Raw genomic sequence first — 57,671 nt, 5'->3', positions numbered from 1 at the left:
ACGGTGAGCGGATCGACCTTCCACTTCCACCAGTCGCCCCGCCGCCGCCCGGTGCGATACGGCGACTCCAGCCGCTTGAGCATCAGCCCTTCCACGCCGCGTTCGCGCGCGCCTTCGCGAAGGGCCGCCGCTTCGTTCCAGTCGCGTGCGATCACGCGCGGCGACACGACGATCACGCGGCTTTCGAAACCCGCAAGCAGTTGCTCCAGCAACGCGCGACGCTCGTGCAGCGGACGTTCGCGCAGGTCCTCGCCGCGCAGTTCGAGCAGGTCGTAGGCGAGCACGCGCGCGGGCGTGTCGCCCAGCGTTTTCGCGCCGGGCTTGCGGCGCTGGATGCGCGTCTGCAACGCGGTGAACGGCAGCGGCCGGTCGCCTTCGCGCCAGCCGAGCAGTTCGCCGTCGATCACTGCGTCCTCCGCCAGTCGCGTCGCGGCGGCTTCGACTTCGGGAAAGCGACCATCCAGCCGCTCCTCGCCGCGCGACCACAAGGCGATCTCGCCGGAACGGCGGATCAGCTGAAGGCGGATGCCGTCCCACTTCCATTCCAGCAGCCAGTCGTCGATGGGCCCGAGCGCGTCCGGCGCGCTTTCCAGCGGCGAGGCGAGGAAGAACGGATACGGCTGGCGGCGATCGGTTTCGAGCACGCCGGGCGAGAGCAGGTCGCCGAGGAACCGCGGCGTCGGCGTCCATGCGCCGAGCATGCGTTGCGCGATCAGCGCGATGTCGAGCCCCGACAGTTCCGCCAGCGCCTGCTGCACGAGGCGCTGCGAGACGCCCACGCGCAGCGCGCCGGTGAGCAGCTTGTTGAACAGCAGGCGCTGGTCGGTCGGCAGCGTGCGCCAGCCTTCGACGACGGCGCCGCGGCGCAGCTCCGGCGCCTGGTTCGCGACGGGAAGCAGATGTCCTTCGATCCACTGCGCGAGCGAACGCTCCGGCGGCGGCGCGACCGGGTCGTCGAGCAGCAGCGCCAATGTCTCGGCGAGATCGCCGACGTGGCCGTGGCTTTCCTCCACCAGCCAGGCGGGCAGACCGCTTTCCTCGACGATCCACTCGTGCAACTCGCGCGTGTTGGCGATGCGCGAGAGCTTGCCGCCCGCGAGCAGCCACAACGCCCACGCCGCGTCGAGCGGCGGCGCGTCGCGGAAGTACGCGATCAGCGCCGCGCGCTTGTCGCCGGTCGCGGTGCTCTGGTCCAGCTCGCGATACAGGGCGGCGAAGCGCTTCATGCATCCTCGCCGAATCCGGTGCGCAGCGCGTGCGCGTCGACGCCGCGTTCGCGCAGCGTGCGCACCAGCGCGTCGGTGCTGCCGTGGGTGGCGAGCACGCGCCGCGCGCCGGTCTGTTCGATGGTGCGCAGCAGGTCGGGCCAGTCGGCGTGATCGGACATCACGAAACCGCGATCGAAATTGTGCCGCCGGCGATTGCCGCGAATGCGCATCCAGCCCGACGCGAACCCCTGCTGCGCGCGACGGAACCGCCGCAGCCACGGACTGCCCGCGGCCGACGGCGGCGCGAGCACGAGACGCCCCGCGTGATCGCCGCGGGCGGGCTGATCGGACACCAGTTCCGTCGCCGCCATCGCCACGCCCGCCGCGCGATATACCTCCACGCCCGCGGCGATCGCGCCGTGCAACAGCGGCGGCGGCTCGTCGAACGCGGCCAGTTCCGCGAGGATGCGCTGCGCCTTGCCGAGCGCGTAGCAGAACAGGATCGCCGCCTCGCCGCGCGCCTGGCACGTGCGACGCCATTGGGCGATTTCGGCCACGACCTCGCGCGTGCCGGGCCAGCGATACACCGGCAGCGCGAACGTGGCCTCGGTGATGAACACGTCGCAGAACACGACCTCGAACGGCGCGCAGGTCGGATCCGGCTGGCGCGTGTAATCGCCCGACGCCACCCAGACCTCGCCGCCGGCTTCGATGCGCACCTGTGCCGAGCCCAGCACGTGTCCGGCCGGATGCAGCGACACGCGCGCATCGCCCATGTCGAACGTCTCGCCGTGCGCGTGCCCGACGATGCGCGGCTCGCCCAGGCGCCAGCGCAGGATCGGCACCGTGCCCGGCGTGCAGTGGTATTCGCCCATGCCTTCGCGCGCGTGGTCGCCGTGGCCGTGGGTGATCACCGCGCGCGGTACCGGCAGCCACGGATCGATGTGGAAATCGCCGGCCGCGCAATACAGCCCTTCGAGGCGTGGTTCGACCAGCTCGCGCGCTGCGCCCATCGACGCGCTCAATCGCCCCACGCGTGGCCGTGTTCGGCGAGGCCCGGGCGTTGTGGGCGCAGCACGCAGAAGCGGTGGCCGGTCGGCGCCTCCATCACCCACCACGTGCGCACCTGCGCGACGCGCCGCGCGCCGAGCGCCTCCAGCCGCCGCACTTCGGCTTCCACGTCGGTGGTCTCGACGTCCAGATGAACGCGGCTGGCATGATCCACGCGTTGCAGCAGGATGTTCGGCTGTTCCGGCGCCGTATCGAGCTGGCGGTAATGCGCGTCCTGCGGATCGGGAAGCGGCGTGGCGCGATGGCCGAGCGCCGCCGACCAGAACGCCGCGGCGCGCTCCAGGTCGCCGTTGCAGTCGATGACGATCTGCCCGAGCCGGCTCCGATGCATGAACGCCACTGTATCGGCGCGTCGATCAGCACGCGGTGAACCGTGCGTCGCGTCGCGGTTGCGTGTACGCGGGGGTTTGCGCTCACGTTGCTTTCACGACGGGATTCGCAGCCTTCACTGATCGAATTCCCACGTTAGTGAAGGAGACACCATGAAAGCGGCCGGCGGACTGATCCTCATCGTCGAGGACCACATGGCGATCGCGGAGATGGTCGGCGAGTTCCTCGAAGCGCGCGGCTACGAGGTCGACTTCGCCCGCGACGGCGCCGACGCGCTGCGACTCACCGCGGAGAACACCTACGACGCGATCATCCTGGACCGCTCGCTGCCGCGCCTGGATGGGCTGGACGTGTGCCGGCGCATCCGCGCCGAGCAGCGCCGCTCCACGCCGATCCTGATGCTCACCGCGCGCGACACGCTCGACGACAAGGTCACGGGCCTTGAAGCCGGTGCGGACGATTACCTGACCAAGCCATTCGCGATCCAGGAGCTGGAAGCGCGCGTCGCCGTGCTGATTCGCCGCGGGCGCAAGGCGATGGGCGGCGGCGTGCTGCGCGTGGCCGACCTGGTGCTCGATCCGGAAGCGATGACGGTGCACCGCGCCGGCCTGGAACTGCATCTGTCGCCGACGGGTTTCCAGCTGCTGAGCATCCTGATGCGCGAATCGCCGCGCGTGGTGTCGCGGCAGGAGATCGAGCGCGAGATCTGGAAGGGCGAATCGCCCGACTCGGACACGCTGCGCAGCCACCTGTACAACCTGCGCAAGACCATCGACCGGCCGTTCGACAATCCGCTGCTGCATACGATGCAGACGGCGGGATACAAGGTCGCGGATTTGTCCGATTCGCAGGCGCCGCGCGAAAGCGTGCCGGCGGTTTCGCAGAATCGCTATGCGGCGCAGCAGCCGGCGGTGGCCGGCGCGCATTGAGTTGTTTGAGCCCCTCTCCCTCCGGGAGAGGGGTTGGGGTAAGGGGCAACGAAGTAGGCACGTCGAACCGCCGGCGCATCACAGCGCCGCGCGTTTGCTCTTTCCGATCCCGCGAAAACCAGGATGCATTCCAGCTTTCGCTGGATGACATTGCCGATGACGGAAAGGCCATCCGCCCGGATCCCGGCCTTCGCCGGGACGAGAAGTTGAAGGTGGAAGACGACAGCCCCTCAACCACCACTCCCTCACTCCTCCAACGTAAACCCCACCTTGATCGTCACCTGCCAGTGCGCCACCTGGCCGTCCTCGACGTGCCCGCGCACGTCCTGCACGCAGAACCACTTGATGTTGCGCACCGTCTGCGAAGCGCGTTCGATCGCGCGGCGGATGGCGTCGTCGGTGCTGGTCTTCGACGAGCCGGTCAGCTCGAGGTGCTTGTAGACATGCTCGCTCATGGGAGTTCTCCGTGGAGGAAGTCGGACGTCCGCGCGGCGCGCGCCGGCCGATCATAGTCCCCGGCCGTCACGTGCCCGTGAGCCGGCCTCGACGCCGCGGTTCCGCCCGCGACGTCCGCGCTAGCCGTTCCCGCGTTCCGCTTCGCCGGCCGTCTTCGCGACGCGCGTCGGCCCGACCTCCGGCATCGCACCCGGCGCCGGCGCGCCATGGCCCGGCGCGGTGCCCGGCAGGCTGTCCGCGGGCGGCACGTTGCCCGCTTCCGGGTTCAGCACCACGATGCTGATGCGGCGGTTCACCGGCGCGAACGGATCGTTGCGATCGAACGGCACCGACGCCGCCAGGCCGACCACGCGCGAGATGCGGCCCTCGTCCAGCCCGCCCTGCACCAGCGCGCGACGCGCGGCGTTCGCGCGCTCGGCCGACAGTTCCCAGTTTCCGTAGGCGCCGCCCGAGTGGTACGGCACCTCGTCGGTGTGGCCGCCGAGCGCGATGCGATGGTGGCCGTCGTTGAGCAGCCCGCCCATCTCGCCCAGGAGGGTGTGCGCGTAGTGCTTCAGCCGCGCGCTCGCGGTGTCGAACATCGGGCGGTTGAGGCGATCGACGATCTGGATGCGCAGGCCTTCCGGCGTGAGGTCGATCAGCAGCTGGTCCTTGAACGGCGCCAGCGCCTGGCTGCGTTCGACCGCCGCTTCCAGCGTGCGCTTCAGTTCTTCCAGGCGCCGGCGTTCTTCCTCGCGCGCGAGGTCCTTCGCCTGTTTCGGCGAGATCTTCATCGGCTCGCGCGCACCGAATTCCGCCCCGTGGCCGCCGGCGACGGCGACCGCGCTGGTGGTCGGAATCAGCCGGTCGGCCGCGCCGCCCGGACCGTTCGCGCCGGGCGCGGGCTTGAGCGACTGGCCGACGACGGCGCTGGGATTCTTGAAGTATTCCGAAATCGCGGCGCGCTGCTGCTTGTCGGTGATGCCGACGATCCACATCACCAGGAAGAACGCCATCATCGCGGTCACGAAGTCCGCGTACGCGACCTTCCACGCGCCGCCGTGGTGCCCCGCGGCCACGCGCTTGACCGGCCGCAGGATGATCACCGGCCGTTCGCGATTGGCGGCCATGTCAGCGCTTTCCGCGCAGGTGCGCGTCGAGGTCGGCGAACGCCGGCCGCATGTCGGAGAACAGCAGCTTGCGCGCGAACTCCACCGCCACACTCGGCGCGTAGCCGCGCAGGCTCGACACCAGCGCCATCTTGATGATCTCGAACGCCTTGGCTTCTTCCTGCGCGTGGTGGTGCATCGCCGCCGCGAGCGGGCCGACGAAGCCGTAGCCCAGCAGGATGCCGAGGAAGGTGCCGACCAGCGCGGCGGCCACGTGATGGCCGATTTCCGCGGCTTCGCCGCCGATGGACGCCATCGTGATCACGATGCCCAGCACCGCCGCGACGATGCCGAAGCCCGGCAGCGAGTCGGCCAGCACCTGCAGCGCGTGCGCGGGCTCGGCGGCCTCCTTGCTGTGGGTTTCGAGTTCGATGTCGAGCACCTGCTCGAGTTCGTGCGCCTCGAAATTGCCGCTGACCATCAGGCGCAGGCAGTCGGTGGTGAATTCCATCAGGCGCGTGTCGGCGAGCAGCTTCGGGTATTTCTGGAACAGCTCGCTGGACGCCGGTTCGTCCACGTCGCGCTCGATCGCCATCATGCCCTCGCGGCGCGCCTTCATGAGCACGTCGTAGAGCATGGCGAGGATGTCGACGTAGTCGGCCTTCTTGTAGTGCGAGCCCTTGAGCAGGCGCGGAATGCCGCCCACGCAGGCCTTCACGACCTTCAGCGGATTGGCCACGAGGAACGCGCCCACGGCCGCGCCGCCGATGATCAGCAGCTCGTAGGGTTGCCACAGGGCGCCCAGCTTGCCGTGCGACAGAACGAAACCACCCAGAACGCTGCCGATTACGACGATGAAACCGATGATGATGAACATGAGCCGCCCCAAACTTCGAAGGGGATAACGGCGCTGCGTCGGGAAGGTTGAGGCGCGGAATGCCGACAGGTTGAGGCGCGCAATGCCGACAGGTTGATGGGTGTCGCATTCCTGTTCTCGAGCCGCTCTCCCTCCGGGAGAAGGAGTTGGGGTGAGGGGCGGGACGTGCGATGCGATGATGCGGCTGGTGCCCTTGCTTCGCTTTCAATCGCCTTCGTTCAGGCTGCGGCGCTGTGCACGTCTTCCCTCCCCTGCACGCAGGGGAGGGAGTCGGGTGGGCCTGACGGAAGCACTCACCAGACCAGGCGAAACCACCGCTCCAGCGTCTCGCCCGGGGCCAGCCTGCGCGGCTCCAGATTGAACGCGTCCGGCGGCCCGCTCTGCGGTTCGACGCAGGTCGTGCGCTCGGGCATGTCGTAGACGACCCAGTGCGCGCAGTCCGACGTCAGCGTGACGCGCTGGCCGCCTCGATGCAGGACGACCGGCGCATCGTTCAGGAAACAATCGTCCCAGGGCCCCGGAGGCGGCGGCGCGAGCGGGCGCGTCGCCATGCCGGCCCCGTCGCGCGGATACCAGGCGCTGGGCGCGAACTCGACGCGTTCAGGTTTGAGGAACCACGGATGCCAGCCCAGTTCCGCCGGCATCGCGCGCGCGCCCGCGGTCGCAGACAGCGTCATGCGCATGCCGCGCTCTTCGACCTCGATGCGTTGCCGTGCGATCCCGCCGAACGGCCAACGCTCGTCCGTCGGCATCGCGAGCGAGAGTTCGACGCGGTGCGCCGACTGCGAATCCACGCGCCACGGCAGGGCGAAACCGACGCCGTGGATCGCGTGCGCGCCCAGGTTGACCGGAAGCCGGAACGACGCGCCTTCGAAATCGAACGCGCCGCGCCGCACGCGTCCAGCCCACGGCACCATCGGGTACGAACCCCACGCCAGCATCGACGCGTTGTCGTCGCTGAAACCGGCCAGCTGTTCGATACCCTCCACGCGGACCTGCGCGATGCGTCCGCCCGCCTGCGGCGCGACCTCGACCGACATCGCGCCGTTCGTCAGCGTCAGCAGCGGGCCCGGTTCGAGCCGCGCGGTCGCGGCGTCACGCGCCATAGGGATCGATGGTGCGGATGCGGCCGTCGGCGTCGTGATGCAGCGGCGCGACCTTGATCGAACGCAGGTGCGTGACGCCGCCCGACAGGATCGAGTCGTGATAGAAGAGGAACCACTGCCCATCGAACTCGACGATGGAATGGTGCGTGGTCCAGCCCACCACCGGCGTGAGGATGCGGCCCTGGTACGTGAACGGCCCGTACGGGCTGTCACCGGTCGCGTAGCACAGGTAATGCGTGTTGCCGGTGGAATACGAGAAGTAATACTTCCCGCCGAACCTGTGCACCCACGACGCCTCGAAGAAACGGCGGTCGTGATCGCCGGCCTTCAGCGGCTGGCCGTTCCCGTCGAGGATCACCACCTCGCGCGGCGCCTCGGCGAACTCCAGCATGTCGCCGCGCAGGCGCGCGACCTTCGGGCCGAGCGCGGGCTCGTCGTCGGCGGGTTCGGCGTGCGCGTCACTGCGCACGTTGTCGCGGTACTTCTGCAGCTGCCCGCCCCACAGGCCGCCGAAGTACATGTAACTCTCGCCGTCCTCGTCGGTGAACACCGCCGGATCGATCGAGTAACTGCCCTGGATGGCTTCGGGCTGCGGCACGAACGGGCCTTCGGGACGATCGCCGACCGCCACGCCGATCTGGAACACGCCGTCGCTGCGCTTGGCCGGGAAGTACAGGTAGTACTTGCCGTCCTTCGTCGCCGCATCCGGCGCCCACATCTGCCGCTGCGCCCACTTCACGTCGCGCACGTGCAGCGCGACGCCGCAGTCGATGGCTTCGCCGTCGGGCGAATCCATGCGCAGGACGTGGTAGTCCTCCATGCCGAAGTGCGAGCCCTCGTCGTCGAACGGAATGCCCGCGTCGATGTCGTGCGAGGGATAGATGTACAGCTTGCCCTCGAACACGTGCGCCGACGGATCGGCGGTGTAGATGTGCGTGACCAGCGGCTGCGAGATCGCCCTGGCGGCGATGGCGCCCAGGTCCTGGTTCTGCGAAAGGTCGGTCATGGGGGAATCTCCGGTGTCGATCAGGCCGAGGCGGCGTTCAGTCGTCGCGCGTTGAGCTCCTGCTCGATGCGCGATTCCATCGGCTTGTTGATCTCGTACAGGAACAGCAGCACCACGCACACCAGGAACGGCAGCGACGCGTACAGGCTCACCGCCAGGCGGATGCCGTCGACGGTCTGCGCCGACTGCGCCGCCGCATCGGCGTCGTAGCCGTAGAACGCGAGGATGCCGGCGACCAGCGCGCCGCCGAAGCTCAGGCCGATCTTCAGTCCGCACAGCATCGCCGAGAAGATGATCGCGGTGGCGCGGCGATGGTTCTTCCATTCGGAGTAGTCCGCGACGTCGGCGATCATCGCCCACAGCAGCGGGATGGTGATGCCGTAGAAGAAGCCGTGCAGGATCTGCGAGACGAACACGATCCACGTCGCCTGCGGCGGGAACAGCAGGAACGCCAGCATGAACAGCGTCGACACCAATAGCGCGCCGCCGAACACGTCGCGCTTGCCGAAGCGGTCGGCGAGCTTCTTCGAGAAGCCGATGCCGCAGATCATGAAGATGATGCCGCCGGCGTTGAACAGGCTCAGCGCGGACGTCGGCGCGTCCTTCGGCCACTGGAACTCGGTCAGGCCCATGCCGGTGAGCACCGAGTTGAGTCCCGCGATGAAGCCGTTGAAGCCGACCTCGTCGAGGAAGCCGGCCAGGTGCGGCTCGCTCAGGTAGTACTTGAAGTAGTACACGTACATGCCGCCCTTCAGCGCGAGCGTCATGAACACCAGGATGGTGAGCATCAGCATCACCACCCATGGGCGGTTGCGCGCGAGGTCGGACAGGTCCTGCTTCACGCTGGATTTCTGCTCCGGCGCGGGGACGATGCGCTCGGTCGTCGTGAAGAAGGTGACCAGGAAGAACACCGTGCCGACGATCGCGAACAGCATCATCGTGTTGTGGAAGCCGCGCACCTTGTCGCCGTCGCCGAGGATCAGCACCAGCGGCAGCAGCAACGCCTGGATGATGAACTGCGCGACCATCACCGCGACGAAGCGGTACGCCGACAGGCTGTTGCGCTGCGCCATGTTGCCGGTGAGCACGCCGCTGAGCGCCGAGTACGGCAGGTTGTTGGCCGCGTAGATCATCACCAGCAGCGCGTAGGTGCCCATCGCGTAGGCGACCTTCGCGCCGGGCGCGAGGTCGGGCGTGCTGAAGGCCAGCAGCGAGAACACGCCGAACGGAATCGCCGTCCACAGGATCCACGGACGGAACTTGCCCCAGCGCGTATTGGTGCGGTCGGCGGCGATGCCCACGACCGGCGTGAACACGAACGCGCCGAGGATGCCGCCGATGAAGATGATGGTGGCCGCCGTGGCCGCGGGGATGCGGTACACGTCGGTGTAGAAGAACGCCAGGAACGTCACCAGCGTCTGGAAGATCAGGTTCGCGGCGAGGTCGCCGAGGCTGTAGCCGATCTTCTCGGTGACCGACAACGTTTCGGAAGTGCTGTTCATGATCACCTTTGGTGGGCGCCGTACCGCTGCGCTTCATATACACCACGGCCCGCCCGGTGCGCTGCACTGGACGGGCCGGGTTGGTTCCACCCTCCCCCGCTCGCGCGGGGGAGGGATTACCGCGTCAGAACGTGCCGCGAACGCCGATCGTGTACGTGGTGCCGAAATCGTACATGTCGTTGACCGCGTTCTCGAAGGCGAAGTAGGAACGGCGCTCCTCGTCCAGGATGTTGGTCACGTTGAAGAAGATCTGCGGCTTGGACTTCACGTTGACCAGCGTGTAGCTGCTGGACAGGTCGAGCTGGCCGCGGTCCTCGCCGAACAGCTGCGCGAACGGGATGCCCTGCTGGTTCGCACCGCTGGCCGCGGAACCTTCCTGCCAGTTGTACGACAGGCGCGCCTGGGCGACGTCGTTCTCCCAGTAGATGGTCGCGTTCCACATCGTCGGCGACAGGCCGTAGACGTTGCTCGACAGCGCCGCCGCGTCCTTGCCGATGGTCGACAGGTCGATCTTCGAGAAGTTGCCCATGAAGCCCAGGCCGTCGAGCACGAAGCTCAGCGGCTGCACCCAGATCGCTTCCCAGCCATTGATCTCGAGTTCCGCGTCGGCGTTGACCTGCTGCTGCACGTTCACCGTCGCGACGTCCGGGCCGCCGCGCGAGTTGATCGCCTGCTGCTGCGCGTCGACCAGGTCTTCGAACGGAATGCCCAGGTCGGTGAACGGACGGGTGACCACGCCCTGGTAGGTGTAGCCCTTGATGCGCTTGTTGAACAGCGTCAGGCCGACGAAGCCCTCACCGCCGGTATACCACTCGCCGCCGATGTCGAAGTTGGTCGAGGTGTACGGGGTCAGGTCCGGGTTGCCCTGCGTCGCCACCTGCGCCGAGATGTCGCTGAAGGTCGTCGCCGGCAGCATCGAGCTCGGGTTCGGACGCGTCATCGTGCGCGAGGCCGAGGTGCGCAGCACCACGTCTTCGGCGACGTCCCACGCCGCGCTGAACGACGGCAGCCATTCGTTGTAGTCGCTGGTCAGCGTCTGCCACTCGCGCACGCCGCCGATGGTGACCGGGCCGCTGATGTCCTGGTCGGTCTTCGCGTAACGCACGCCCATGTTGAAGCGCAGGTTTCGATGCCAGACCTCGGACTCGCCGTTGATCATGATGAAGGCCGCGGTGTTGGCCTCATCGAAACCGCCGGTCGGCGCGCTGGTGTTGGCGTTGTTCGCCTCGGCCGCCGAGTCGCGGTAGAAGGCGTAGTTCGTGTCGGCCATGAAGCGGTCGAAATCGACGGTCACGAAGCCGGCGGGACCCGGCCTGAGGTAGTTCGGCAGCGCCGCGTCGGGCACCTGCGAGAACGCGTACGGCTGCCAGTTCGTGCCGGTGTCGCCGAAGCCGACGATCGAGCGGGAGTTCTCGTCGTAGGCGATGCCGAAGGTGACGTTGTTGCGGTCGTCGCCCAGCTGGAGGCTCGTGTTCAGGCCGCCGGTGGTGGTCACGCGCTTCTCGTTCTGCGCCCACACGCGACCGCCGGTCCAGGTCCAGCCGATGTTCGGATCGTTGAGGTCCAGGCCGCTCTGCGTGGTCGGGAGGTCGCCGTTGTTCTGGTACTGCACGGTGGTGACCGGCGAGTTGAACAGGATCGTCGGCGAGTCGCGGAACATCCAGCTGCGGCTCACGCTGGCCTGCACGTCGAGCTTGACGTCCTCATCGAAGTAGAACGTGAACCCCGGCGTGAACTGCCAGTACTTCACGTCCTCGGTGTACGGGCGGGCTTCGAGGAAGTACTGCGCGTTCTCGAACGTGGCGCTGGTGACGACGTTGTTCGCGTCCAGCTGCATGTTCGTGGGAACCATCGCGCCGTTGCGGCCGATCAGGTTGATGTCGATGCGGTCGTTGGTGCGGTGCGCGTCGGTGTACAGGACGTCGGCGTACACCTCGAGGTTCTCGTTCGGACGCCACTGCACCGAAGCCAGGAACGCATCGCGGTCGCGATCGCCGGACATGTGCACCGGGCGGCCGAGGCGCGGGATCAGCGCTTCGCCGATCTGCGCGTTGGTCAGGCCCGGGTTGTGGTCGCGCAGCCATTGCGCGTCGATCGTCTCGCCCGGGCGGGACGGGATGGAATCGGGAATGCGCCAGCCATTGCCGCCGGTGGTGTTGCAGGGCGCGCCCATCTCGGGGAACGTGTCGCCCGCACCGCCGTCGAAGCACTGCGCGTTGGTCAGGTTCGGATTCGTCCAGCCGATCGTCTCGTAGCCTTCCACGCCGATGTGGCCGCGCTGCGAGGTCAGGCCCACCAGCACGCCGAAGGTCTTGTCCTCGTTCAACCAGCTGCCGATCACGGTGCCGCGCGGGCTGGTCTTCTCGCTGAGGTCGTTGTAGTCGCCCTGCAGCGAGTAGGTGACCTGCGATTCGGGGTTGTCGAACGGCCGCACGTTGCGCATGTCGACCACGCCCGACGCGCCGCCCTCGGGCTGCGCCGCCGTCGGCGACTTGTACACCTTCAGCTGCGTGAAGAATTCGGTCGGGAACAGGTTCAGGTCGACTTCGCGATTCGCGTTCTGCGCGTCCAGGCCGATGGAGGCCGTCGCGACCGACTGACCGTTGATGGTCGTCTTGGTGAAGCTGCTGGGCAGGCCGCGGATGGCGATGTTGAGGCCTTCGCCGTTGACGTCGCGGTTCAGCTGGATGCCCGGGATGCGGGCCAGCGACTCGGCGATGTTCACGTCGGGGAACTTGCCGATGTCCTCGGCGTAGATGGCATCGACGAAGCCGGTCGATTCGCGCTTGGCGAGCGTGGAGTACTCAAGGCTCTGGCGGAAGCCGGTCGCGACGACGCGATCGAGTTCGGTCACCTGCTCCTGCGTGGACTGCGGCTGCGCCTGCGCCTCGTCGGCGGCGGGCGTGGCCGTCTGCGCCTGCGCGAATGCCGTCGAGCTGGCCAAACCGAACAGCGCCAGGCCCAACGCGCGCGACAGCGCGTTTCTTGCGATCTGCTTCTGCACCGTACTCCCCTCCCGTTTCTGGTACGCGGCCATCCCTTCGGGTTCGCCGCACTCGTTTTTGTGTTTGGAACCCTTGTGACCCGGTGATCCCCGCCACGAAGGCAGGCCGCACAAGTGCGCCGGATGGTAGCGCTACCATTTTTTCCCCGCACGCTGCGGTGCGACATGAAATTCCGCAGGCCTGCAAGGCGAGTTTGTCGCAGCGCAGCATGACGTTACGCCCGGAAAGAAGGTTGGATATGGGGTGTCGACCCCGGCCGGTTGCCCGCGCGGTACGCTCGCCGTGATAGCGCTACCACTTTTCACCTTCCACACACACCTGCGCAGCGTGCAGGAGGACCCCGCGCCCATGCCCCACGTCCCCGCCCCACACGTCCCCGCCGCGAGCGATCGCGCACGGATTCCTGCCGCATGAACGACACGGCCACGCCGCAGGCACCCGCGACCACCCGGGTCGGAAACTACCGCTGGCGCGTCTGCGCGATGCTGCTGGCGGCGACCACCATCAACTACGTCGACCGCCAGGTGCTCGGCGTGCTCGCGCCGTTCCTGCAGACCGAAATCGGCTGGAACGAAATCGAGTACGGCTACATCGTCACCTCGTTCCAGGCGGCATACGCGATCGGCCTGCTGTGCACCGGCGCGATCATCGACCGCTTCGGCACGCGCATCGGCTACGCCATCGCGATCAGCGTGTGGAGCGTGGCGGCGATGGCGCACGCACTCGCCGGCAGCGTCGTCGGATTCGCCGCCGCGCGTTTCGCGCTCGGCCTGGGCGAAGCCGGCAACTTTCCCGCGGCGATCAAGACCGTCGCCGAATGGTTCCCGCGCCGCGAGCGCGCGCTCGCCGTGGGCGTGTTCAACGCGGGCTCCAACGTCGGCGCGGTGCTCGCGCCGCTGCTGGTGCCGGTCATCGCCGCGACGTGGGGCTGGCAGGCGGCGTTCCTGTTCACCGGCGTGCTCAGCGCGACCTGGCTCGCCGGCTGGCTGCTCACCTATCGCACGCCGGAGAACCAGCCCAAGCTCGGCGCGGCGGAGCTGCAGCACATCCGCAGCGATCCGCCCGAACCCATGGTGAAAGTGCCGTGGCTGCAGTTGCTGCGCCATCGCCAGGCGTGGGCGTTCGTCGCGGCGAAGTTCATCACCGATCCGGTGTGGTGGCTGTTCCTGTTCTGGCTCGGCAAGTTCCTCGCCTCGGAATACAAGCTGTCGCTGAGCACGATTGGCTTGCCGATGATCGTCGTGTACCTGATGGCCGACGTCGGCAGCATCGCCGGCGGGTGGCTCGCCGGACGTTTCATGCGACTGGGCTGGGACGTGAACCGCGCGCGCAAGGGCGCGATGCTCACCTGCGCGCTGTGCGTGGCGCCGATCGTGCTGGTCACGCAGGTCGACAACCTGTGGGTCGCCGTGGCACTGATCGGCCTGGCGATGGCCGGCCACCAGGGGTGGTCGGCGAACGTGTTCACGCTGCCGTCGGACATGTTCCCGCGCCACGCGGTGGCTTCCGTGGTCGGCATCGGCGGTTTCGCCGGCGCGGTCGGCGGCATGCTGATGTCGGTCTTCACCGGCGCGCAGCTGGAATCCACCGGCAGCTACGCGCGCATCTTCCTGATCGCCGGCTGCGCATACCTGCTCGCGCTCGCGGTCGTGCACCTGCTGGTGCCGAAACTGCAGCCCGCCGCGCTCGGGAAGGTGTCCGCCGGCTGACGTTCCGCATTCCACTTTCCGTAGGGGGAAACGCATGAAACACCGTCAAACCATGCTCTTCGCGCTGATCGGCGCCGCGCTCGCGCTGCCGGCCTTCGCGCAGCGGACCGACGCCACCGCGCTCGCCGCCGGCAACGCGAAGTTCCTCGGCAGCGCGTACAGCAAGCCGCAGGCGAAGGATTTCGCGATCTACTGGAACAAGGTCACGCCGGAAAACGCCGGCAAGTGGGGCGAAGTGGAAAAGCGCCGCGACCGCATGGACTGGCGCGGCCTCGACGAGGCGTACCGCATCGCGAAGGACCACCACCTGCCCTTCCAGATGCACGTGATGGTGTGGGGCAACCAGCAGCCGGAATGGATCGAGAAGCTCCCCGTCGCCGAGCAGCGCGAGGAGATCGAGGAATGGTTCGCGGCGGTGGCGCAGCGCTATCCGGACCTGGACTACGTCGAAGTCGTCAACGAGCCGCTCAACGATCCGCCGAACAAGGACGACAAGGGCGGCGGCAACTACATCGAAGCACTCGGCGGCAGCGGCGCGAGCGGCTGGGACTGGATCGTCGAATCCTATCGCCTCGCGCGCAGGCACTTCCCGAACGCGAAGCTGCTGATCAACGACTACAACATCACCAACAAGCCAGACGCGACGAAGCGCTATCGCGAGATCATCGACCTGCTGCGCCGCGACAACCTGGTCGACGGCATCGGCGTGCAGGGCCATGCATTCGCGACGACGCCGGACGTGCCGATGTCGGTGCACAAGGCGAACCTCGACCTGCTGGCGGAAAGCGGCCTGCCGATCTACGTCACCGAACTCGACATCGACGGTCCGACCGACGAGCAGCAGCTGGCCGATTACAAGCGGATTTTCCCGGTGTTCTGGGAACATCCGGCGGTGAAGGGCGTGACGCTGTGGGGCTTCCGCCCGGGCCTGTGGCGGCAGAAGGAGAAGGCGTACCTGGTGCGCAAGGACGGCAGCGAGCGTCCGGCGTTGCAGTGGCTGCGCGAATACGTGCGCGGGACGGCGGCGAAGCCGGCGCAATGAGGGTTCCTGCGCGAAAGGCACGCCGCGATCGGGCACGGCTGGTACGCGGCTGCGCTGCGGTCGTCCTGCTGCTGGGCATCGCAGCGCCGGCGATCGCATCGGAAGACTGCGCCCAACCCGCCGCCATCTGTGACAACGCGGTCACCGGCGCGCTCGCGCTCGTCGATCACGGGCGCGTCGCGCGCGTGATCGTCGACGAAGCGGATTTCGCGGGCGTGCTGCGCGCCGCGCGTGATCTCGAAGGGGATCTCGCGAAGATCGCCGGCACGCGCGGCGACGCGAAGCCGACGAAGACCGCGATCATCGCCGGCACGCTCGGGCGCAGTCCGCGCATCGATCGCATCGTCGCGGCGAGGAAGCTCGACACGACCGGCGTCGCAGGCACGTGGGAAGGTTACCTGCTGCAGGTCGTCGAGCGCCCCGAGCCCGGTATCGATCGCGCACTGGTCGTCGCCGGCGCCGACAAGCGCGGCACGATCTTCGGTCTCTACGAACTCTCGCGCCGCCTGGGCGTGTCGCCGTGGAACTGGTGGGCCGACGTCCCCGTGCAACCGCGCGAAACGCGTTACATCGCGCCGGGCCGCTTCGTCGACGCACCGCAGGTGCGTTATCGCGGCATCTTCCTCAACGACGAGGACCCCGCGCTCGGCGGCTGGATGAAGACCACCTACGGCGGGCCGAACCACCGGTTCTACGAACGCGTGTTCGAGCTCGTGCTGCGCCTGAAGGGCAACTACCTGTGGCCGGCGATGTGGGGCCGCGCCTTCGCCGACGACGATCCGCGAAGTCCGCGACTCGCCGACGAGTACGGCATCGTGATCGGCACCAGCCATCACGAACCGATGATGCGCGCGCACGTCGAATGGGAGCGCCATGGCAAGGGGCCGTGGGACTACACGAAGAACGCCGACACGCTGCGCGCGTTCTGGCGCGAGGGCATCGCGCGCATGGGCACGAACGAAAGCGTGGTGACGCTCGGCATGCGCGGCGACGGCGACGAGCCGATGACGCAGGGCACGGCGATCGAACTGCTGCAAACCATCGTTTCCGACCAGCGCGACATCCTGCGCGACATCACCGGGAAACCACCGGAAGACACGCCGCAGGTGTGGGCGCTCTACAAGGAAGTGCAGGATTACTTCGACGCCGGCATGAAGGTGCCGGACGATGTCACGCTGCTGTTCGCCGACGACAACTGGGGCAACATCCGCCGCCTTCCGAAGCCCGGCGAAACGCGCGGTGGCGGTTACGGCGTGTACTACCACTTCGATTACGTCGGCGGGCCGCGCAACTACAAATGGCTCAACACGACGCAGATCGAGCGCACGTGGGAGCAGATGCATCTCGCCTACGCGTACGGCGCGCGGCGGTTGTGGATCGTCAACGTCGGCGACCTGAAGCCGATGGAGTTCCCGATCTCGTTCTTCCTCGACCATGCGTGGAAGCCGGAGGCGTTCGGGCTCGACGATCTGGAACGCTATCCGTCCCGCTGGGCCGCCGAGCAGTTCGGCGCGCAGCACGCGCAGGACATCGGCGAACTCCTCACGCGCTACACGCAGTACAACGCGCGCCGCAAGCCGGAGCTGCTCTCGCCCGACACCTTCAGCCTCGTGCACGACCACGAAGCCAGGCGCGTCGTCGCCGACTGGAACGCGCTGGTCGAGCGCGCGCGGGCGATCGGCGCGAAACTCGGGCCGCCGTACCGCGATGCCTATTACCAGCTGGTCGAGTATCCGGTGGCCGCCAGCGCGAACCTCACCGCGATGTACGTCGCCGTGGGCCGCAACCGGTTGTACGCGAAGCAGGGACGCGCGTCGGCGAATACGCAGGCGGAGCTGGCGCGTCGCCTGTTCGAACGCGACGCGGAACTGGCGCGCGTGTACGAGCAGGACATCGCCGGCGGCAAGTGGGTCCACATGATGTCGCAGCCACGCATCGGCTACACCGGCTGGCAGCAGCCGGAGCGCAACCTCATGCCGGCGCTGTCGAGCGTTGCGCCGAAGACGGCCGCGTCGATGGGCGTGGCGATCGAAGGGGACACGGCGGCGTGGCCCGGCGCGAAGAAGACCGCCGCGCTTCCGCCGCTCGATCCCTTCGCCGCGAAGGCACGCGAGATCAAGCTGTTCAATCGCGGCACGACGCCATTCCGATTCGAGGCACAGGCTTCGGAGCCGTGGCTCCGCGTCACCCCGGCGAGCGGTGACGTCACCGACGATCGCGCGCTTCGCGTCGATATCGACTGGAACGCGGTTCCTCCCGGCACGCATACCGCACGCATCTCACTGCGCGGCGATGAAGGCACGCGCGTGTCGATCGACGTTCCTGTCGAGAACCCCGCCGACGCGAAGGCGATCACCGGCTTCGTCGAAAGCGAGGGCCGCATCGCGATCGAAGCGGCGCACTACGGGCGCGCGGTCGCGAACGGCGGCGTCGAATGGCGCACGATCCCCAACCTGGGCCGCACCTTGTCCGGCGTAACCTCCTTCCCGGTGACCGCACCCGCCGGCACGACGGACGCGCAAGGCGCGTGGCTCGAGTATCCCGTGCACCTGACCCGCGACGGCGACTTCGACGTGCGCCTGGTGATGTCGCCGACCCTGGATGTCCAGCATCGCGGCGGCCCGCGCTACGCCGTGTCGATCGATCGCGATGCTCCGACGATCGTCACCGTGAAGTCCGACCCGACGCCGGGTCACGCCGATTTCGGCGCCTGGACCCGCGCGGTGAGCGACAGCGTGTACGTCGGAACCTCGCGACACCGTGCGAAGGCGGGCGCGCATACGCTGCGGATCTGGCGCGTCGACCCGGGCGTGGTGCTGCAACGCGTGGAAATCGCGCGCGATGGTGCACGATCGGGTTACCTGGGCGCGCCGGAGAGCCCGCGCTTGTGAACGACGATGTCCGCACGATTCCTTCGCAGCAAACCACTGGATTCCCGCTGCGGCGGGAATGACGATCCGCACAACGCGCCACGAGCATCCCGACGATGACCCATCCCCTCCACCTTCACCAAGACCGCCTCTTCCCGGGCGATGCCGCCACGCGCGGCATCGCGCGACGCCTTCATCGCGAAGTCGCGATGCTTCCGATCGTGAGCCCGCACGGCCACACCGACCCCGCGTGGTTCGCGACGAATGCACCGTTCGCCAACGCGACCGAACTGCTGCTGGTCCCGGATCATTACGTGTTCCGCATGCTCTACAGCCAGGGCGTGTCGCTGGACGAGCTCGGCATTCCACGTGCGGACGGTTCGCGTGCGAACGTCGATCCGCGCGCCGCGTGGCGCGTGTTCGCGCGCAACTTCCACCTGTTCCGTGGCACGCCGTCGTCGATGTGGCTCAACCACGTGTTCTACGAGGTGTTCGGCCTGCGCCAGCGGCTCGACGAAACCACGGCCGACGCCTGCTACGATCGCATCACCGAAGCGTTGCAGACGCCGCAGTTCACGCCGCGTGCGCTGTTCGATCGCTTCAACATCGAGGTGATCGCCACCACCGAATCGCCGCTGGAAACGCTCGAACACCATCAGGCCATTCTCGACAGCGGCTGGAAGGGCCGCGTCATCACCGCATATCGCCCCGATCCCGTGGTCGATCCCGAACACGAGCAGTTTCCGTCCGCGTTGCAGCGCTTCGGCGACATCACCGGCGAGAACGTGTACACGTGGGACGGCTACCTGCGCGCGCATCGCCAGCGCCGCGACTTCTTCAAGCGCATGGGCGCGACCTCGACCGATCACGGGCACCCGACCGCCGCGACCGCCGATCTCCCGGACGACGAGGCGCGCAAGCTGTTCGACGTGATGATCCGCGGCACGGCGACGCCGGCGCAGGCGGAGCTGTTCCGCGCGCAGGTCCTCACCGAGATGGCGAAGATGAGCCTGGACGACGGGCTCGTCATGCAGATCCATCCGGGCTGCTTCCGCAACCACAACGCGGGGCTGTTCGCGCGTTATGGCCGCGACAAGGGCGCCGACATCCCGCTGCGCACCGAGTACGTGCACGCGCTGAAGCCGCTGCTCGACCGCTTCGGCAACGATCCGCGCCTGACCGTCATCGTGTTCACGCTGGACGAAAGCACCTACAGCCGCGAGCTCGCGCCGCTGGCCGGGCACTATCCGACGCTGTTACTCGGACCGGCATGGTGGTTCCACGACGCGCCGGAAGGCATGTGGCGCTTCCGCGAACAGACGCTGGCGAGCGGCGGCTTCTACAACACCATCGGCTTCAACGACGACACGCGCGCGTTCCTGTCGATCCCGGCGCGGCACGACGTCGCGCGCCGCATCGATTGCGCGTTCCTGGCGAAGCTCGTCGCCGAACATCGCATGGACGAGGACGAGGCCGTCGAAGTCGCGCGGGATCTCGCATACCGGCTGCCGAAGCAGGCGTACCGCCTGTAACGAGGAACGGAGGGAAGGGACTTGCGACCGCATCGGAAGCGCGTACGGCACGCGTGTTCGCTCGCGTTGGCGCTGTGGCTGGCGGCGGCGTCGTGCCTCGCCTTCGCCGCGCCGCGTGAACGCCACCTCCTCGACACCGGCTGGCGCTTCCACAAGGGCGATCCCGCCGGCGTCACGGGGCTCGACTACGACGTGCGTCCTGAAGTCGCTCAGAGCGCCGACGGCAAGGATGCCGACGCGCGTCCAGAGGAAGCGGCGAAAGTCCACGCGAACGGCCAGCGGGTGCTGAAGCCGTGGATCCTGCCGACCGCGAATCCGCTGATCCGCGATCCGGCGCGTCGCCACGTGCGCCCGCCGGGCGATCCCGGCAGCGACGTACCGTTCGTGCAGCGCGATTTCGACGATCGCGCGTGGAAGCTGGTCGCGCTGCCGCACGACTGGGCCATCGCCGGGCCGTTCCTGAAAGACGGCCCCTACGGTGGCATGGGTCGTCTTCGGACGTGGGGGCCGGCGTGGTACCGCCGCACGCTCGACATCCCGGCCGGTGATGCCGGCCGCTCGATCTTCCTCGACGTCGACGGCGCGATGTCGTACGCGACGGTGTGGCTCAACGGCAGGCTCGTCGGCGGCTGGCCGTACGGCTACAACGGCTGGCGCGTGGACCTCACGCCCTACGTGGTTCCGGGCGGAAGGAACCAGCTCGCGATCCGGCTCGACAATCCGCCCGAGTCGGCGCGCTGGTACCCGGGCGCGGGACTCTATCGGAACGTGTGGCTGGTGAAGACCGGCCCCGTGCACGTCGCGCATTGGGGCACGCGCGTGACGACGCCGAAAGTGTCGAAGCATGCCGCCACCGTCACGCTCGAGGTGTCGATCGACAACGATTCGGCGGGCGCGGCCGACGTATCCGCGACGACGGAGCTGTTCGAACTCGACGCGAACGGCAGCCGCCGTGGCCGCGCCGTCGCGCGCATCGACCACGGCAATGCGCGCATCGATGCGAACGCGACCGCGGCACTGACCGCGTCCACGACGCTGGCGAACCCGCGCCTCTGGGGCCCGCCGCCGACGCAGCAACCGAGCCGTTATCTCGCCGTCACCACGATCGCGCGCGATGGCCGCGCGATCGATCGCGTGGAGACGCCGTTCGGCATCCGCAGCATCCGTTTCGATGCGGACGACGGCCTGTTCGTCAACGGCGAACGCATCGTCATCCGTGGCGTGAACAACCACCACGACCTCGGCGCGCTTGGCGCGGCGTTCAACGTGCGCGCGGCTCGGCGCCAGCTGGAAATCCTGCGCGACATGGGCGCGAATGCCGTGCGCATGGCGCACAATCCGCCGGCGCCGGAGCTGCTCGAACTCGCCGACCGCATGGGCTTTCTCGTGGTCGACGAAGTATTCGATTCGTGGGAACGGAAGAAGACGCCGCTCGACTTCCACCTGGTCTTCCCCGACTGGCATGAGCCCGACCTGCGCGCGATGCTGCGACGCGACCGCAATCATCCGTCGATCGTCCTGTGGGGCGTCGGCAACGAGGTCGGCGAGCAGTACACCGGCGACGAAGGCGCGGCGATCGCGCGCAGGCTGCAGGCGATCGCGCGCGAGGAAGACCCCACCCGCCCGACGATCAACGCGATGAACTGGGCCAAGCCCGACATGCCACTGCCGCGCGAGCTCGACGTGATCGGCCTGAACTACCAGGGCGAAGGCATCCGCCAGGAGCCGGAGTTCGAAGGCACCGACCGCATCCGCACGCCGCCGCAGTACGACGCGTTCCACGCGGCGTTTCCCGACAAGGCGATCGTCAGCACCGAGACCGCATCGGCGCTCAGCAGCCGTGGCGTGTACCTGTTCCCGGTGACGACGAAAACCAGTGCGCCGGTGCACGATGGCAACGGCGGCGATTCGTCGGTCCGCCAGGTGAGCGCGTACGAGCTGCACGCGGTGGATTTCGGATCCAGCGCCGACAAGGTGTTCGCGAGCCTGGACCGGCATCCGTTCGTCGCCGGCGAGTTCGTGTGGACCGGCTTCGATTACCTCGGCGAACCGACGCCGTACTACGACTCGCGCAGTTCGTATTCGGGCATCGTGGACCTCGCGGGTTTTCCGAAGGATCGCTATTTCCTCTACCAGTCGCGCTGGCGCCCCGACCTGCCGATGGCGCACCTGCTGCCACACTGGACCTGGCCCGGGCGCGAGGGCCAGGCGACACCGGTGCATGTGTTCACGTCGGGCGACGAGGCCGAGCTGTTCGTCAACGGCGTGTCGCAAGGACGCAGGAAGAAGGCGCCGTGCGAGTACCGCATGCGGTGGGACGACGTCGTGTACGAACCTGGCGAAATCCGTGTGCAGGCGTACCGGAATGGAAAGCCGTGGGCGAGCGCATCGGCGCGCACCGCGGGCGCATCGGCGAAGCTCGATGCGTCGCCCGATCGACGCGTCCTCGCCAACGACGGCCGCGATCTCGTCTTCGTCACCGTGCGCGTGCTCGATCGCGACGGCACCCCGATGCCGACCGCGAGCGACCGCATCCGCTTCAGCATCGAAGGCCCCGGCGAGATCGTCGCCACCGACAACGGCGATCCGACCGACATGGACGCGTTCCCGTCGCACGAACGCCGCGCCTTCAGCGGCCTCGCGCTGGCGATCGTGCGCGGCGTGCCGGACATGGAAGGCGTCATCACGTTGCGCGCCGATGCGGACGGATTGCAGGGCGCGCGCATCACCCTCGAAAGCCGCGACCAGGAGACTCCATGACGACATCACGCCCCCCTTCCCGGCTGCTGCTCGCGGCAGTGCTCTCCGGCGCGTTCGCGCTGGCGCCCGCGATGGGCGCGACGCCCGCCACGACGTTGAAGGCCGCGTACGCCGACGACTTCCGACTCGGCGTGGCCGTGAACGACGACATCGTGGCCGGTCGCGATGCCGCGTCGCAGGCGCTTACGGCGAAGCACTTCGACGCGATCACCGCCGAGAACGTGATGAAGGCGGAAGTGGTCAACCCGAAGCCCGGCGTCTACGACTTCGCCGCGGCGGACGCGTTCGTCGATTTCGGCCGCAGGCACGGCATGTTCGTGATCGGCCATACGCTGGTGTGGCACAACCAGACACCCGACTGGTTCTTCGTCGACGCCGACGGCCAGCCGAACACGCGCGAGGCGCAGATCGAGCGCATGCGCGCGTACATCGAGAAGGTGGCCGGACGCTACAAGGGTCGCGTGCACGCCTGGGACGTGGTGAACGAGGTCATCGACGAGGACGGCACCTACCGCGACACCGTGTGGGTGCGCGGCGTCGGCGATGGCGACGAACTCGTGATGCACGCATTCCGCTTCGCGCATCGGTACGCGCCGGACGCGGAGCTGTACTACAACGATTTCAACACCTGGCGGCCGGAGAAGCGCGACGGCATCGTGCGCATGGTGAAGATGCTGCAGGCGCAGGGCATCCGCATCGACGGCATCGGCATGCAGGGTCATTGGGGCCTGAACTATCCGAGCCTCGCCGACATCGAGGCCGCGATCGACGCGTATGCCGCGCTCGGCCTGAAGGTGATGATCACCGAGCTCGACGTCGACGTGCTGCCGCTCACGCGCGAAGGCCAGGTGATCGGCAGCGTGATGGCGCACAAGCAGTTCCAGCTGCCGGAGTTCAAGCGCTATCTCGATCCGTATCGCGACGGTCTTCCCGCCGACGTGCAGCAGCGCCTCGCGGACCGCTACGCCGAGCTGTTCGCGCTGTTCCATCGCAAGCGCGACGTGATCGATCGCGTGAGCCTGTGGGGCGTGCACGATGGCATGTCGTGGAAGAACGATTACCCGGTGCCGGGTCGCATCAACTACCCGTTGCTGTTCGATCGCGGGCGACAGCCCAAGCCGGCGCTCGACGCGGTGCTGCGCGTGCCGGACGAACGGACGGATTCCGCCGGCGAAACCATTGGTCGCGTCACCGCGTTTGATCCGGCGTTCCATGCGCTGGTGCCGGAGGATGCGCGCATCGAGAAAATCGCCGACGGCTTCACCTGGGCCGAAGGTCCGGCGTGGATCGCGGAGGGCGGCTACCTGCTGTTCAACGACGTGCCGGCGAACGCGATGCATCGCTGGTCGCCGCGCGAGGGGGCGTCGCCGTTCCTCAAGCCGTCCGGTTATGCCGGGCCCGACACGGCCGGCCTGCGCGAGGCCGGCGCGAACGGCATGGAGGTCGAGCCGGGCGGCACCGTGCTGCTCGCCGATTCGGGCTCGCGACTGATCGCGCGCTTCGATCCGCGGAACAAGCGCCGGACGACGCTCGCGGCAACCTACGGCGGCAAGCGCTTCAACAGTCCGAACGACATCGCGCGACGCAGCGACGGCACGGTGTTCTTCACCGATCCGCCGTACGGTTTGAAGGGCATCGATGCCTCGCCCCTGAAGGAGCAGCCAGTCAATGGCGTGTATCGCCTCGACCCCGACGGCTCGGTGCACCTCATCGAAGGCGGACTGAAGTTTCCCAACGGCATCGCGCTGTCGCCGGACGAACGCACGCTGTACGTCGCCAACTCCGATCCCGAACACCCGGTGTGGATGGCGTACGAACTCGACGCGCGCGGCGAGGTGGATGGGCGCCGCGTGCTCGGCGATGCCTCCGACCTGATCGCCGCGGGCGCGTCCGGCGCGCCGGACGGGCTGACCGTGTCACGCGACGGACACCTGTTCGCGAGCGCGCCCGGCGGGCTGCTGGTGATGGACGCGAACGGAAAGCGACTCGGCATGATCGCCACCGGCGCGCGCGTCTCGAACGCGACCTTCGGGAACGATGGCCGCACGCTGTACCTCACCTCGCACACGTTTCTCGCGCGCATTCGCGTGAATGCGATGGGTATCGGGTTCGACCGGTAGCGTTCGCGGCGCCTGTTCATTCCGACGAGCGGTCGGTTGGCGTTGCGGAAAACCGACCCCGATCACAGCCCTTGCGCGGGCCTGTCGCGGCGTCCGCGTGTTGTCGGACGCCTTCACATTTTTCCTGCAATTGCGCGCGCAGGATCGGCCGACCGGTCGCCGCTCGTCCGTTCCGGTGCGATGCACCGCAACGTTCGGGGGCCCGGTTTTCCGACCTTCATTCATTCGGGGTGATGCCGATGCGCAAGTTCGCTTCATGGGCCAAACGCGGCCTCTATGTCCTTTCGCCGCTTCCGCTGCTCGCCGCCATGACGGCGTCCGCGGCGGGACCGTCCGATCAGCTGCCGTCCGCGGTGCGCGCGGCGATGCAGCGCGATCTCGGGCTCGATTCGGCCCAGCTGGCGCAGTACCTGAAGATCGAACGGCTCGCCGAAGTACAGGGCAAGCCGCTCGCCGCCGCGCAGGGTCGCAACTACGCGGGCAGCTGGATCGAACGCGCGGCGAACGGGCAGTTCAAGGTGGTCGTGGCGACCACGTCGCTGCGCGCGCAGAAGGGCCCGGCCGACGTGGAGATCCGCAATGCCCGCCACAGCCTGGCCGTGCTCGACACGTCCAAGGCGCAGCTCGATGCCGCGCTCTCCCGCGGCAAGGCGCCCGCGGGCGTGTACGGCTGGTACGTCGACCTGCCTGGCAACAGCGTCGTGGTGAGCGTCGGCAAGGGCCATGAGCAGGCCGGCATCGACTTCATCGCCGCCAGCGGCATCGACAGCCGTACCGTCCGCCTGGAAACCGCCGAGGAGCAGCCGAGCCTGCGCGTCGCGCTGGAAGGCGGCCTGGGTTACCTGCGCAATCCGGGCGACGGCTATCTGTACGCGTGCTCGATCGGCTTCCCGGTCACGCAGGGCGGCTTCGTCACCGCCGGCCACTGCGGCGATGCGGGCGAAGCGACGTACTTCGAACCCTCGCAGTGGACGCTGGGCCCGAAGATCGGCTCGTTCGTCGCCTCCAGCTTCCCCGCGCCGGGCCAGACCGGCAACGACTTCGCGTGGGTGAAGGTGGATGCCGGCCACACGCTGACGCCGGAAGTGTCCGGCTACGGCAGCGGCGACGTGGTCGTGCGCGGCAGCACCGAAGCCGCCGTGGGCGCGGCGATCTGCCGTTCGGGCCGCACCACCGGCTGGCGCTGCGGCACGATCGAAGCGAAGAACCAGACGGTCAACTACAGCACGGGCGAGACGATCCTCAACCTCACGCGCACCACCGCGTGCTCGGAAGGCGGCGACTCGGGCGGCTCGTTCATCACCGGCCCGGGCCAGGCGCAGGGCGTGCTGTCGGGCGGCAGCGGCAGCTGCAAGGGCAAGCAGCCGAACAACCGCACGCGCAGCTTCTACCAGCCGCTGCTTCCGATCCTGCAGAACTACAACCTGACGCTGCTGACCGGCGCCTGATCCTTAACCCGCTACCTCACCGACTCCCTCCCCTGCACGTGCAGGGGAGGGTTGGGAAGGGTGAAGTGCAAGCCCGTAACGCCCGCCCCCCCGCTCACATCTCCGACAAAGCCCGCGCAACCGCCTCCGGCGACGCATCTCCCAACGCGACATACGCCACACGCAGCGCCCCGACGAACCGCGCATCGGCAGACAGCGGCGCGAACACCGCATCGAGCCGCAGGAACGCATCCACGTCCGCCGCCGAGCCATCGCACTGCCGCCCAACCGCAGCAAGCGCATCGGCCATCGGATCCACGATCGCCACGCCCGCCTTCGCCTGCCGCCGCACGTAACGCAGCCAGCCTGCCACCGGCACGCAGAGCGGATCGATCGAACGCCCTGCCGCCAGCGCATCGGCGATCGTGCCCAGCAGTCGCACCGGAATCTTCTGCGAGCCGTCCCACGCAATCTGCGAAAGCCGGTGCTGGATCGCCGGATTGCGGAAGCGTTCGAGGATCGCATCGATGTAATGCGCCGCATCGAACCCGCGCGGCGCGGCGACGTTCGGCGCGATCGCCTCGCGCATCAGCCGTTCGACGAAACCCGCGAGCACCGGCGTCGCCATCGCCTGCGCGACCGTTTCGATCTCCATCAGCGAGCCCAGGTACGCCAGCGCCGAATGCGGCGCGTTGAGCAGGCGCAGCTTCGCGCGGTCGTAGCCGGCGATGTCGTCGCTCATCGTGACGCCGGCGCGTTCCAGCGGCGGGCGCCCGTTGCAGAACGCGTCCTCGACCACCCACTGCGTGTACGCCTCGCGCTGCACGGGCCACGCGTCGATGCAGCCCAGTTCGCCCGCCACGCGATCGCGCAGCGCGTCGTCGGTGGCGGGCGTGATGCTGTCGACCATTGAACGCGGGAACGTGGCGTTCTCGGCGATCCAGCACGCGAGGTCGTGGTCGATGCGATCGGCGAACGCCACCACCGCGCGACGCAGCTTGCCGCCGTTGTCGGGCAGGTTGTCGCAGCTGAGCACGGTGAACGGCGGCAGCCGCTGCGCCTTTCGACGACGCAGGCCTTCGACGAGGTGGCCGATGGCGCTGACGGGCGTTCTGGGGTTCTCCAGGTCGCGCACGATGTCCGGATGCGCGAAGTCGAGTTCGTCCGCGGCGAGGCAATAGCCCTTCTCGGTGATCGTCAGCGTGACCAGGCGGACGTCGGGGTCGGCGAGTCGTGCGAGCACGCGCCCGCCCTCCTCGCGCGCGGCGAGCACTTCACGCAGCGCGCCGATGACGCGCAGGCGCGGCCGTTCGCCGAGCAGCGCGAGCGTGTACAGCCCGTCCTGCGGCGCGAGCGCGTCGCGCACCTCGACGCTGTTGAGCGACACGCCGCAGATGGCCCAGGCAGGATCGTGCGCGAGCACATCGTCGACGTACACCGCCTGGTGCGCGCGATGAAACGCGCCGACGCCGAGGTGGACGATGCCGATCCTCGTGGCGGCGCGGTCGTAGTCCGGGCGCTGGATGTCGGGGGGAAGCGTGGCGAGCGTGGTGGCGTCGAGTCGGCGGTCGGTCATGTCGTACTGCTGTGTTCGCGTTGGGTCGGCGTGATGGATCGTCGTGACGTGTCGCCGTGATGCGATGGGAACCGTCATCCCCGCGAAGGCGGGGATCCAGCTGGTCGTCGCGACGCGTCTTCCGAAGAGAGTGACGCGGCTGGCAGTTGGGTTCCCGCCTTCCCGGGAACGACAGCTCAGGGAGTTTGTGTTATCTGGTGACGGTCAAGGTTTTCCTTACGCGCACATCCGCACTCGACGCGCCGATCTGCACTTCATACGCGCCCGGATCCACCGCATACGCATCGCGCGCTTCATCCCACGTCCGCAGATCGTTCGCAGGCGTGATCGTGAAACTCACCTCGCGCGATTCGCCCGGCTGCAGGTGCACGCGCTGGAAGCCGCGCAGGTCCTTGCGCGCGCGCTCGCGCTTCGGATCGAGCAGATGCAGGTACAGCTGGACCACCTCGTCGCCCGCGCGCTTGCCGGTGTTCTTCACCTGCACGGTCGCGGTCACCGGTTGCGATGGCGACGCGCTCGCGCGGTCGAGCTTCAGGCCCGAGTACGCGAACGTGGTGTACGACAGTCCATGGCCGAACGGATACAGCGGCTCGCCTTCGAAGTAGCGGTACGTGCGGTTGCGCATCGCATAGTCGTCGAATGCGGGCAGCTTCTCGTCGGCCTTGTAGAAGGTGACGGGCAGGCGGCCGGCGGGATTCGCATCGCCGAACAGCACATCAGCCACGGCGTTGCCGCCGCGCTGGCCCGGATACCACGCCATCACGATCGCGGGCAGGTTCTGCTTCGCCCAGTCCACCGCGATCGCCGAGCCCGCGGTCAACACCATCACCACCGGCTTGCCCGTGGCGTGCAGCGCTTCGAGCAGCTTGCGCTGCGTTTCGGGCAGGCGGATATCGGTGCGGTCGCCGCCGGCGAAGCCGGGATAGTTGACCGTCATCTCCTCGCCTTCGACGTCACCGGTGAGTCCGCCGACAAAGACGACGACGTCCGAATCGCGCGCGGCCTGCACCGCTTCCTCGAACGGCGGCTTCGCGCCCGGCATGCGCCACGCGAGGCGTACGCCGGCATCGCGTTCGCGCTCGTAGTACCCGAGGCGGATGTTGTATGCACGACCCGCTTCCAGTTCGACGTCCGCATGCTCGGCATGCAGGCGATCACTGTTCTGCCAGTGGTCGATCACCAGCTTGTCGTCGAGGTACAACCGGACGCCGTCGTTGCCGGCGGCTTCGATCTGGTAGGTGCCACTCACCGGCGGCAGCAGCTGGCCGCTCCAGCGGATGCTGAAATCGTCAGCCGGAACGTCCTGGCCGCCCTGCGCTTCGCCACGTGCCATCAGGTTGTCGGTCGGCGAGCCGCGATCCCAGCGGAAGCCGATCTGCGGATCCACGCGCACCAGGGTCGGCTTGCCCTCGAGCTCGCGATTGCGGAAGTACTCGCCGCGCAGGCCGCGTTCGGTCGAACCGGCTTCGGGGCGCAGGTACTGCGGTTCGATCAGCGGATTGGCCGCGGGATCGTCGCGGCCTTCCACCAGATCGACGCCGCGCGCATGCACGATCGTCGCGTTCGGCGCGGCTTCGCGGATGCCCTGCAGGATGGTCACCGGCGCCTTCGGCGTGCCGTAGTAGTTGCCGAGCAATGCCATCGTGTCGTCCGCGGTGGGGCCGACGACAGCGATGCGTTTCACGTCGCGCGACAACGGCAGCACGCCGTCGTTCTTCAGCAGCACGATCGATTCCTGCGCGACCTTGCGCGAGAGCGCGTCGTGCTCGGGCGACTGGTTCACCGAGTACGGAATGCCCGCCCAGCGCACCTGCGAAGGCGGCTCGAACATGCCCAGCCGCATGCGCGCGGTGTAGAGCTTCGTGAGCGCGGCATCGACCTCGGCCTCGGGAATCAGGCCCTTGCGGACCGCCACCGGCAGCGACGGCAGGTACGTGTCGCCGCAGTCGAGCTGCGTGCCGTTCTTCACCGCGAGCGCCGCGGCTTCTTCCGGCGTCGCCACGATCTTGTGATTCTTCCAGATGTCGACGATCGCCCAGCAATCGGACACGACGTAACCCTTGAAGCCCCACTCGCCGCGCAGGATGTCCTGCAGCAGGAATTTGCTGGCGCTCGCTGATTCGCCGTAGACGCGGTTGTACGCGCCCATCACGGCATCGACGTCCCCTTCCTTCACCAGCGCCTCGAATGCGGGGAGATACGTCTCGCGAAGATCGCGCTCGGTCGGCTTCGCATCGAAGGTGTGGCGATCGGCTTCGGGGCCGCTGTGCACGGCGAAATGCTTGGCCGTGGCGTCGAGCTTGCGGTACTTCGGATCGTCGCCCTGCAGGCCCTTCACGAACGTCACGCCCATGCGCGAGGTCAGGTACGGATCCTCGCCGTAGGTTTCCTGTCCACGGCCCCAGCGCGGGTCGCGGAAGATGTTGATGTTCGGCGACCAGAACGTGAGGCCCTGGTAGCGCCCGCGCTGGCCCTGGCGCGCGAACTCGTGGTGCTTGGCGCGCGCTTCGTCGCTGATGGCTTGGCTGATCTGCGCCATCAGCGGCACGTCGAACGTCGCCGCCATGCCGATGGCCTGCGGAAACACCGTTGCGCCGCCTGCACGCGCGACGCCGTGCAGCGCTTCGTTCCACCAGTCGTACGCGGGCACGCCGAGGCGATCGATCGCCGGGGCGGCGTTCTGCATCTGCGCGGCCTTCTCGTCCAGCGTCATGCGCGAGACGAGGTCGGCGGCGCGCTGTTCGAAGCTGCGGCTGGTGTCGAGCCAGGGGCGGTCGGTGCTGCCGGCCTTCGCCTGCCCGGCCGCCTGCGCGCAGAAAGCCTGCGCGCATGCCGAGAGCAGCAGGGCTGCTGCCAGTACACGGCGCCCGGATCGGACGCGTGGCGGAGTGGAAGTCGCTGGGTTCCCGCTTTCGCGGGAGCTATGCGAACGGGTCCGCGGGTCAATCGCGACGTTCATGACGTCCATTCCGATCACCTCTCAGTGGCCTTGCGTGTCATGTGCATACGGCCCCACCGTCACTCCGATGAAGCCACCCGCGACATCGGTGCTGAGCACCGTGCCGTCCACGTCCTGCTTCAACCACTTCCAGCCCTGGCCCGCGTCGTAGGCGAACGCGTAGTCGCCCGCATCGCCTTCGATCTTCAGCTTCAGGGCCTTCGTGCCGGCCGGCAGCGTCGCGGTCGCGAGCGTTTCGGTCGCGTCCTTCTGCCGCTTGCGCACCGTCAGCGTCACGCCGCTGCCGATGCGTTGCGCGCCAATTGAGTACCAGTAGTTCTCGTTCTGGAACGCGGCGATACCCGCTTCGGTACCGGACTCGGTCGGCACCGTCATCGCCGTGCTCGCTTCGAACGAAAGGTGCTGCTGCCGCCGCGCGAGGAAGGTCGGATTGCGCAGCGTGTCGAGCCCTTCGCCCGGCGCGATCGCCAGCTTGCCCGCGTGCGTGCGCAGGTCGGCCCACTGCGTCTTCGGCACGCGCGCGAACAGCCACGTCGTGTCGAGCGCCGGTTTGTCGAAGTCGTCGCGCCAGGTGAAGTTGCCGCTCAGCGGCGCCTGCGTCGCGCCCCGCTGCATGAACGACGGGCCATCGGCGACCTGCGGAATGCGCTTGCCGTGGGCGAGGATCGTCGGCCAGCCGTCCTTCCATTCCACCGGCAGCAGGAAGGTCTCGCGCCCGGTGTTGTAGTGCACGCGGTCGTACATGCGACTGGCGAGGAACACCGCCCACCACGTGCCGTCGGTGGCTTCCACGAGGTCGGCGTGGCCCGCGTTGCCGATCGCATCGACACGGTCTTCGGGAAGATCGCGCTGCGTCAGGATCGGATTGTGCTCGTACGGCGTGTACGGGCCCCAGATGTCGCGGCTCCGCGCCACCACCTGCGAGTGCTGCAGGCTGGTGCCGCCTTCGGCGCAGACGAGGTAGTACCAGCCGTCGCGCTTGTAGATGTGCGGGCCTTCGATCCAGATCGGCTTCTGCGACAGGTCCATGCCGCCGTTGATCAGCACCTTGCGCGGGCCGAACGGCTGCAGCGTCTTCGCGTCGAGCTGTTGCATCCAGATCGCGCGATGGCCTTCGTACAGCGGCTTGCCTTCCGGCGCGTCGTTGTTGATGAGGTAGACCTTGTCGCCATCGAAGAACAGCGACGGGTCGATGCCGTCGATGGTCTTCAGCCAGATCGGATCGGACCACGGGCCGGCCGGATTCTTCGCGGTGGCGATGAAGTTTCCGCCTGCGTCCACGGACGTATTGAGTACGTAGAACGTACCGTCGTGGTACTCGATGGTGGGTGCGAACACGCCGCGCGACATGTTCAGTCCGTCGAAGTCCAGCTGCGTCGGGCGGTCGATCACGTTGCCGACCTGCGTCCAGTGCACGAGGTCGCGGCTTTCGAACACCGGGATGCCGGGGAAGTACGTGAACGTCGAATTGACCAGGTAGTAGCGGTCGTTCGCGCGCACGATGCTCGGGTCGGGATAGAAGCCGGCGAGGATCGGATTGCGGTACTGCCCGGGCTTCACCGGCGCATCGAACGGCGCGTCGTGGCCCTTGTATTCGAACCAGTCGAAGAGGACGGGCTCGGCGGCGAGCACTGGCATCGACGCTACCGAAAGAACCAGTGCCGACACCCACTTCGTCATTCCCGCGAAAGCGGGAACCCAGCGCCTTTCGGCCTGGTGACGAGACGTCGCTGCAAAGTCGCTGGGCCCCCGCTTTCGCGGGGATGACGGCTTGGTTAGGGACACGACCGCATTCATCGAATCACCAATCCCACATCGCGCCATCCTCCAGCCGCGCGATCGGCAGCTGCTTGGGCGCATAAGGGAATTTGGCGGCGAGCTTCTCGTCGATGTCGACGCCGTGGCCGGGGGTGTCGCCGACGTGCAGGCGTCCGTTGCGGAAGACGTAGTCATGCGGGAAGACCTCGTTGGTTTCATCCGAATGGAACATCCATTCCTGGATGCCGAAGTTCGGCACCCACGTGTCGAAATGCAGCGCCGCGCCCATGCACACCGGCGACAGATCCGTCGCACCGTGGAAGCCCGTTCGCACCGCATGCAGCGCGGCGAAATCGGCGATTCGGCGCACGTGCGTGATGCCGCCGCCGTGCACGATGGTGGTGCGGATGTAGTCGATCAGCTGGTTCTCGATGAGGTGCTTGCAGTCCCAGATCGAGTTGAACACCTCGCCCACCGCCAGCGCGGTGACCGAATGCTTGCGGATCAGTTCGAAACCCTTCTGGTTTTCCGCGGGCGTGGCGTCTTCCAGCCAGAACAGGCGGAACGGTTCGAGGTCGCGGGCCAGTCGCGCCGCTTCGATGGGCGTGAGGCGATGGTGCACGTCGTGCAGCAGTTCGACGTCGGGGCCATGATCGGCGCGCAGGCGTTCGAACAGCTTCGGCACGATGTTGAGGTATTTCGGCGTGTTCCAGACCGTTTCGGCCGGCAGCTCGCTTTCGGCCGGTTCGTACGGCTTGCCGCCGACGGAGATGCCGTAGGCCTTCTTCACGCCAGGCACGCCGCATTGCGCGCGCACCGCGAGGAACCCCTTCTCGATGTACTTGGCGACCTCGTCGGTCGTTTCCTCGATGTCGCGACCGTTCGCGTGCCCGTACACCAGTGCGCCTTCGCGCGAGCGCCCGCCGAGCAGCTGGTACAGCGGCAGGCCCGCCATCTTGCCGAGGATGTCCCACAGCGCGACGTCGACCGCGGCGATGGCGGTCATCGTCACCGGACCGCGACGCCAGTACGCGCCGCGATGCAGGAACTGCCACATGTCCTCGATGCGGCCCGCGTCGCGGCCGATCAGGTTGGGCACGACATGATCCTGAAGGTACGACGCAACGGCGAGCTCGCGGCCGTTGAGCGTCGCATCGCCCAGGCCGGTGATGCCCGAACGCGTGGTGATCTTCAGCGTGACGAAGTTGCGGCCCGGACAGGTGACGATGACTTTCGCATCGACGATCTCGCGGTCGCGCGTGGAGCCGTGACGGGTTTCGGTGGTGGCGGTGTTCATCGTGCGTGGTCGTCGGAAGAAGGCGAAGGAAGGGGAAGTTCGAAGGGGCCGGCCGGAAGGTTCGCGCCGTCGAACAGCGTGCATACCGGGCCGTCCGCCCAGCAGTAGCGCACGCGCGCGGCTTCGTGCGCGTTCGGCGAACGCAGGGTGACGGTGTTGCTCCACGCCTTCGCGTCGGCGTAGCGGCAGCTGTCCGTCCGCGCGCCGCACAGTTCGAAGCCGATGGGGCCGTTCGCGCCGACGCCGACCAGATCGCCGGTGTTGTCGCGGAACGTCACGACGACCGCGTCATCGACGCGTCGCGCGGACACCGGTACCGGTCCGGATGGCGGCAGCGCCTCGCCGTACACGACATGGCGCGCGGCGCGTGCGAGGCGACGGCCGAGTTCCTGCTTGTTCGGCGGATGGATGTCGTAGTGGTCGCCGATGTCGATGGCGACGACCAGGCCGCTGTTGGCATCCTCGTTGGCGACCAGGCGCTGCGATTCGCGAAGTTCCGCCCAGCCGCTCCCGGTGGGCTTCGTCGTCGGCATGCCGTAGTTGGCCAGCTGCACGATCAGCAGCGGCGTTTTCGCGCCAAAGCGCGAACGCCAGTCCTCGCGCAGCGTGCGCAACAGGTCGCGATAACGCGCGCCTTCGAACGTGTTCGACTCGCCCTGGTACCAGAGCATGCCGCGCACGTTGTAGCGGCCCAGCGGCGCGATCATGCCGTTGTACAGGGTCGACAGTCCGGCGGCGGTTTGCCACGGCGCGCGCGGTGGCGTGTCGCTGCCGGCCACCAGGCGGAACTTCCACGGATTCGACAACGGCGCGCTGGAACCGTCCTTGAAACGCAACGCGTTCGCCGACGCCGGACCGGAGAGGCCGCCATCGCGATATGTGTCGAGCACGTTGACCACGACGACGTTCTCGCCTTCCTTCAGCAGGCCCTTCGGCAACGCGTATTCGCGGCCGCTGCCGGCACCGTAGGTACTGCCGACGGCGACACCATTCACCCACGTCATGTCGACCTCGTCCGCCGGCGCGAGCGCGAGCGTCGCGTCCTGCGCGGCCTGCCTGGCGGTGAGCTTCACCGTGGTGCGATACCACACCATGCCGTCGAACGCGGCGAGTTCCGGGATGCCCCAGCGCTCCCACGCGCCGAGTTCGCGCGGCGCGGCGCGCCAGTCCCTGCCTGGCGAGTACGTGCGGCTCCACGGCTCGTCGCCCGGCTTGGCGTCGCTGCGTGCGTTCCACCAGCGCGTCCACACGTCGCCCCAACGTTCGATCGCCCCGACTTCATCGGTCGCGTACTGCGCCAGTACGTCGAGCTCGGCGTCGTAGAGTTTCGTCGCGCGCAGCGCTTCGCCACTGGTCCACGCCTGGATGCGCGATCCGCCCCACGCGGCGTTGATCAGGCCCATCGGCACGTCGACGGTCTTCTGCAGCTCGCGCGCGAAGTAGTAACAGGCGGCGGAGAAATCGCGGACGGTCTCGGGCGTCGTCGTCCTCCACTTCACCGGCGTGGCGAACGTCGCCTGCCGCGTGACCGCGCCGTGCTGCGGCACGGTGAGCAGGCGGATGCGATCGTTGTCCGCACCCGCGATTTCGGCGCGCGCGTCGAGCGATCGCCACACCTGCAGTTCCATGTTCGACTGGCCGGAACACAGCCAGACGTCGCCGACCATCACGTCGCTCACGTTCTGCGTCGTCTCGCGGGACGTCGCGCTGAGCGTGTACGGGCCACCGGCCTTCATCGATGGAAGCGTCGCGCTCCAGTGGCCGTCGGCGTCGGCGCGCGCGGTGGCGCGCTTGCCGGCGAAGCTGAGCTTCACCTGCTCGCCGGCGTTCGCGCGCCCGAACACGCGGATCGGCTGCTCGCGCTGCAGCACGGCGTGGTCCTGGAACATCGTGTGGAGCAGCGTGGCTTCGGCCGCGTTCGCGACGAACGCCGCCGACAGTGCGGCAACGCCGCACAGCGCGCGCGCCAGGTTTCGAATGCGATGCATGGTGCGGATCGACATGGTTCAGCCATTCCCCGGGGCGAACGGAAATTCGAGCGATTCGTAGTAGTCCAGCGGATGCGCGGGCGGCGCGTAGCCGTCCGGCAGCGGACGCTGCGAGAACGTCTGGAAGTACGCGATGCTGGCGTCGCGCCACCACTGCGCTTCCTTTTCCTGGATCGCCAGGAAGGTCGCGATCTGCGCGTGGCGTTCCGGATCGATCCTGCCTTCCAGAGCGTTCCAGGTGCGGCGCATGTCGCGCACCTTGTCGACGCCACGCGAGTAATGCACGACGAGTTCATCCCACAGCGTGCGGCCGGACCGGGTCGTGTAGTCCCACGGCAGATGGTGGAACCACAACAGGAATTCCTCGGGCGTCCTGCCCGCATCGTCGAACTGCGCGGCGACCGGCTTCGCGTACTGCGACACCGCATCGCTGCCGCGCGTCGTGCGATCGAAGCCGATGCCGTCCTTCGTGGCGCGGTGGTAATACACGCTGGTCCAGTCCGCGCGCGGGCCGCCTTCGACCCACGGGCCCGGGCCGTAGTGATGGCCGCGGCCCATCAGGTGATGCAGGCCGAGCGGCGTCATGTAATCCACGACCGCTTCGCGTGAGCCCATCATCATCGCGACGACGGGCTGCACGATGTCGCCGTCGTTGGAGAACGTCATGCGCGTCCACTCTTCCGCGATGTCGCGCGAGGAGAGTTCCGGATTCCACGCGAGCCGGCCGAAGACGTACCAGTTGGCCTGGTCGAAATGCGAGCCGCTCCAGTTGCGGTCGCTGCCGATGTTCGCCACGCCGGCCATGCCGGTGAGCCGGTAACCGTGCAGTTCGCCATCGACGACCTTCGCCACCGTCGAACCCTTGCCGCGTGCGTGGGTATCCGCACGCAGCGTTTCCTCGAACAGCGGGCCCAGGTACGCAAGGTGCGTCGCGAAGCCGAGGTACTCCTTGGTGATCTGGAATTCCATCATCAGCGGCGTCTTCGGCATCGCACCGAACAGCGGATGGAACGGTTCGCGCGGCTGGAAGTCGATGGCGCCGTTCTTCACCTGCACCATGACGTTGTCGCGAAACCTGCCGTCCAGCGGCACGAACTCGTTGTACGCCTGCTTGGCGCGATCGTCCGGCGTTTCATGCGAATAGACGAACGCACGCCAGATCACGATGCCGCCATGCGGCTTCACCGCGTCGGCCATCATGTTGGCGCCGTCGGCATGCGTGCGGCCGTAATCCTGCGGGCCGGGCTGGCCTTCGGAATTGGCCTTCACCAGGAAGCCGCCGAAATCGGGAATGGCCTTGTAGATCTCGTCGGCCTTCGCGTTCCACCACGCGCGGACCTTCGGGTCGAGCGGATCGGCCGTCTTCAGCCCGCCGATCTCCACCGGCGCGCTGAAGCGCGCGCTCAGGAACACGCGGATGCCGTAGGGGCGGAACACGTTCGCCAGCGCCGCGGCCTTCTCGATGTACATCGGCGTGAGCTGCTGCGCGCTCGCGTTGACGTTGTTGAGCACGGTCGCATTGATGCCGATGGACGCGTTGGCGCGCGCGTAGTCGGTGTAGCGCGGGCCGAGGTAATCGGGGAGCTTGTGCCAGTCCCAGATCGATTCGCCGGCATAGCCGCGCTCGACGTTGCGGTCGAGGTTGTCCCAGTGGTTCAGCATGCGCAGCTGCGTGCGCGGGACTTCGCGGATGTCGAGCGCGTCGATGGGCTGGCCCGTCTGCAGCAGGCGCAGCAGGTGGAACGCGCCGTGCATCGCGCCAGCGTCGGTGTTGGCGGCGATGGCGATCGCGTCGCGGCCGTCGAACTCGACCGTGCGGATGCGATAGCCCTCGCGGCCGAGGTCCTTCGTCGCGAGCTTCAGGTCGGCGATCTGCTTGGACGACGTGGGCGTGCCGACGATCAGCGCACCTTCGACCTTCGCGGCGCCGGACATCGGCAGCGCCGCGCCGAGCAGGCCGCCGAGACCACGGACGAGCTCATCGCGCGTGGCCCGCTGCGTCGGCGTGGCGGCCGGGGCGACGAGCTGCGCGAGGCGGGGCCGATACGCTTCCGCGTCGGCATCCGGGATCGGGCGATAGCGCAGCCACAGGTCGTAGCCGTCCTCCGCCGCCGCCGGGCGCGGGAGCAGCAGGGCTGCGAGCAGGAGCAGCATGAGGGCGAAGAAGCCGGATCGTTGCCGGGCGGCGGGTACGCTGTCGCCGGGCGTGCGGGATGCCCGTACCATGTGCAAAGCTCTCATGCGCAGTCCTGGTTGAACGAATGACGAGGCGGCCCCCGACGCGGCAGGCGCCGCAGGGTGCGGCATCCGCGACCGCTGGCCGACAGAAGGAACGAACGTTGGAGAAGCCGAGGAAATCGCTGCGCCGCAAGGGCGCCGCCGTGACCATCGACGAAGTGGCCGTGCTGGCCGCGGTTTCGCCGATGACCGTCTCGCGCGTGGTCAACGGCCAGGGCAAGGTCCGCGACAGCACGCGCGAACGCGTGATGCGCGCGGTGAAGGAACTGGGCTATACGCCCAACCTCGCCGCCAGTTCGCTCGCCGCCGCGCAGCACACGCGCGTGGCGATGATCTACACCAACCCCAGCTCGGCCTACCTGCGCGAGCTGCTGGTCGGCGCGCTGCGCGGCGCGGCGCGCACCGCGGCGCAGCTGATGATCGAAAGCTGGGACACCTACAACGCCGACGCGCAACGCGCCGCCGCGCGCGAGATGAGCAAGTCCGTCGCCGGCGTGATCCTGCCGCCGCCGCTGTGCGAATCCAAGGCGGTGGTGTCGGAGTTCCTGTCGGCCGGCGTGCCGGTCGTCGCGATCGCGTCGGGCCGCTTCAGCCAGGAAATCTCCTGCGTGCGCATCGACGACTTCCGCGCCAGCCAGGAGATCACCGCGCACCTCATCTCGCTCGGCCACACGCGCATCGGCTACATCAAGGGCCATCCGAACCAGACCGCCAGCGCGCGGCGCTACGAGGGCTTCCAGGCGGCGTTCGCGCAGGCCGGGCTCGAGATCGACGGCGCGCTCGTGCAGCAGGGTTACTTCACCTACCGCTCGGGCCTGGACGCGGCCGAGAAGATGCTCTCGCACCGCAAGCCGCCCACCGCGATCTTCGCCAGCAACGACGACATGGCCGCCGCCGTGGTCTCGGTCGCGCACCGTCGCGGGCTCGATGTGCCGCGCGACCTGTCGGTGGTCGGGTTCGACGATACGTCCGCCGCGACCACGGTCTGGCCGGAACTCACCACGATCCACCAGCCCATCGCGTCGATGGCCGATTCGGCCATCGACATCCTGCTGCGCGGCATCCGTCGCAAGGACCGCAGCACGCGCGTGGTGGTCGACCACGTCGTCGCGCACCAGCTGGTGACGCGCGACTCGGTGGCGCCGCCGTCGAAGGGCACGCGCGGCGCCTGAGCTGAAAGGCCGCGCCCGGGTCGTCCTGCTGGAACTGCTCCGATTGAAGCCGCCCGGACGCGCCATGCCTCAGCCTTCCATCTGCTCCAGTTCCTTGCCCTTGGTCTCGTAGACGTACTTCAGGACAAAGAACACCGACACGATCGCCGCCACGGTGTAGATGCCGTACGCAGCCGCCAGGCCGATGCCGGCCAGCAGGATCGGGAAGGTCACGGTGATGGCGAAGTTGCTCGTCCACTGCGCGGCGCCGGCGACGGCCAGGCCCGAGCCGCGGATCTGGTTCGGGAACATCTCGCCCAGCATGACCCACATCACCGGGCCCCACGAGGCGTTGAAGAAGATCACGTACACGTTCGCGGCGATCAGCGCCAGCGTGCCCATCGAATCGGACAGCATGAGCCGGCCGTTCGCATCCAGCGACGCGGTGGCGAAGGCGAAGGTCATCGCGGCGAGCGACACCGCCATGCCGACCGAGCCGATCCACAGCAGCGGCTTGCGCCCGATGCGGTCGATCAGCAGCACCGTGACCAGGCAGGCGCCGATGCTCAACGCGCCGGACAGCACGTTGATCAGCAGCGCGTCGCTTTCGGAGAAGCCGACCGCCTGCCACAGCACCGCGCCGTAATAGAACACGACGTTGATGCCAACCAGCTGCTGGAACGTCGCAAGGCCGATGCCGATCCACACGATCGGACGGATCCTGCCGGTCGCCTTGTTGATCAGGTCCGACAGCTGCGGGCGATGATGGTCGCTCGACAGCGAGGCATCGATCTCGGTCAGCTTGACCTGCGCTTCGCTGGCGCCGTACAGGCGCGTGAGCACGGCGAGCGCGTCGGCCTTGCGCTTCTTCACGACGAGGTAGCGCGGGCTTTCCGGAATCGCCAGCAGCAGCACCAGGAACAGCGCCGACGGGAAGGCCATCATCCAGAACATCCAGCGCCACGCTTCATGGCCCAGCCACAGCGGCTGCGTGGACGCGCCGGCCAGCTTGGCCAGCAGGAAGTTGCTGAGGAACGCGCAGAACAGGCCGCCGATGATGGCGATCTGCTGCACCGTCGCCAGCCGTCCGCGATAGCGTGCCGACGCGACTTCGGCGATGTACGCCGGCGACATCACGCTGGCCGCGCCGACCGCGAAGCCGCCGATCACGCGCGCGGCGACGAACATCGCCGAACTCGTGGCGGCGCCGGAACCCAGCGCGGAAATCAGGAACAGCACGGCCGAGATGATCAGCACCGAGCGCCGGCCCCAGCGGTCGGCAAGGCGTCCGGCGAAGAACGCGCCGATCGCGCAGCCCAGCAGCATGGATGCGACCTCGAAGCCCAGCCCGGCCTTGGTCGACTGGAACGCCTGCTGCAATCCATCGACGGTGCCGTTGATCACGCCACTGTCGAAGCCGAACAGGAAGCCACCGATGGTGGCCACGCAACTGACGAGGATGATGAAGCGGGTGTTTTCCGCGCTTGCGGATGAGGAACCTTCGAGCGTGGCGCTGTTCATTTCGCGTGTCTCGTTTGAAGGAGTCGGATTTGGATTCGGGAAGGTGGAGCCGTCACGTCCACGTTCGACCGGCACGAGCGCGAGCTTCCCCCACGCGCTGCACCGCCTTGAGCTGTACCGCCTCAAGCCGTCATCCCCGCGAAGGCGGGGATCCATCTTTCAACCGCGTCACGCCTTCACGGCGTGACGCATCGGACGCATGGATTCCCGCCTTCGCGGGAATGACAGCTCTTTTAACCCTTACCCGGCACGAATGACAGATGCCGGGGTCCCGCCAATCCGCAATCCGTCCTCAGCGCAGCAGGTACTGGTTGAGCAGGTTCTCGTAACGCTCCTGCTTGCCGCTGATCTGCCTGGGCTCGCCGTTCTTCACCGCCAGCTCGCGCAGGTCGGCCAGGCCGAGCTTGCCGCGTTCGAAGTCCGCGCCCGCGCCGTTGTCGAAGCTGGCGTAGCGCTCGGTGCGCCACTGCTCCCACGGCGAGTCGTTGAGCAGCGCGTGCGCCACTTCCAGGCCGCGCGCGAACGCGTCTATACCGCCGATGTGGGCGATGAACAGGTCTTCCATGTCGGTCGACTCGCGACGCGCCTTCGCGTCGAAGTTCAGGCCGCCGACCAGGCCGCCCTGGCGCAGCACGACCATCATCGCGCCGACGGTGTCGTACAGGTCGGTCGGGAACTGGTCGGTGTCCCAGCCGTTCTGCGCGTTGCCGCGGTTGGCGTCGATCGAGCCCAGCAGGTCGTGGTCGGACGCGACCTGCAGGTCGTGTTCGAACGTGTGGCCCGACAGCGTGGCGTGATTGGCCTCGATGTTGAGCTTGAAGTCCTTGTGCAGGCCGTACTGGCGCAGGAAACCGGCGACGGTGGCGCTGTCGAAGTCGTACTGGTGCTTCATCGGCTCCATCGGCTTGGGCTCGATGAGGAAGTAGCCCTTGAAGCCGATGCTGCGGCCGTAGTCGCGCGCCATCGTCAGGAAGCGGGCGAAGTGCTCGACCTCGCGCTTCATGTTGGTGTTCACCAGGCTCGCGTAGCCTTCGCGACCGCCCCAGAACACGTAGTGCTCGCCGCCCAGTTCGACGGTCGCGTCCAGCGCGGCCTTCACCTGCACCGCGGCGCGGGCGACGACGTTGAAGTCCGGGTTGGTCGACGCGCCGTTCATGTAGCGCGGATGCGAGAACAGGTTCGCCGTGCCCCACAGCAGCTTCACGCCCGTGTCGTTCTGGCGCTGCTTGGCCTGCGCGACCATGTGCTTGAGGTTCTTTTCGTACTCGCCGATGTCTTCCGCATCCGGCGCCAGGTCGACGTCGTGGAAGCAGTAGTACGGCACGCCGAGCTTGGTGATGAATTCGAACGCGGCGTCGACCTTGTTCTCGGCCGTCTGCATCGCGGTGGCGCCTTCCCACGGGAACCTGCGCGTGCCCGGGCCGAACGGATCGTGGCCGGCGTTGGTGAAGGTGTGCCAGTAGCACACGGCGAACTTCAGGTGCTCCTCCATCGTCTTGCCGCCGATCTTCTTGTTGGCGTCGTAGACCTTGAAGGCCAGCGGGTTGTTCGAATCGCGTCCCTCGAACGGGATGCGGCCAATGCCGGGGAAGTATTCCTTGGCGCCGATGAAGTGCTTGCTCATGTTCGTGGGAATCGCTTTGGTCGGTGGATGGAGGCGCGGCGTTGCGTCAGGCGGCCTGCCTGGCGTCGGCGCGGGTGGTCGGGTGCGGCGCGTACAGCGTCTGCGTCGCGTCGAGATGCGTAAGGAAGGTCCTGTAATGCGCGGCGTAGGCGGCGACCGCGTTCGCATCCGGGCGCGTGGCGGCGGCTTCGTCCACGCGCACGTGGTCGCGCGCGATGCCGGCGATCGGGGTGTCCTTGCCGCTCGCGCGTTCGAACGCCCACAGCGCCTGCAACGCGCCGCCGAACGCCGCGCCTTCGGCCTGTTCCGGCACCTGCACGGGCAGGTCGAACACGTCGGCGACCATCTGCCGCCACGTCGCGCTGTGGCTGCCGCCGCCGGTGAGGCGGATCGAATCGAACGTCATGCCGGCCGCGCGCAGCGCATCGAAGCCGTTGCGCAGCGCGTAGGTCGCGCCTTCCATCGCGGCGCGGTACACGTTGCCGCGCGTGAGGTTCGCCATGTCGATGCCGTGCAGGCTCGCGCGCGCATCCGGCAGGTTCGGCGTGCGCTCGCCGTTGAAGAACGGCAGCATCACCAGGCCGTCGGCGCCGGGCTTCGTGCCTTCCAGCACCGATTCGCCGTCGCGGCTGGAGAAGCCGAACAGCTTCGCCACGTTCTCGGTGGCGACGGTGCAGTTCATCGTGCAGATCAGCGGCAGCCAGCCGCCGGTGGACGAGCAGAACGCGGCCCAGCCGGCGTTCTCGTCGACGACCGGAAAATCCGCGCACGCGAACAGCGTGCCCGAGGTGCCCAGGCTCATCGTCAGCACGCCCGGCGCGACGTTGCCGGTGCCGATGGCGGCCATCATGTTGTCGCCCCCGCCGGCCGCGACGATCACGTCGTGCGACAGGCCAAGTTCGTCCGCGATGCCCGACGCGATGCCGAAGCTCGCATCGGCCTCGACCAGCGGCGGGAGGAAATCGGCGAGATTGGTGTCGGCATCGGTCGCGGCGAGCATCCCGCGCGACCACGTGCGCGTGCGCACGTCGAGCCAGCCCGTGCCCGACGCATCGCCGTATTCCATCCAGCGCTGGCCGGTGAGCCAGAAGTTCACGTAGTCGTGCGGCAGCAGGATCGTGGCGAGCTTCGCGTACACCTCGGGGCGATGCTTGCGCGTCCACGGCAGCTTCGACGCGGTGTAGCCGGCGAGGATCGGATTGCCGGCCAGCGTCACGCACGACGCTTCGCCGCCGGCCGCGGACATGATCTCGTCGCACTCGCCGCTGGTGCTGGTGTCGCACCACAGCTTGGCCGGCGCGAGCACGTTGCCCTGCGCGTCGAGCGGCACGAACCCGTGCTGCTGGCCCGACACGCCGATCGCCACGACGGCGGCGCGCTGCGCCGGGTCGAGTTTGCCGAAACAGGCGCGAATCGCGTCGATCCACCACTGCGCGTGCTGCTCGCGGCTGCCGTCGTTACCGGCGATGAGCTCCAGCGGCTGCCCGTGCGTGGCGACGACCCGGCGCGAGTCCGCGTCGTAGGCGACGAGCTTGACGCTCTGGGTCCCCACGTCCAGTCCGACGAAGAGGCGTGTCTGAGCGCTCATGCGCGTCCGGCTCCAGAAAAGTTAGCGCTAACAATTTTGCGGCAGGAACGATCCGCACTGGAAACACCGACCAGCAGTGACATGGGTGGAAGCAAGGGATCCCGTAGGTGCGTAGCACTCTACCAGCGATGAGAAAAAAGCCTTGCTGCAGTGCGCAAAGCGTTACGCGACAAGGACTTGGCCGTGTCGCGGCGCAGCGAGACGGAGGCACCCGGCGGGTCGGGCGCGGATTCAGGATCGCCCTGCCCCAGGAGTCAGGTCGGGCGCACCTCAGGCTGCCGGGCGACAAAAGCCGCCCGCGGGTCCCGATAGCGCTACCAGCGCCCTACAGGTTGCGGAACACGCACGCGATCCACAGCAGCACGAACGCCAGTGCGACCAGCACGAACGCGAACGGCGCCAGCATCGGCAGGTAGCCCAGGCGGATCGCCAGCCCGGCGCCGCCGGCCAGCGTGGCGATGAAGAAGATCGGGAAACTCGGAGGCGTCAGGCCCATCGGTTCGTTCCTTGCGGTGTAGGCGCCGGATCAGCGCGGGGGAAGCACGGTGCGCGGATCGACGAGCTGCCCGCCGCGGCGCAGTTCGAAATGCAGCATGTCGCGGCCCGCGCCGACGCGCCCCATCTCGGCCACCTGCGTGCCCGCGACGACGTTCTGCCCTTCGCCGACCAGCCGCTTGCGGTTGTGCGCGTAGCTCGACACCCAGCCGCCGGGGTGCTCGATCACGATCAGTTGTTCGTAACCGGGCGAGCCTTCGCCGGAATACAGCACCTTCCCCGCCGCGACCGCGCGCACCGGACTGCCGGCCGCACCGGCGATGTCGAGCGCGCGCGGGGCTGCATCGCCGCGCGCGGGCGCGTTCAACAGCGTGCCGTTCGCGGGCCACTGCCAGCGCGTCACGTCGGCGTCGAGCGTTTTCGAGGCAACGCTGCTGGACGTCGCCGCTTTCGATGTGCTCGCCTTGGTCGGCGCCTTCGGAGCAGCGGCGTTCGAAGCGGCGCTCTTCGCCGCGGGCTTGGTCGCGGGCGGCTTCGCCTTCACCGGCGAGGACGTGTCGGGCAGCGCTTCGGTGCGGACGGTGGACGCCGCCGGCGCGCGCGCAACCGGCGGTTTCGATGCGGATTTCGCGGGGAGGCGGAGGCGGTCGCCGGGATGGATCAGGAACGGCTCGGCGATGCCGTTCGCCTGCGCCAGGTCGATCACGCTCACGCCGTTGCGCGAGGCGATGCCGTACAGCGAATCGCCCGCCTGCACGACGATGCCGCCGTCGTACGACGAAACCGGCACGCCCGACGAGGGCCACACCTTCACCGTCGCCGGCGTGCACGCGCACAGGCCCAGCGACACGGACACCACGAGGATTGCGGAACGACGCATGACGACCTGCCCGGATGTAGCGCCCATGTCGTCGCGATCGCGGCGCCCGTGAGCGGGGCGGCGAGGTTATCGGGCGGGCGGCGGCGGCGGTATGCGCAATGTTCCTCTTGCGCGTGGGCCGATTTATTGCTGCCGGCGCCTTCGTACACGCCGATACAAATCGCCCGGATCGCCGACACATCGCCGATACGCCCCCGCCTTCGAATGGCACCACCCCAACCGAAGGAGCCCGCCATGAAGCCGTCCCCCGTCCTCGCCGTCGCGCTGCTCGCCACGATCGGCGCCCTCGCCCTCCCCGTCGTCGTGCACGCGCAGGCCGCCGGCATCACCCGCACCGACCTGCAACGCAGCGAGCTGTCCGTGCCCGGCCGCGAAGCGGTGCAGGTGCTGGTCGCGTTCGAGCCCGGCATCGTCGCCGCCAACCACCATCATCACGGCGAGGAGATCGTCTACGTCACGCAGGGCGCGCTCGAATACCGCCTGGAAGGCCGCGCACCGGTGACGCTGAAGCAGGGCGACACGCTCTTCATTCCGCATGGCGTGAACCATGAGGTCGTCAACGTCGGCACCGGACGCAGCGCGGAGCTGGCAACGTACATCGTCGAGAAGGGCAAGCCGCTGGTGGTGCCGGCTTCGCAGCGCGATGCGCGGGCCGCTGCGGCTGCGTTCGACGTCGCGGGGGATTCGGCGCGGATCGAGCTGAGGTTCGCGGATGAATATCCGCTGCGGCCTACGTTGTTCGATTCGGCGGCGGCCTGGGAGGACTGAGGCGCCCCCCGCGTTCACGTCACGCCGGCGGACGCTGGAAGCCACCTGCGTCGGCCGGTTCCATTCGCGGTCGACGAAAGCAACAGCGCAGCGCCGTGCCGCATCGGTCGTCACCGCTTCGGCTTCGTTGCCGCTCGCCCCACCCTTCTCCCGGTGGGAGAGGGACTCATAGCGCCTCTTCGCGATGCGTTCATCCACGCGATCCACCGCGTTCATCGAACGTCGCACACCGATCGCCGCAGCGCGCGCGACGCACGCTGCGACACCGGTCACAGCGTGCACAACGGTTGCTTCCGCTCCGCCGCGCAACACATTCCTCTCGCGAACCATTCACGCGCGGAAGGCTACGTTCGGGCTGCCGACCGAGGAGTCTTCGTGAAGAAACAGATCACTGCACTCGAGAGCGCCGTCGTGCTGCATTCGGCGCAGATCCTGGCGATGGAATGCCTGCTGCGCGCGATGATCGTCACGCATCCGAACCGCGCCGCGCTGAAGGAGGCGTTCCAGCGCATCGCCGCCGAGCTCGAGCAGCGCCTGGCCGATGCGGGCTTCGAGAACGGCCTGCCGGTGGACAGCGCGCGCACGCTGGTCGAGCCCTTCCACACGCGCACCGACGACTGGATCACCTGGGTGGACCTGATCACGGCGGAATAACCCCGCCCCGCCTTTGTAGCCGGGTAAGGCCGAAGGCCGCATCCGGGGAACGCCTGATGCCTCGTCGCGCAAAAGCCCCCGGGTGCGCTTCGCTTACCCGGGCTACAAAGGCCCGATCGCATCAGAACGTCCCGCTCTTGTAGCCCGGGTAGGCCAAAGGCCGCACCCGAGGAACGCCTGATGCCTCGTCACGCAAGAGCCCCCGGGTGCGCTTCGCTTACCCGGGCTACAAAGGCCCGATCGCATCAGAACGTCCCGCTCTTGTAGCCCGGGTAAGGCCAAAGGCCGCACCCGGGGAACGCCCGATGCCTCGTCACGCAAAAGCCCCGGGTGCGCTTCGCTTACCCGGGCTACAGAAGCAACAACGAGCGCCCCTGTAGCCCGGGCAAGGCCGAACGCCGTGGGGTCACTTCGCGAGGAACCCCGCGCGACCTTTCCGCCATCACCCCTCCACCGCGCTACCGAATGCGAGCGCGCACGCCTTCCCGTCGCCGACCAGCGCGCCGCGCATCCGTTCCTCCGTGAGCGGCCTTATCACCCAATCCACGGGCATCGTCGCGAACCGGCTGCGCACGTGGCCCATCGCAACGAAGTACGACGGCCCATCGCCCACGCAATACCAGAACAGATCCGAAGGCGCCGACGAATCGTTACCGGTGCGCCAGGTGACGACCTTGACGATACGCAGCGATGCCCCCGTCACACGGCCCGTGGGCGTCTCGAAGGTCATTTGTTCGAAGCTTCGCTTCACCGCGGCGTCGAACGCACGTTTGGCGCGCAGGGATGCGAAGAACGATGCCGCCAGGAAGGCGATGGTGAGGAGGAGGATGAACGGATCGCTCATGCGTACGGGTCAGGCCTGCCGTGCCCGGAGTTCCACGGATGGTGCGGGCGTCGTGGCCGGACGATCTCCCATCCCGATCACCAGAGCTTCCACCACGGCTTCCTCGCCACTGGCAACGGCGGCTCGCCGGGAAACAGGATCTCCCCTTCCCCGTCGTCCCCGCTGACGTCGTAGAACCCTACCGCGTGCTTGATGGCAAGCTCGCGCATCCTCGCGTGCGCGGCGGCGGCCTGCGACCACCCGAATGCGGAATAGATGACGACACGCCCGACGCAATGATCCGTGACCTGGGGAGTGTCGAGATCCGGATCGGACTTCGGCCCGTTGAGCGGCGGGAAGTGTTCGATCATCTCGTCGAACCAGCGCTGCAGCGCGGGCGAACTCACCGCCGGGTCGTCATAGGTGTGATCCTCGCTCCACTCGACCTGCGCCTGGTACCAGGCCATGAAGGCCGCGCGCTCGCGCGGCGCGGCGGTGGGTTCGAAGACCATCAGGTCGTAGCTCATGGGAATCCCTCTGGCGATTGCAGGATCGGGATGCGTGCGTGCACCGTTCGATGCGAAGGCGTTGCATCGCGCCTGGATCAGCGCGCGAACTCCGCCACCACCTGGGGCGACATCAGCCGCTTCGCGATCCACCCGAACAGCGCGCTGAATCCCAGCGCGAACACGACGCACACGATCGCGATGCCGATGAAGAACGCGCGCATGTCGGGCGCGTCGGGAATGGCAGCGAACTGCTCGCGCATGGACGAGAACATCGCGAACTGCAGCACGAGGCCGCCCAGGTTCCACACGATGCCGAACGCCATCACGCCGATGAAGAGGCGGCGCGCCCAGTTGCGGCGCATCAGCAAACCAATCGACGAGGCCAGCGTCAGCACCTGCACCAGCAGGAAGAACACGAACACCGCCACCATGTGCCGCAGCATGAACACCGCGAACGGCGGCGCGCCCGGCGGCGCCGGTCCCTGTGCGGCCTGCACCACTTCGGGGCTGGTGAACACGGTCTGGATCATCAGGTTCTGCAGCACCGAGATGAGCGTGCCGAACCCGGACAACACGATGAACACCCACGCCACGACCGTCACGAACGTGGACTTCTGCGCGATCGATGGCATCGGACTCCCTCCCCAGGGCGTGCGCGAACACTAGCGGGTGGATGGGGTGCGTTCAAGGTCGCGGGCGGGCCATGAACCGGTCGAGGGCCGCGCGCGCCGCTGCGGCGCATTCCAGGAACGCGAAGTGGCCGCAGTCGCCGATCATGACGAGCCGCGCGTGCGGCATCGCATCGGCGATGTGCACGGCGGCATCGGCCATGAAGTCGTGGCGGCCGGCGATGACGAGCGTCGGCGTGCGCAGCCGCTCCAGTGCGGGCAGCAGGTCGTAGTCGGGCCGTTCCCAGGTGTCGGCCATCAGGCGGTCTTCCACCGCGCGCGCGGTGAGGATGCCCTCGCGGCCCTGTCGCTCGAAGCCGTCCTGCATGCGGCGCGTCATCCGCGCGAGGTCTTCGGGCTTCGCCACCGCCGGTTCGAAATGGATGCGATAACGCGCCGCGACCGCGTCCGGATCGCCCGCGCGGTACGCCGCGCTTTCGACGATGGCCTTCTGCTCGTCCATGCGCGGGCCCAGGCGCGCGAGGTAGTGCGCGCGCACGCTCGCCAGGTCCGCATGCGATACGGGCGCGGGGTTCACCAGGATCAGTCGCGACACGCGCTGCGGATGGCGCAACGCATACTCCAGCGCCAGCACCGCGCCCCACGAATGGCCGAGCAGCACCGGTGCGTCGAGATCGAACTCGCGGCGGATGCGGTCGATGTCGTCCAGGTCGGTGGCGAGGCTCACGCGCTGCGGGTCCACGCCGGCCGTCGAGCGTCCCCGGCCGCGCTGGTCGTAGTAAATCAGCCGGTACGCGTCGGCGAGCGGATCGAGATCTGGCGCGAGGTACGCCTGGTCGAAATCGGGCCCGCCGTGCAGCACGACGATGGGCTCGCCGTGGCCGATCGCGCGGACGTAAAGCGTCGCGTCGTCGGCGCGAAGTTCGCGTTCTTCCGCGCGCGGCATGTCCGCGGCCTGCGCGCCCGGCGCGAGCGCGATGCAGAGCAGCGCGGCGCGCGCGATGGAATGCAAGGCGTTGCGCATCGCAGCGTCCCTTTCGCGGTTGGACGCGGCCAGCGTGCCATTCCCGTTGCGCGGCGGAACGGCCGTTGATCGGCGGTTGCGGCGTTGCCCGGGCCGCGAAGGCCGCGCGCCGGGCTTTTTGCCCGGTCGTCCGAGCTCAGGGCTCGGCGCGGCGAGCAGAATGCTCGAACGTCGGGGCTTCGCGCCCCGCACTCGGAGCGATCCGCTCGGGCTTCCGGGCTGCGGGCTCCGTGCGCGGAGCGTTGCGCTCCGATGTCCGGGCGCCGGGCTCGGCGCTTCGAGCAATCTGCCCGGACGCCGCGGCTCCGGGCTCGGCGCGCGACGCGTTCTGCTCGATCAACCGGGCTCCGCGCTCGACACACCGCGCACCGCGCACGACACCGACACGAAACAGGCGCCGGCTTCGCACGCCGGACACCCTGCTGAATCCGGCTGTCGGCAGCCCGACGGCTCCGCACGATCCGCTCGTCGGCAACTGCCGCGCATTGCATGCGATTTGACGAAGGCGTCATCGCGCGACGCATAGAACTCGCCTCCACTGTCGTCCAAGGAAGCACGCCATGTCCGCGTTCACCCTTCCCCTCCCTTCCGCCCGCCGCATCGCGCTTCGCGCGCTCGCGTGCCTGCTGCTGGTGGCCGGCACGCCGCTGGCGATGGCGCACGACTCGGGCAACATCCTCTATTACGACGGCGACATCGGGCCGCGCCTGCACCGCACCAACAGCGCCGGCACGTTTACCGATGAGCTGACGTTCCCGCCGGGCGAGTACGTGGATCATTCGGCATCGTGGTCGCCGGGCGGTTCGTCGGTGGTGTTCGAACGCAGCTTTCGCTGGTTCCGCGTGGACGGCAACTACGAACACCAGGACCCGACCGTCATCGTCACCGACCGCCTGGGCCAGCGCGAGCGCGCGCTCATCAAGGGCGTGTTGCCGGTATGGAGCGGCGCGGCGACCAACAAGATCGCGTTCGGTTCCGTGCCGGAGGGCGCGACGAATTCCGAATGCATCCACACCATCAACCCCGATGGCACCGGGCTGCAGCGCATCGCCTGCGTGAACTATCCGGCGCGCACGTTGTGCGACGAGTTCTTCACCTGCCTGTCGGAGTTGCGGAAACTCGCGTGGACGCGCGACGGCAAGTACATCGTCGCGCTGGTGGGCACCTTCGTGACGCGGCTGTCGAATCCGAGCCCCAACGATTACTGGGCGCACCGGCTGTATGCGGTGGAGGTCGCCACGAGCCGGCTGTTCGAAGTGCGCAGCGTCGTCGATCCGCATGAGCAGCACGCGCCGCTCTCGTTCGTCGTGGGCCCCGACAACACCGTGTACTACGACGCGATCGACTGGTCCGGCGGCGTGAGCACGCCCACGATCTACAAGGTGGACCTTGCGACCAACGCGCTGACGCGCATCACCGCCGGCTCGGCCCCGATCCTGTCGCCCAGCGGCAGCCGCCTCGCCTACATGCAGCGCGACGGCGACAACCGCTACAGCCGCCTGTTCATCGCCAATGCCGACGGCACCGCGCCGAGGCAGGTGGGCGCGGCCACGCCGGGCGTCGAACTCGTCCCGCTGGACTGGTCGCCGTGCAACCGCGTGCTGGTGCTGCGCAAGCAGGACTATTACAACCACAGCCTCCACCTGGTGAACGCCGCCTCCGGCGTGTGGCGCCCGATCCGCCAGAACGCGGGCGCGGAACAGGGGGCGTGGTTCACGCCGCAGTGACCACGCATTTGTAGCCCGGGTAAGGCCGAAGGCCGCACCCGGGGAAACGCCTCTTGCGCATCACGCGCAAAGCCCCGGGTGCGTTCCCGATCCGTACGCGCTACGTCGGCTCCGCCCCACGCCAACGGATCTTGATGTCGCGCAACGCGCCATCCAGGTCGTTGCACAGCCGCTGGAAGATGGTGACCAGCGCGTCGGGGGACAGCTCCAGCTCCTCGGCGTCGTGGCGGATGCGCGCGGCGCTCAGGCAGGAGAGCAGCAACAACTGATCGCGAGTGCGCGTGACGGCGTCGCGCGCGGGTTCGCTGATGACGTAACACAGGGATCGGGACGGCGCCGGACGGCGGTGCTTTCGCATGAGTCGCTCCTTTGACGAAGGGGAACCTTGCGGCGGGGGGCGCAAGGGTGTCGGGAGGCTAAGAAACCGTACGAAGAACGGCCGGACAGCTTTCCCCTTTCGGGTGTTGTATGGCTGCCGCCCTCCCGACGCAGAGCAACTACGTCGAGTTTGCACCCCGTTTCACCTGGGCACAAAAAACCCACCGGTTTGACGGAGGTGGGCTACCGCTTCGTACGGAGTTCTTAGGCTCCTTGGGAGCGAGTGTTCGCCGTTATGCAGTACGCCTCAATGCGAAGAAATCGCGAACGGTAGCTACGTCTCACATTCGCGCGTAATCGCTCTTGTAGCCCGGGTAAGGCCAAAGGCCGCACCCGGGGAGCGCCTGATGCCTCGTCACGCAAAAGCCCCGGGTGCGCTTCGCTTACCCGGGCTACAACGGCCCAACCGCATCAACGCGCCCTGCTCTTGTAGCCCGGGTAAGGCCGAAGGCCGCACCCGGGGAGCGCCCGATGCCTCGTCACGCAAAAGCCCCGGGTGCGCTTCGCTTACCCGGGCTACAACGGCCCAACCGCATCAACGCGCCCTGCTCTTGTAGCCCGGGTAAGGCCAAAGGCCGCACCCGGGGAGCGCCTGATGCCTCGTCACGCAAAAGCCCCGGGTGCGCTTCGCTTACCCGGGCTACAACGGCCCAACCGCATCAACGCGCCCTGCTCTTGTAGCCCGGGTAAGGCCAAAGGCCGCACCCGGGGAACGCCTGATGTCGCGTCACGCAAAAGCCCCGGGTGCGCTTCGCTTACCCGGGCTACAACGGCCCAACCGCATCAAGGCACCCTGCTCTTGTAGCCCAGGTAAGGCCAAAGGCCGCACCCGGGGAACGCCCGATGTCGCGTCACGCAAAAGCCCCCGGGTGCGCTTCGCTTACCCGGGCTACAACGGCCCAACCGCATCAAGGCACCCTGCTCTTGTAGCCCGGGTAAGGCCAAAGGCCGCACCCGGGGAACGCCCGATGCCTCGTCACGCAAAAGCCCCCGGGTGCGCTTCGCTTACCCGGGCCACAAAGGCGCTACGCCTCGCCTGCAATCGGGATGGCGACCGTTGCGGGCTCCGCACCCCAATCCACCGGCAACACCCCGTCGCGCACGTATTGGTGAAACGACGAGAACGGCCACTCCGCGACGCCCGCCGCGTACCCGTGTTTGACCGGATTGAAATGCACGTAATCGACGTGCGCGCGCAGGTCCGCCTCGTTGCGGATCGTGTGTTCCCAGAAACGGGATTGCCACGGCGACGAACCCACACACCCCAGGCGCCGCGAGAATCCCTTCTTGATGTCCTGCCAGAGGCGCGAATAGTCGTCGGCGCCGTCGTGCATCCGGAGGACGGCATGCAGATGGTCGGGCATTACCACGGCCGCGAGCACATCATGCGGAATGCGCGCACGTGCGCTTCGCCAAGACATCCGAAGAAGGTCCACATGCCGGACGAGCAGATCGCTACGTCGATCGCGCAAGGTCACCGTGAAGAAATACGTACCGCCGGAAAAGCGATTACGCCGATACCGCACCATTCCCGACGCCCGCGTGATTCACCGGCGATCACCGTAGTTGGCGCAAGTCGAAAGCCGTACCCGGGAATGCCGCGTCACGTTGTCGGGGAATGCCGAAAGCCCCGGGTGCGCTTCGCTTACCCGGGCTACAACGGCCCAACCGCATCAACGCGCCCCGCTCTTGTAGCCCGGGTAAGGCCAAAGGCCGCACCCGGGGAACGCTTGAGGTCGCGTCACGCAAAAGCCATCGGGTACGCTTCGCTTAACCGGGCTACGCTGGCTGCGGGGGATTCCGGTGCCGCGGAGTTGCTCCACCGTTCGTACGCGTAGGCGCCAATTGCGCCGAGGGCGAGCACCGAAAGGATCACGGACAGGGCGCGAGCGGGCCGCTTTGAACGCGCGGCAATCTGGTGATTACGCGGTCGGGCACCCGGTCGCATGACACGCATCGCCCGCGATTTCCCTTCGGGCCCGGTCTCGATTTCGAACGAGATGAGCTCACCAACGGTCGGGCGCTGACCATCACGCGGGAATGCCGATATGTGGACGAAGATCTTCTCGCCCGTTTGCGCCGGAGCGATGAAGTCAAAGCCGCGTTCGTCGTTCCACGATTCCAGCGTGTCGTGCTTGCGCATCGAAATCCCTTTCGCCGCTATGGAGACATGCCCGGTGCGTTTCGCGTACCGATGCAGAACTCGCATCGGTATAAGCGCGTAGAGCGCATTGGACAATGCGCCGATTCATTGCGTCACTTCGATGCAGCGTTGTTACACCCTACTTGCTAAACCGGGCTACGTTGGCTGGGCTGCTAGAACCAACCAGACGCGGAAACAGAAGAGGACATCCAAGGATACTTGTCTCGGTCAGTTACGAAATCCGAACCAAACCAACCCAGATCCCCCCAGTATTCGGACGGATCACTCTCCTTCGGAACGGCGGCCAAGTCGGTCGATTGCACGGACCAGCGAGCATCAGCCTGGTCGTTGTCTTTCCACCCATAAACCGTAGTTGGGACCAGCACCGTGCCGCGAGCTAGGTCGTCACTCCTAAGCAGTTCGGTTTCCTCGGATAGCTTCAGAATGGCCGCCTTAAATCCTTCGGCTATGTCTATGTAATTCTCCTCAATAGCCTTGCGGCTGAATACAAAGTTCAATGTTTTCGAGTACCGCAAGTGCTGTCCCGATACATGGACACTTTTGCTCTCTGTGAGAAAAATCAACTTAGTGCGGATTTCCGACGACACATTCAAGATATTCGCAGAATTAATTCGGATGACTTGACAGTGCAGCCACCGCTCGGAAATTTCACTCTTTAGCACGGGTGGGCGGCAGTTCATCCGAATGGACAGCCAATTGCCGTCGGCAGACTCTTTCAGTTCAACAGCGTAGTGCTCGGTTCCAAGCGGCTTAAGAGCTTTATACCAAGCATCAACGCTATTGCTAGGAACTGTTGAGTCACATTGGGTCACCGCCGCGAGGTATCTCTCGATACCCATAAGTGCATGCTTCGCATTCTGACGGATGACTTCGACGTCATCGACACGCAGCGCGCGGAAGTGCGCCAGCGAGTTTCGAATTGTGATGATCTCATCAAGCTTCAGGCGCATCGTATCTTTCTTGCCTGGAAAGTGTGTCGCAAAAAGCTTCCAGTACGCATCCGAAAAGATGAGTTGCACGAGCTCGCCCAAGGAAAGATAGAGCAAAGGACTCGAAGAGATGTCGCCCAAGTAACCAAACTGCTTAGCTTGACGGAGCCGCTTTTTCCCAAGAGCGGCAATAGTGGTTCCTTCCTGATCGTCAGTCGAGACGGCAGCATTCGACCATTCCAAGCCAAGCTCGTCCTTGAGTACGCAGTAGACGAATACTCGAACCGAGTTCTCGACGCGGAACAAGAGGTTCAGGGCTTCATAGTAGTGAATCTGGACCCAGGTTCCCGGAACCTTCCATTTACCTTCTTCCTGCTCAGCTTTTGACCATTCCATTGCGTCTCACTCCTAGCCGCACTTGCTATACCCGCAGTTCAAACAAGTCGCGCAGCCGTCCATGATCACGACCGCCTTCGTCGAACACTTGTGGCACATCGTGGCGGACGGCGGGAAGGCGGCGCCTTCGCCGGTGACTTCCACGTCTTCCACGCGCGGTTCGTCGGAGACGCGCGGGTCCGGGAACAGGTCGCCGGCGGAGCTTCCGCTTACTTCACTGTTTTTTTTTGAGAGCTGCGCGTAGGCGGCGCGCTTCTCGGCGATCAGCGCGCGTTGCGCGTCGCTCATTTCCGGGTCATGGATCAGGCCGATCGACTTGAGGTGGTCCTCGACGATGGCGCCGAGTTCGGCCACCAGCGACGGCATGTAGACGCCGCCGGGCTTCCAGTAGCCGCCGCGCGGGTCGAACACGGCCTTCATTTCGTCGACCAGGAAGGTGACGTCGCCGCCCTTGCGGAACACGGCGGACATGATGCGGGTGAGCGCGACGATCCACTGGAAGTGGTCCATGTTCTTCGAGTTGATGAAGATCTCGAAGGGACGGCGCAGTTCGTGTTCGGTACCGGCGTTGAGCACGATGTCGTTGATGGTCACGTACAGCGCGTGCTCGAACAGCGGCGATTTGATCTTGTAGGTGGAGCCCACCAGGATTTCAGGGCGCTCGATGCGCTCGTGCATCTGGATGACATCGGCCGTGGGCAGCTCGGCGACCGGCGCGGCGGTGGGCTTTGCGGCCTCTTTCGCCTTGTCTTCCGGAGTGACGACGCTGTAACCCTTGATTTTCTTGTCGATCTTGACGGCCATGTGACCCGCTCCTGGTGCGGTGTAACTGATCTAGTTATGAGGTAATGCGGTCGCCGCACCGCGTGGGTGCGGCGACCAATCGGGGCTTGCTGACTTACCTGGCAGCTTTCTTCGCAGCCTTCTTGGCGGGCCGCTTGACTGCCTTCTTCGCGGCGGCCTTGCGGGCCGGCGCTTTTTTCGCCGTCGTTGCGGCGGATTTCTTCACGGCCTTGCGAACCGCCGCCTTGCGGGTGGCGGTGCGCTTGGTCGCTGTCTTCTTCGTGGCCTTCTTCGCCGTCGCGCTCTTGCGCGTGGCGGCCACCGCCTTGCGGGCCTTCGCGGTCTTCTTCGCGGCCTTGCGCCTGGCGGCGGTGACGTCGCGCTTGGCGGTGCCCTTCGCCTTGGCGACGGCGGTCTTGCCGGCGCGACGGGCGGAGGTCACCTTCTTCGCCGCCTTCTTGCGCGCGGCGGTCGCCTCGCGCAGGGACGCGGCCTCCTTCTTCGCATTGGCCGAGGCGGCAGCGAGCTTCTTCTTCGCCGAGCCCACCGCCTTCTTCGCCGCCTTGCGCGCCTTGCCGGCCTTCTCGCGCGCCTCCTGCACGGCCTCTTCGGCGCGCTGCATGACGGCGTTGCTGAAGCCGGTGACGGTTTCCTTCACGTTCTCGGCGGCCTGCGTCAGGGTCGCCGTGACTCCGTTGCCATTGCTCATGTGTGCCCTCCTGCGGGCGTCTCATTTGATTGGCGTTGCGGTATCGGGGCCTAACAAAACGCGATCGTGCGAAGCGACTCTATACCTGCGGCGGGGTGGAACATGAATGCGGTTCGGGCGAGGCGCGAAGCTGCGGCGCCGCCGGGTCCCCGCGTTCGCGGGGACGACGGACGGGCCTTAGAACTTGCCGTAATAGCCTTCCTTGAGCGCGTCGAACAGGTTGGCGGCGGTGTGCATTTCGCCGTCGTATTCGATCTGCTCGTTGCCCTTTACTTCCAGCACGCTGCCGTCTTCCAGTTCGAAGCGGTAGGTGGTGTTCTCGAGGTCGGCTTCCTTCACCAGCACGCCCTGGAAGGCGGCCGGGTTGAAACGGAAGGTGGTGCAGCCCTTGAGGCCCTGCTGGTGCGCGTAGCGGTAGATGTCCTTGAACTGCTCGTACGGGTAGTCCGTGGGCACGTTCGCGGTCTTGGAGATCGAGCTGTCCACCCACTTCTGCGCGGCGGCCTGCACGTCGACGTGTTCCTTCGGCGTGATGTCGTCGGCGGCGATGAAGTAGTCGGGCAGCTGCGCGTCGGCTTCCTCGGAGAACGGCACCGCCTTCGCGTTCACCAGCTCGCGGTAGGCGAGCAGTTCGTACGAATAGACGTCGACCTTTTCCTTCGACTTCTTGCCTTCGCGGATCACGTTGCGGCTGTAGTGGTGCGCGAACGACGGCTCGATGCCGTTGGACGCGTTGTTGGCCAGCGACAGCGAGATGGTGCCGGTCGGCGCGATGGAGCTGTGGTGGGTGAAGCGCGCGCCGGTGTCGGCGAGTTCGTCCACCAGTTCCGGCGCGACGGAGGCGATGCGCTGCATGTAGCGGCTGTAGCGCGCGTGCAGGACGCGGCCGGGGATTTCCTGGCCGACCTTCCAGCCGTCCTTCGCCATTTCGGGACGCTTGCGCAGCATCTCGGCGGTGACGGTGAACACCTCGTCCATGATCGGCGCGGCGCCCTTTTCCTTCGCCAGCGCCAGGCCCATTTCCCAGCCGGCCACGGCCATTTCCTGGGCGATGCGCTCGGTGAA

Annotated in this window: 44 protein-coding genes and 1 pseudogene (2 of these 45 running past the window's edge); 13 read left to right on the top strand and 32 right to left on the bottom strand. The window is 67.4% G+C overall.

Annotated features, from left to right (window positions below):
- The 3 genes in view from AC3ANK_RS02215 to AC3ANK_RS02205 are tightly spaced (at most 8 nt apart) and all read right to left on the bottom strand, a layout consistent with a single transcriptional unit that may run on beyond the window.
- Window positions 1–1,226, bottom strand: the 5' portion of a protein-coding gene (locus AC3ANK_RS02215; protein WP_484172025.1) for an ATP-dependent DNA ligase. It extends 373 nt beyond the left edge of the window; 1,226 of the gene's 1,599 nt are visible here — the first part of the coding sequence; its start codon is at window positions 1,224–1,226; the stop codon falls past the left edge of the window.
- Window positions 1,223–2,221, bottom strand: coding sequence for a ligase-associated DNA damage response exonuclease (locus tag AC3ANK_RS02210; protein WP_484172024.1), 999 nt, complete (start codon window positions 2,219–2,221; stop codon window positions 1,223–1,225). The genes AC3ANK_RS02215 and AC3ANK_RS02210 overlap by 4 nt, the downstream gene beginning before the upstream one ends.
- A gap of 8 nt (window positions 2,222–2,229) precedes the next feature.
- Entirely contained in the window at window positions 2,230–2,610 is a 381-nt protein-coding gene (locus AC3ANK_RS02205; RefSeq protein ID WP_206860174.1) for a VOC family protein, read from the bottom strand.
- A 151-nt stretch (window positions 2,611–2,761) separates the two neighbouring features.
- Here AC3ANK_RS02205 and AC3ANK_RS02200 point away from each other — a divergent pair, with 151 nt between their 5' ends.
- Window positions 2,762–3,538: a response regulator transcription factor gene (locus AC3ANK_RS02200; protein ID WP_484172023.1), complete on the top strand. Its 777-nt coding sequence runs from the start codon at window positions 2,762–2,764 to the stop codon at window positions 3,536–3,538.
- 245 nt (window positions 3,539–3,783) lie between these two features.
- Here AC3ANK_RS02200 and AC3ANK_RS02195 read toward each other — a convergent pair whose 3' ends face one another.
- The 7 genes from AC3ANK_RS02195 to AC3ANK_RS02165 form a co-directional block, all read right to left on the bottom strand.
- Entirely contained in the window at window positions 3,784–3,993 is a 210-nt protein-coding gene (locus tag AC3ANK_RS02195) for a dodecin (RefSeq protein ID WP_206860176.1), read from the bottom strand.
- A gap of 120 nt (window positions 3,994–4,113) precedes the next feature.
- Complete coding sequence (motB, locus tag AC3ANK_RS02190) at window positions 4,114–5,103, bottom strand: flagellar motor protein MotB (RefSeq protein WP_484172022.1); 990 nt, start codon at window positions 5,101–5,103, stop codon at window positions 4,114–4,116.
- Window position 5,104: 1 nt separating this feature from the next.
- Window positions 5,105–5,959, bottom strand: coding sequence for a flagellar motor stator protein MotA (motA, locus tag AC3ANK_RS02185; RefSeq protein ID WP_206860178.1), 855 nt, complete (start codon window positions 5,957–5,959; stop codon window positions 5,105–5,107).
- 293 nt (window positions 5,960–6,252) lie between these two features.
- On the bottom strand, window positions 6,253–7,065 hold the full coding sequence (locus AC3ANK_RS02180) for an aldose 1-epimerase (RefSeq protein WP_206860179.1): 813 nt from the start codon (window positions 7,063–7,065) through the stop codon (window positions 6,253–6,255).
- Window positions 7,055–8,071, bottom strand: coding sequence for a glycoside hydrolase family 43 protein (locus AC3ANK_RS02175; protein WP_206860180.1), 1,017 nt, complete (start codon window positions 8,069–8,071; stop codon window positions 7,055–7,057). The genes AC3ANK_RS02180 and AC3ANK_RS02175 overlap by 11 nt, the downstream gene beginning before the upstream one ends.
- Window positions 8,072–8,091: 20 nt before the next feature.
- Window positions 8,092–9,573 (bottom strand): MFS transporter, encoded by a 1,482-nt coding sequence (locus AC3ANK_RS02170; RefSeq protein ID WP_484172021.1) that lies wholly within the window; start codon window positions 9,571–9,573, stop codon window positions 8,092–8,094.
- Between the two features lie 124 nt (window positions 9,574–9,697).
- Window positions 9,698–12,577 carry a TonB-dependent receptor gene (locus AC3ANK_RS02165; RefSeq protein ID WP_484172020.1) on the bottom strand — a complete coding sequence of 960 codons (2,880 nt, stop codon included), beginning with the start codon at window positions 12,575–12,577 and terminating at the stop codon, window positions 9,698–9,700.
- A gap of 411 nt (window positions 12,578–12,988) precedes the next feature.
- Between AC3ANK_RS02165 and AC3ANK_RS02160 the strand changes: the two genes are divergently transcribed.
- From AC3ANK_RS02160 to AC3ANK_RS02125, 8 genes and pseudogenes are all read left to right on the top strand, one after another.
- On the top strand, window positions 12,989–14,287 hold the full coding sequence (locus tag AC3ANK_RS02160; RefSeq protein WP_484172019.1) for an MFS transporter: 1,299 nt from the start codon (window positions 12,989–12,991) through the stop codon (window positions 14,285–14,287).
- A gap of 52 nt (window positions 14,288–14,339) precedes the next feature.
- Complete coding sequence (locus AC3ANK_RS02155; protein ID WP_484172920.1) at window positions 14,340–15,329, top strand: endo-1,4-beta-xylanase; 990 nt, start codon at window positions 14,340–14,342, stop codon at window positions 15,327–15,329.
- Window positions 15,326–18,220: a glycosyl hydrolase 115 family protein gene (locus tag AC3ANK_RS02150; protein WP_484172018.1), complete on the top strand. Its 2,895-nt coding sequence runs from the start codon at window positions 15,326–15,328 to the stop codon at window positions 18,218–18,220. The genes AC3ANK_RS02155 and AC3ANK_RS02150 overlap by 4 nt, the downstream gene beginning before the upstream one ends.
- A gap of 95 nt (window positions 18,221–18,315) precedes the next feature.
- Window positions 18,316–19,731 (top strand): glucuronate isomerase, encoded by a 1,416-nt coding sequence (gene uxaC / locus AC3ANK_RS02145; RefSeq protein ID WP_484172017.1) that lies wholly within the window; start codon window positions 18,316–18,318, stop codon window positions 19,729–19,731.
- 21 nt (window positions 19,732–19,752) lie between these two features.
- Window positions 19,753–22,491 carry a beta-galactosidase GalB gene (gene galB, locus AC3ANK_RS02140; RefSeq protein WP_484172016.1) on the top strand — a complete coding sequence of 913 codons (2,739 nt, stop codon included), beginning with the start codon at window positions 19,753–19,755 and terminating at the stop codon, window positions 22,489–22,491.
- Window positions 22,488–23,639 (top strand): annotated as a pseudogene (locus AC3ANK_RS02135) (endo-1,4-beta-xylanase); the annotation flags it as partial. The gene galB and the pseudogene AC3ANK_RS02135, both read left to right, overlap by 4 nt.
- Window positions 23,625–24,611 (top strand): SMP-30/gluconolactonase/LRE family protein, encoded by a 987-nt coding sequence (locus AC3ANK_RS02130; RefSeq protein WP_484172919.1) that lies wholly within the window; start codon window positions 23,625–23,627, stop codon window positions 24,609–24,611. The pseudogene AC3ANK_RS02135 and the gene AC3ANK_RS02130, both read left to right, overlap by 15 nt.
- A gap of 239 nt (window positions 24,612–24,850) precedes the next feature.
- Complete coding sequence (locus AC3ANK_RS02125) at window positions 24,851–26,059, top strand: S1 family peptidase (RefSeq protein WP_206860188.1); 1,209 nt, start codon at window positions 24,851–24,853, stop codon at window positions 26,057–26,059.
- A 94-nt stretch (window positions 26,060–26,153) separates the two neighbouring features.
- Here the strand turns inward: AC3ANK_RS02125 and AC3ANK_RS02120 are convergent, their stop codons facing one another.
- From AC3ANK_RS02120 to AC3ANK_RS02095, 6 genes are all read right to left on the bottom strand, one after another.
- Window positions 26,154–27,614 carry a mannitol dehydrogenase family protein gene (locus AC3ANK_RS02120; protein WP_484172015.1) on the bottom strand — a complete coding sequence of 487 codons (1,461 nt, stop codon included), beginning with the start codon at window positions 27,612–27,614 and terminating at the stop codon, window positions 26,154–26,156.
- Between the two features lie 190 nt (window positions 27,615–27,804).
- Window positions 27,805–30,573 (bottom strand): glycoside hydrolase family 3 C-terminal domain-containing protein, encoded by a 2,769-nt coding sequence (locus AC3ANK_RS02115; protein ID WP_484172014.1) that lies wholly within the window; start codon window positions 30,571–30,573, stop codon window positions 27,805–27,807.
- A gap of 21 nt (window positions 30,574–30,594) precedes the next feature.
- Complete coding sequence (locus tag AC3ANK_RS02110; protein ID WP_484172013.1) at window positions 30,595–32,253, bottom strand: glycoside hydrolase family 43 protein; 1,659 nt, start codon at window positions 32,251–32,253, stop codon at window positions 30,595–30,597.
- Between the two features lie 121 nt (window positions 32,254–32,374).
- Window positions 32,375–33,628 (bottom strand): D-mannonate dehydratase ManD, encoded by a 1,254-nt coding sequence (gene manD, locus AC3ANK_RS02105; RefSeq protein ID WP_206860192.1) that lies wholly within the window; start codon window positions 33,626–33,628, stop codon window positions 32,375–32,377.
- Window positions 33,625–35,631: a sialate O-acetylesterase gene (locus tag AC3ANK_RS02100; protein WP_484172012.1), complete on the bottom strand. Its 2,007-nt coding sequence runs from the start codon at window positions 35,629–35,631 to the stop codon at window positions 33,625–33,627. The genes manD and AC3ANK_RS02100 overlap by 4 nt, the downstream gene beginning before the upstream one ends.
- Window positions 35,632–35,634: 3 nt before the next feature.
- Window positions 35,635–37,770, bottom strand: a complete 2,136-nt coding sequence (locus tag AC3ANK_RS02095; RefSeq protein ID WP_484172011.1) for an alpha-glucuronidase family glycosyl hydrolase — start codon at window positions 37,768–37,770, stop codon at window positions 35,635–35,637.
- A gap of 185 nt (window positions 37,771–37,955) precedes the next feature.
- Here AC3ANK_RS02095 and AC3ANK_RS02090 point away from each other — a divergent pair, with 185 nt between their 5' ends.
- Window positions 37,956–39,026: a LacI family DNA-binding transcriptional regulator gene (locus AC3ANK_RS02090; RefSeq protein ID WP_242525002.1), complete on the top strand. Its 1,071-nt coding sequence runs from the start codon at window positions 37,956–37,958 to the stop codon at window positions 39,024–39,026.
- Window positions 39,027–39,095: 69 nt separating this feature from the next.
- Here AC3ANK_RS02090 and AC3ANK_RS02085 read toward each other — a convergent pair whose 3' ends face one another.
- The 5 genes from AC3ANK_RS02085 to AC3ANK_RS02065 all read right to left on the bottom strand — a co-directional run bounded on the left by AC3ANK_RS02085 (window position 39,096) and on the right by AC3ANK_RS02065 (window position 45,113).
- Window positions 39,096–40,526: a sugar porter family MFS transporter gene (locus AC3ANK_RS02085; RefSeq protein WP_206860196.1), complete on the bottom strand. Its 1,431-nt coding sequence runs from the start codon at window positions 40,524–40,526 to the stop codon at window positions 39,096–39,098.
- 292 nt (window positions 40,527–40,818) lie between these two features.
- Complete coding sequence (gene xylA, locus AC3ANK_RS02080) at window positions 40,819–42,150, bottom strand: xylose isomerase (RefSeq protein WP_484172010.1); 1,332 nt, start codon at window positions 42,148–42,150, stop codon at window positions 40,819–40,821.
- Window positions 42,151–42,196: 46 nt separating this feature from the next.
- A complete protein-coding gene (gene xylB / locus AC3ANK_RS02075) occupies window positions 42,197–43,738 on the bottom strand; it encodes a xylulokinase (protein ID WP_484172009.1) in 1,542 nt (513 codons plus the stop codon).
- Between the two features lie 325 nt (window positions 43,739–44,063).
- Window positions 44,064–44,234: a hypothetical protein gene (locus AC3ANK_RS02070; protein WP_206860199.1), complete on the bottom strand. Its 171-nt coding sequence runs from the start codon at window positions 44,232–44,234 to the stop codon at window positions 44,064–44,066.
- 30 nt (window positions 44,235–44,264) lie between these two features.
- Window positions 44,265–45,113 carry a peptidoglycan DD-metalloendopeptidase family protein gene (locus AC3ANK_RS02065; RefSeq protein WP_484172008.1) on the bottom strand — a complete coding sequence of 283 codons (849 nt, stop codon included), beginning with the start codon at window positions 45,111–45,113 and terminating at the stop codon, window positions 44,265–44,267.
- 234 nt (window positions 45,114–45,347) lie between these two features.
- Here AC3ANK_RS02065 and AC3ANK_RS02060 point away from each other — a divergent pair, with 234 nt between their 5' ends.
- Window positions 45,348–45,881 (top strand): cupin domain-containing protein, encoded by a 534-nt coding sequence (locus AC3ANK_RS02060; protein ID WP_206860201.1) that lies wholly within the window; start codon window positions 45,348–45,350, stop codon window positions 45,879–45,881.
- 375 nt (window positions 45,882–46,256) lie between these two features.
- Window positions 46,257–46,535, top strand: a complete 279-nt coding sequence (locus AC3ANK_RS02055) for a hypothetical protein (RefSeq protein WP_206860202.1) — start codon at window positions 46,257–46,259, stop codon at window positions 46,533–46,535.
- 442 nt (window positions 46,536–46,977) lie between these two features.
- On the opposite strand, the gene AC3ANK_RS02050 is transcribed toward AC3ANK_RS02055, so the two are convergent.
- The 4 genes from AC3ANK_RS02050 to AC3ANK_RS02035 all read right to left on the bottom strand — a co-directional run bounded on the left by AC3ANK_RS02050 (window position 46,978) and on the right by AC3ANK_RS02035 (window position 49,520).
- Window positions 46,978–47,379: a hypothetical protein gene (locus tag AC3ANK_RS02050; protein ID WP_484172007.1), complete on the bottom strand. Its 402-nt coding sequence runs from the start codon at window positions 47,377–47,379 to the stop codon at window positions 46,978–46,980.
- Between the two features lie 77 nt (window positions 47,380–47,456).
- Entirely contained in the window at window positions 47,457–47,885 is a 429-nt protein-coding gene (locus AC3ANK_RS02045; protein WP_484172006.1) for a hypothetical protein, read from the bottom strand.
- A gap of 77 nt (window positions 47,886–47,962) precedes the next feature.
- Window positions 47,963–48,499, bottom strand: a complete 537-nt coding sequence (locus AC3ANK_RS02040) for a hypothetical protein (protein ID WP_484172005.1) — start codon at window positions 48,497–48,499, stop codon at window positions 47,963–47,965.
- 52 nt (window positions 48,500–48,551) lie between these two features.
- On the bottom strand, window positions 48,552–49,520 hold the full coding sequence (locus tag AC3ANK_RS02035) for an alpha/beta fold hydrolase (protein ID WP_484172004.1): 969 nt from the start codon (window positions 49,518–49,520) through the stop codon (window positions 48,552–48,554).
- Window positions 49,521–50,080: 560 nt separating this feature from the next.
- Here AC3ANK_RS02035 and AC3ANK_RS02030 point away from each other — a divergent pair.
- The gene (locus AC3ANK_RS02030) at window positions 50,081–51,247 is read left to right on the top strand and encodes a TolB family protein (protein WP_484172003.1); all 1,167 of its coding nucleotides are present in this window, start codon (window positions 50,081–50,083) and stop codon (window positions 51,245–51,247) included.
- A gap of 100 nt (window positions 51,248–51,347) precedes the next feature.
- On the opposite strand, the gene AC3ANK_RS02025 is transcribed toward AC3ANK_RS02030, so the two are convergent.
- The 7 genes from AC3ANK_RS02025 to AC3ANK_RS01995 all read right to left on the bottom strand — a co-directional run.
- Window positions 51,348–51,605, bottom strand: coding sequence for an XAC0095 family protein (locus AC3ANK_RS02025; protein ID WP_484172002.1), 258 nt, complete (start codon window positions 51,603–51,605; stop codon window positions 51,348–51,350).
- Window positions 51,606–52,650: 1,045 nt separating this feature from the next.
- Complete coding sequence (locus AC3ANK_RS02020) at window positions 52,651–53,154, bottom strand: REP-associated tyrosine transposase (RefSeq protein WP_484172001.1); 504 nt, start codon at window positions 53,152–53,154, stop codon at window positions 52,651–52,653.
- A 212-nt stretch (window positions 53,155–53,366) separates the two neighbouring features.
- Entirely contained in the window at window positions 53,367–53,768 is a 402-nt protein-coding gene (locus AC3ANK_RS02015) for a cold-shock protein (protein WP_484172000.1), read from the bottom strand.
- Window positions 53,769–53,941: 173 nt separating this feature from the next.
- On the bottom strand, window positions 53,942–55,114 hold the full coding sequence (locus AC3ANK_RS02010) for a hypothetical protein (protein WP_484171999.1): 1,173 nt from the start codon (window positions 55,112–55,114) through the stop codon (window positions 53,942–53,944).
- A 12-nt stretch (window positions 55,115–55,126) separates the two neighbouring features.
- The gene (locus tag AC3ANK_RS02005; protein ID WP_484171998.1) at window positions 55,127–55,918 is read right to left on the bottom strand and encodes a TSCPD domain-containing protein; all 792 of its coding nucleotides are present in this window, start codon (window positions 55,916–55,918) and stop codon (window positions 55,127–55,129) included.
- A 94-nt stretch (window positions 55,919–56,012) separates the two neighbouring features.
- Entirely contained in the window at window positions 56,013–56,606 is a 594-nt protein-coding gene (locus AC3ANK_RS02000; RefSeq protein WP_206860212.1) for a hypothetical protein, read from the bottom strand.
- Window positions 56,607–56,783: 177 nt separating this feature from the next.
- Window positions 56,784–57,671, bottom strand: the 3' portion of a protein-coding gene (locus tag AC3ANK_RS01995) for an adenosylcobalamin-dependent ribonucleoside-diphosphate reductase (RefSeq protein ID WP_484171997.1). The gene runs 1,266 nt beyond the window's last position; the window shows 888 of its 2,154 coding nt (coding positions 1,267–2,154); its start codon lies off the right edge, out of view — the gene reads right to left on this strand; its stop codon occupies window positions 56,784–56,786.

It is taken from the genome of Lysobacter sp. SCRH-1R (assembly GCF_057747855.1).
The sequence above is the reverse complement of the archived record's forward strand: the minus strand, read 5'-3'. Positions and strand labels throughout refer to the sequence as shown.

Excerpts from the sequence above, each read along its gene's own strand:
- AC3ANK_RS02210 (WP_484172024.1), bottom strand. The coding sequence starts at position 2,221 with ATGGGCGCAGCGCGCGAGCTGGTCGAACCACGCCTCGAAGGGCTGTAT.
- AC3ANK_RS02205 (WP_206860174.1), bottom strand. The coding sequence starts at position 2,610 with ATGCATCGGAGCCGGCTCGGGCAGATCGTCATCGACTGCAACGGCGAC.
- AC3ANK_RS02200 (WP_484172023.1), top strand. The coding sequence starts at position 2,762 with ATGAAAGCGGCCGGCGGACTGATCCTCATCGTCGAGGACCACATGGCG.
- AC3ANK_RS02195 (WP_206860176.1), bottom strand. The coding sequence starts at position 3,993 with ATGAGCGAGCATGTCTACAAGCACCTCGAGCTGACCGGCTCGTCGAAG.
- motB (WP_484172022.1), bottom strand. The coding sequence starts at position 5,103 with ATGGCCGCCAATCGCGAACGGCCGGTGATCATCCTGCGGCCGGTCAAG.
- motA (WP_206860178.1), bottom strand. The coding sequence starts at position 5,959 with ATGTTCATCATCATCGGTTTCATCGTCGTAATCGGCAGCGTTCTGGGT.
- AC3ANK_RS02180 (WP_206860179.1), bottom strand. The coding sequence starts at position 7,065 with ATGGCGCGTGACGCCGCGACCGCGCGGCTCGAACCGGGCCCGCTGCTG.
- AC3ANK_RS02175 (WP_206860180.1), bottom strand. The coding sequence starts at position 8,071 with ATGACCGACCTTTCGCAGAACCAGGACCTGGGCGCCATCGCCGCCAGG.
- AC3ANK_RS02170 (WP_484172021.1), bottom strand. The coding sequence starts at position 9,573 with ATGAACAGCACTTCCGAAACGTTGTCGGTCACCGAGAAGATCGGCTAC.
- AC3ANK_RS02160 (WP_484172019.1), top strand. The coding sequence starts at position 12,989 with ATGAACGACACGGCCACGCCGCAGGCACCCGCGACCACCCGGGTCGGA.
- AC3ANK_RS02155 (WP_484172920.1), top strand. The coding sequence starts at position 14,340 with ATGCTCTTCGCGCTGATCGGCGCCGCGCTCGCGCTGCCGGCCTTCGCG.
- AC3ANK_RS02150 (WP_484172018.1), top strand. The coding sequence starts at position 15,326 with ATGAGGGTTCCTGCGCGAAAGGCACGCCGCGATCGGGCACGGCTGGTA.
- uxaC (WP_484172017.1), top strand. The coding sequence starts at position 18,316 with ATGACCCATCCCCTCCACCTTCACCAAGACCGCCTCTTCCCGGGCGAT.
- AC3ANK_RS02125 (WP_206860188.1), top strand. The coding sequence starts at position 24,851 with ATGCGCAAGTTCGCTTCATGGGCCAAACGCGGCCTCTATGTCCTTTCG.
- AC3ANK_RS02120 (WP_484172015.1), bottom strand. The coding sequence starts at position 27,614 with ATGACCGACCGCCGACTCGACGCCACCACGCTCGCCACGCTTCCCCCC.
- AC3ANK_RS02115 (WP_484172014.1), bottom strand. The coding sequence starts at position 30,573 with ATGAACGTCGCGATTGACCCGCGGACCCGTTCGCATAGCTCCCGCGAA.
- AC3ANK_RS02110 (WP_484172013.1), bottom strand. The coding sequence starts at position 32,253 with ATGACGAAGTGGGTGTCGGCACTGGTTCTTTCGGTAGCGTCGATGCCA.
- manD (WP_206860192.1), bottom strand. The coding sequence starts at position 33,628 with ATGAACACCGCCACCACCGAAACCCGTCACGGCTCCACGCGCGACCGC.
- AC3ANK_RS02100 (WP_484172012.1), bottom strand. The coding sequence starts at position 35,631 with ATGTCGATCCGCACCATGCATCGCATTCGAAACCTGGCGCGCGCGCTG.
- AC3ANK_RS02095 (WP_484172011.1), bottom strand. The coding sequence starts at position 37,770 with ATGCTGCTCCTGCTCGCAGCCCTGCTGCTCCCGCGCCCGGCGGCGGCG.
- AC3ANK_RS02085 (WP_206860196.1), bottom strand. The coding sequence starts at position 40,526 with ATGAACAGCGCCACGCTCGAAGGTTCCTCATCCGCAAGCGCGGAAAAC.
- xylA (WP_484172010.1), bottom strand. The coding sequence starts at position 42,150 with ATGAGCAAGCACTTCATCGGCGCCAAGGAATACTTCCCCGGCATTGGC.
- xylB (WP_484172009.1), bottom strand. The coding sequence starts at position 43,738 with ATGAGCGCTCAGACACGCCTCTTCGTCGGACTGGACGTGGGGACCCAG.
- AC3ANK_RS02070 (WP_206860199.1), bottom strand. The coding sequence starts at position 44,234 with ATGGGCCTGACGCCTCCGAGTTTCCCGATCTTCTTCATCGCCACGCTG.
- AC3ANK_RS02065 (WP_484172008.1), bottom strand. The coding sequence starts at position 45,113 with ATGCGTCGTTCCGCAATCCTCGTGGTGTCCGTGTCGCTGGGCCTGTGC.
- AC3ANK_RS02060 (WP_206860201.1), top strand. The coding sequence starts at position 45,348 with ATGAAGCCGTCCCCCGTCCTCGCCGTCGCGCTGCTCGCCACGATCGGC.
- AC3ANK_RS02050 (WP_484172007.1), bottom strand. The coding sequence starts at position 47,379 with ATGAGCGATCCGTTCATCCTCCTCCTCACCATCGCCTTCCTGGCGGCA.
- AC3ANK_RS02045 (WP_484172006.1), bottom strand. The coding sequence starts at position 47,885 with ATGAGCTACGACCTGATGGTCTTCGAACCCACCGCCGCGCCGCGCGAG.
- AC3ANK_RS02040 (WP_484172005.1), bottom strand. The coding sequence starts at position 48,499 with ATGCCATCGATCGCGCAGAAGTCCACGTTCGTGACGGTCGTGGCGTGG.
- AC3ANK_RS02035 (WP_484172004.1), bottom strand. The coding sequence starts at position 49,520 with ATGCGCAACGCCTTGCATTCCATCGCGCGCGCCGCGCTGCTCTGCATC.
- AC3ANK_RS02030 (WP_484172003.1), top strand. The coding sequence starts at position 50,081 with ATGTCCGCGTTCACCCTTCCCCTCCCTTCCGCCCGCCGCATCGCGCTT.
- AC3ANK_RS02025 (WP_484172002.1), bottom strand. The coding sequence starts at position 51,605 with ATGCGAAAGCACCGCCGTCCGGCGCCGTCCCGATCCCTGTGTTACGTC.
- AC3ANK_RS02020 (WP_484172001.1), bottom strand. The coding sequence starts at position 53,154 with ATGGTGCGGTATCGGCGTAATCGCTTTTCCGGCGGTACGTATTTCTTC.
- AC3ANK_RS02015 (WP_484172000.1), bottom strand. The coding sequence starts at position 53,768 with ATGCGCAAGCACGACACGCTGGAATCGTGGAACGACGAACGCGGCTTT.
- AC3ANK_RS02010 (WP_484171999.1), bottom strand. The coding sequence starts at position 55,114 with ATGGAATGGTCAAAAGCTGAGCAGGAAGAAGGTAAATGGAAGGTTCCG.
- AC3ANK_RS02005 (WP_484171998.1), bottom strand. The coding sequence starts at position 55,918 with ATGGCCGTCAAGATCGACAAGAAAATCAAGGGTTACAGCGTCGTCACT.
- AC3ANK_RS02000 (WP_206860212.1), bottom strand. The coding sequence starts at position 56,606 with ATGAGCAATGGCAACGGAGTCACGGCGACCCTGACGCAGGCCGCCGAG.